Annotated in this window: 52 protein-coding genes (1 of these 52 only partly in view); 20 read left to right on the forward strand and 32 right to left on the reverse strand. The window is 66.5% G+C overall.

What is annotated here, in order from left to right:
• Positions 1-106 precede the first annotated feature (106 nt).
• From ACSQ3M_RS11990 to flaF, 3 genes are read left to right on the forward strand one after another with little or no spacing between them, the layout of a single operon-like run.
• On the forward strand, positions 107-1,429 hold the full coding sequence (locus tag ACSQ3M_RS11990; RefSeq protein WP_436150315.1) for a flagellin: 1,323 nt from the start codon (positions 107-109) through the stop codon (positions 1,427-1,429).
• A 47-nt stretch (positions 1,430-1,476) separates the two neighbouring features.
• Entirely contained in the window at positions 1,477-1,869 is a 393-nt protein-coding gene (gene flbT / locus ACSQ3M_RS11995; RefSeq protein ID WP_436150316.1) for a flagellar biosynthesis repressor FlbT, read from the forward strand.
• On the forward strand, positions 1,853-2,224 hold the full coding sequence (gene flaF / locus ACSQ3M_RS12000) for a flagellar biosynthesis regulator FlaF (protein WP_436150317.1): 372 nt from the start codon (positions 1,853-1,855) through the stop codon (positions 2,222-2,224). The genes flbT and flaF overlap by 17 nt, the downstream gene beginning before the upstream one ends.
• Before the next feature lie 89 nt (positions 2,225-2,313).
• On the opposite strand, the gene ACSQ3M_RS12005 is transcribed toward flaF, so the two are convergent.
• From ACSQ3M_RS12005 to ACSQ3M_RS12035, 7 genes are all read right to left on the reverse strand, one after another.
• A complete protein-coding gene (locus ACSQ3M_RS12005) occupies positions 2,314-3,828 on the reverse strand; it encodes a flagellar biosynthesis protein FlgL (protein ID WP_436150318.1) in 1,515 nt (504 codons plus the stop codon).
• Positions 3,829-3,839: 11 nt separating this feature from the next.
• Positions 3,840-5,705 carry a flagellar hook-associated protein FlgK gene (gene flgK, locus ACSQ3M_RS12010; RefSeq protein ID WP_436150319.1) on the reverse strand — a complete coding sequence of 622 codons (1,866 nt, stop codon included), beginning with the start codon at positions 5,703-5,705 and terminating at the stop codon, positions 3,840-3,842.
• A gap of 64 nt (positions 5,706-5,769) precedes the next feature.
• On the reverse strand, positions 5,770-7,185 hold the full coding sequence (locus tag ACSQ3M_RS12015; protein ID WP_436150320.1) for a flagellar hook protein FlgE: 1,416 nt from the start codon (positions 7,183-7,185) through the stop codon (positions 5,770-5,772).
• 188 nt (positions 7,186-7,373) lie between these two features.
• The gene (locus tag ACSQ3M_RS12020) at positions 7,374-8,375 is read right to left on the reverse strand and encodes a YcjF family protein (RefSeq protein WP_436150321.1); all 1,002 of its coding nucleotides are present in this window, start codon (positions 8,373-8,375) and stop codon (positions 7,374-7,376) included.
• 13 nt (positions 8,376-8,388) lie between these two features.
• Positions 8,389-9,837: a YcjX family protein gene (locus ACSQ3M_RS12025; RefSeq protein ID WP_436150322.1), complete on the reverse strand. Its 1,449-nt coding sequence runs from the start codon at positions 9,835-9,837 to the stop codon at positions 8,389-8,391.
• 13 nt (positions 9,838-9,850) lie between these two features.
• Positions 9,851-10,378 carry a SixA phosphatase family protein gene (locus ACSQ3M_RS12030; protein WP_436150323.1) on the reverse strand — a complete coding sequence of 176 codons (528 nt, stop codon included), beginning with the start codon at positions 10,376-10,378 and terminating at the stop codon, positions 9,851-9,853.
• Positions 10,379-10,387: 9 nt separating this feature from the next.
• A complete protein-coding gene (locus ACSQ3M_RS12035; protein ID WP_436150324.1) occupies positions 10,388-11,098 on the reverse strand; it encodes a TetR/AcrR family transcriptional regulator in 711 nt (236 codons plus the stop codon).
• A 101-nt stretch (positions 11,099-11,199) separates the two neighbouring features.
• Here ACSQ3M_RS12035 and ACSQ3M_RS12040 point away from each other — a divergent pair, with 101 nt between their 5' ends.
• On the forward strand, positions 11,200-12,462 hold the full coding sequence (locus tag ACSQ3M_RS12040) for an ABA4-like family protein (RefSeq protein ID WP_436150325.1): 1,263 nt from the start codon (positions 11,200-11,202) through the stop codon (positions 12,460-12,462).
• A gap of 6 nt (positions 12,463-12,468) precedes the next feature.
• Here ACSQ3M_RS12040 and ACSQ3M_RS12045 read toward each other — a convergent pair whose 3' ends face one another.
• Both ACSQ3M_RS12045 and ACSQ3M_RS12050 read right to left on the reverse strand, forming a co-directional pair.
• On the reverse strand, positions 12,469-12,714 hold the full coding sequence (locus tag ACSQ3M_RS12045; protein ID WP_436150326.1) for a helix-turn-helix domain-containing protein: 246 nt from the start codon (positions 12,712-12,714) through the stop codon (positions 12,469-12,471).
• 10 nt (positions 12,715-12,724) lie between these two features.
• The gene (locus ACSQ3M_RS12050) at positions 12,725-13,252 is read right to left on the reverse strand and encodes a DUF2975 domain-containing protein (RefSeq protein ID WP_436150327.1); all 528 of its coding nucleotides are present in this window, start codon (positions 13,250-13,252) and stop codon (positions 12,725-12,727) included.
• Positions 13,253-13,370: 118 nt separating this feature from the next.
• Between ACSQ3M_RS12050 and ACSQ3M_RS12055 the strand changes: the two genes are divergently transcribed.
• On the forward strand, positions 13,371-14,003 hold the full coding sequence (locus ACSQ3M_RS12055; protein WP_436150328.1) for a hypothetical protein: 633 nt from the start codon (positions 13,371-13,373) through the stop codon (positions 14,001-14,003).
• Here ACSQ3M_RS12055 and ACSQ3M_RS12060 read toward each other — a convergent pair.
• On the reverse strand, positions 13,978-14,823 hold the full coding sequence (locus ACSQ3M_RS12060) for an AAA family ATPase (protein WP_436150329.1): 846 nt from the start codon (positions 14,821-14,823) through the stop codon (positions 13,978-13,980). The genes ACSQ3M_RS12055 and ACSQ3M_RS12060 overlap by 26 nt on opposite strands.
• A gap of 181 nt (positions 14,824-15,004) precedes the next feature.
• Between ACSQ3M_RS12060 and ACSQ3M_RS12065 the strand changes: the two genes are divergently transcribed.
• Positions 15,005-16,792, forward strand: coding sequence for a cation:proton antiporter domain-containing protein (locus tag ACSQ3M_RS12065; protein WP_436150330.1), 1,788 nt, complete (start codon positions 15,005-15,007; stop codon positions 16,790-16,792).
• A gap of 15 nt (positions 16,793-16,807) precedes the next feature.
• Here ACSQ3M_RS12065 and ACSQ3M_RS12070 read toward each other — a convergent pair whose 3' ends face one another.
• Together ACSQ3M_RS12070 and ACSQ3M_RS12075 are read right to left on the reverse strand one after the other, a co-directional pair.
• On the reverse strand, positions 16,808-17,905 hold the full coding sequence (locus ACSQ3M_RS12070) for a glycosyltransferase family 4 protein (RefSeq protein WP_436150331.1): 1,098 nt from the start codon (positions 17,903-17,905) through the stop codon (positions 16,808-16,810).
• Positions 17,905-18,738, reverse strand: coding sequence for a UDP-2,3-diacylglucosamine diphosphatase (locus ACSQ3M_RS12075; protein WP_436150332.1), 834 nt, complete (start codon positions 18,736-18,738; stop codon positions 17,905-17,907). Before ACSQ3M_RS12075 ends, ACSQ3M_RS12070 begins: the two co-directional genes overlap by 1 nt.
• A 124-nt stretch (positions 18,739-18,862) precedes the next feature.
• Here ACSQ3M_RS12075 and ACSQ3M_RS12080 point away from each other — a divergent pair, with 124 nt between their 5' ends.
• The 4 genes from ACSQ3M_RS12080 to ACSQ3M_RS12095 all read left to right on the forward strand — a co-directional run bounded on the left by ACSQ3M_RS12080 (position 18,863) and on the right by ACSQ3M_RS12095 (position 21,964).
• A complete protein-coding gene (locus tag ACSQ3M_RS12080) occupies positions 18,863-19,642 on the forward strand; it encodes an SDR family oxidoreductase (protein ID WP_436150333.1) in 780 nt (259 codons plus the stop codon).
• 66 nt (positions 19,643-19,708) lie between these two features.
• Positions 19,709-20,161: an N-acetyltransferase family protein gene (locus tag ACSQ3M_RS12085; protein WP_436150334.1), complete on the forward strand. Its 453-nt coding sequence runs from the start codon at positions 19,709-19,711 to the stop codon at positions 20,159-20,161.
• Positions 20,162-20,293: 132 nt separating this feature from the next.
• On the forward strand, positions 20,294-21,223 hold the full coding sequence (locus ACSQ3M_RS12090) for a DMT family transporter (RefSeq protein WP_436150335.1): 930 nt from the start codon (positions 20,294-20,296) through the stop codon (positions 21,221-21,223).
• A 120-nt stretch (positions 21,224-21,343) separates the two neighbouring features.
• Positions 21,344-21,964: a helix-turn-helix domain-containing protein gene (locus tag ACSQ3M_RS12095; protein ID WP_436094123.1), complete on the forward strand. Its 621-nt coding sequence runs from the start codon at positions 21,344-21,346 to the stop codon at positions 21,962-21,964.
• A gap of 36 nt (positions 21,965-22,000) precedes the next feature.
• On the opposite strand, the gene ACSQ3M_RS12100 is transcribed toward ACSQ3M_RS12095, so the two are convergent.
• The 9 genes from ACSQ3M_RS12100 to lysM form a co-directional block, all read right to left on the reverse strand.
• Positions 22,001-22,936, reverse strand: coding sequence for a c-type cytochrome (locus ACSQ3M_RS12100; protein ID WP_436150336.1), 936 nt, complete (start codon positions 22,934-22,936; stop codon positions 22,001-22,003).
• A 143-nt stretch (positions 22,937-23,079) separates the two neighbouring features.
• Complete coding sequence (locus tag ACSQ3M_RS12105; RefSeq protein ID WP_436150337.1) at positions 23,080-23,511, reverse strand: c-type cytochrome; 432 nt, start codon at positions 23,509-23,511, stop codon at positions 23,080-23,082.
• 133 nt (positions 23,512-23,644) lie between these two features.
• Positions 23,645-25,954 (reverse strand): xanthine dehydrogenase family protein molybdopterin-binding subunit, encoded by a 2,310-nt coding sequence (locus tag ACSQ3M_RS12110; protein ID WP_436150338.1) that lies wholly within the window; start codon positions 25,952-25,954, stop codon positions 23,645-23,647.
• Positions 25,955-26,072: 118 nt separating this feature from the next.
• Positions 26,073-27,026, reverse strand: coding sequence for a YiiG family protein (locus tag ACSQ3M_RS12115; protein WP_436150339.1), 954 nt, complete (start codon positions 27,024-27,026; stop codon positions 26,073-26,075).
• Positions 27,027-27,123: 97 nt separating this feature from the next.
• The gene (locus tag ACSQ3M_RS12120; RefSeq protein WP_436150340.1) at positions 27,124-27,438 is read right to left on the reverse strand and encodes a rhodanese-like domain-containing protein; all 315 of its coding nucleotides are present in this window, start codon (positions 27,436-27,438) and stop codon (positions 27,124-27,126) included.
• Between the two features lie 19 nt (positions 27,439-27,457).
• Positions 27,458-28,777 (reverse strand): TRAP transporter large permease, encoded by a 1,320-nt coding sequence (locus ACSQ3M_RS12125; protein ID WP_436150341.1) that lies wholly within the window; start codon positions 28,775-28,777, stop codon positions 27,458-27,460.
• Complete coding sequence (locus ACSQ3M_RS12130) at positions 28,774-29,265, reverse strand: TRAP transporter small permease (protein WP_436150342.1); 492 nt, start codon at positions 29,263-29,265, stop codon at positions 28,774-28,776. The genes ACSQ3M_RS12125 and ACSQ3M_RS12130 overlap by 4 nt, the downstream gene beginning before the upstream one ends.
• Positions 29,266-29,282: 17 nt before the next feature.
• Positions 29,283-30,335, reverse strand: coding sequence for a TRAP transporter substrate-binding protein (locus ACSQ3M_RS12135; RefSeq protein ID WP_436150343.1), 1,053 nt, complete (start codon positions 30,333-30,335; stop codon positions 29,283-29,285).
• Between the two features lie 338 nt (positions 30,336-30,673).
• Positions 30,674-31,117, reverse strand: coding sequence for a peptidoglycan-binding protein LysM (lysM, locus tag ACSQ3M_RS12140; protein ID WP_436150344.1), 444 nt, complete (start codon positions 31,115-31,117; stop codon positions 30,674-30,676).
• Between the two features lie 280 nt (positions 31,118-31,397).
• Here lysM and ACSQ3M_RS12145 point away from each other — a divergent pair, with 280 nt between their 5' ends.
• Both ACSQ3M_RS12145 and ACSQ3M_RS12150 read left to right on the forward strand, forming a co-directional pair.
• Entirely contained in the window at positions 31,398-31,832 is a 435-nt protein-coding gene (locus tag ACSQ3M_RS12145) for a GlcG/HbpS family heme-binding protein (protein WP_436150345.1), read from the forward strand.
• A 126-nt stretch (positions 31,833-31,958) separates the two neighbouring features.
• Positions 31,959-33,029 (forward strand): NAD(P)/FAD-dependent oxidoreductase, encoded by a 1,071-nt coding sequence (locus tag ACSQ3M_RS12150; protein WP_436150346.1) that lies wholly within the window; start codon positions 31,959-31,961, stop codon positions 33,027-33,029.
• Positions 33,030-33,199: 170 nt separating this feature from the next.
• Here the strand turns inward: ACSQ3M_RS12150 and ACSQ3M_RS12155 are convergent, their stop codons facing one another.
• Together ACSQ3M_RS12155 and ACSQ3M_RS12160 are read right to left on the reverse strand one after the other, a co-directional pair.
• Positions 33,200-35,671 (reverse strand): hypothetical protein, encoded by a 2,472-nt coding sequence (locus ACSQ3M_RS12155; protein ID WP_436150347.1) that lies wholly within the window; start codon positions 35,669-35,671, stop codon positions 33,200-33,202.
• 181 nt (positions 35,672-35,852) lie between these two features.
• Positions 35,853-37,085, reverse strand: a complete 1,233-nt coding sequence (locus ACSQ3M_RS12160) for a urate hydroxylase PuuD (RefSeq protein ID WP_436150956.1) — start codon at positions 37,083-37,085, stop codon at positions 35,853-35,855.
• 362 nt (positions 37,086-37,447) lie between these two features.
• On the opposite strand from ACSQ3M_RS12160, the gene uraH reads away from it, so the two are divergent.
• Both uraH and puuE read left to right on the forward strand, forming a co-directional pair.
• Positions 37,448-37,801: a hydroxyisourate hydrolase gene (gene uraH, locus ACSQ3M_RS12165; protein ID WP_436150348.1), complete on the forward strand. Its 354-nt coding sequence runs from the start codon at positions 37,448-37,450 to the stop codon at positions 37,799-37,801.
• Positions 37,802-37,870: 69 nt separating this feature from the next.
• Positions 37,871-39,295, forward strand: coding sequence for an allantoinase PuuE (gene puuE, locus ACSQ3M_RS12170; RefSeq protein ID WP_436150349.1), 1,425 nt, complete (start codon positions 37,871-37,873; stop codon positions 39,293-39,295).
• Here puuE and ACSQ3M_RS12175 read toward each other — a convergent pair.
• Together ACSQ3M_RS12175 and ACSQ3M_RS12180 are read right to left on the reverse strand one after the other, a co-directional pair.
• Entirely contained in the window at positions 39,264-39,689 is a 426-nt protein-coding gene (locus ACSQ3M_RS12175; RefSeq protein ID WP_436150350.1) for a VOC family protein, read from the reverse strand. The genes puuE and ACSQ3M_RS12175 overlap by 32 nt on opposite strands.
• Positions 39,690-39,743: 54 nt before the next feature.
• Entirely contained in the window at positions 39,744-40,505 is a 762-nt protein-coding gene (locus tag ACSQ3M_RS12180) for an SDR family NAD(P)-dependent oxidoreductase (RefSeq protein WP_436150351.1), read from the reverse strand.
• A 127-nt stretch (positions 40,506-40,632) separates the two neighbouring features.
• Here ACSQ3M_RS12180 and ACSQ3M_RS12185 point away from each other — a divergent pair, with 127 nt between their 5' ends.
• Entirely contained in the window at positions 40,633-40,815 is a 183-nt protein-coding gene (locus ACSQ3M_RS12185) for a hypothetical protein (protein ID WP_436150352.1), read from the forward strand.
• 113 nt (positions 40,816-40,928) lie between these two features.
• Here the strand turns inward: ACSQ3M_RS12185 and ACSQ3M_RS12190 are convergent, their stop codons facing one another.
• Together ACSQ3M_RS12190 and ACSQ3M_RS12195 are read right to left on the reverse strand one after the other, a co-directional pair.
• Entirely contained in the window at positions 40,929-42,374 is a 1,446-nt protein-coding gene (locus tag ACSQ3M_RS12190) for an SNF2-related protein (protein ID WP_436150353.1), read from the reverse strand.
• Positions 42,371-43,321: a LysR family transcriptional regulator gene (locus ACSQ3M_RS12195; protein WP_436150354.1), complete on the reverse strand. Its 951-nt coding sequence runs from the start codon at positions 43,319-43,321 to the stop codon at positions 42,371-42,373. Before ACSQ3M_RS12195 ends, ACSQ3M_RS12190 begins: the two co-directional genes overlap by 4 nt.
• Before the next feature lie 159 nt (positions 43,322-43,480).
• On the opposite strand from ACSQ3M_RS12195, the gene ACSQ3M_RS12200 reads away from it, so the two are divergent.
• The 4 genes from ACSQ3M_RS12200 (at position 43,481) to ACSQ3M_RS12215 (ending at position 48,334) form a co-directional block, all read left to right on the forward strand.
• The gene (locus ACSQ3M_RS12200) at positions 43,481-45,007 is read left to right on the forward strand and encodes an ABC transporter substrate-binding protein (protein WP_436150355.1); all 1,527 of its coding nucleotides are present in this window, start codon (positions 43,481-43,483) and stop codon (positions 45,005-45,007) included.
• 96 nt (positions 45,008-45,103) lie between these two features.
• Entirely contained in the window at positions 45,104-46,021 is a 918-nt protein-coding gene (locus ACSQ3M_RS12205; protein WP_436150356.1) for an ABC transporter permease, read from the forward strand.
• A gap of 1 nt (position 46,022) precedes the next feature.
• Positions 46,023-46,919 (forward strand): ABC transporter permease, encoded by an 897-nt coding sequence (locus ACSQ3M_RS12210; RefSeq protein ID WP_436150357.1) that lies wholly within the window; start codon positions 46,023-46,025, stop codon positions 46,917-46,919.
• A 23-nt stretch (positions 46,920-46,942) separates the two neighbouring features.
• Entirely contained in the window at positions 46,943-48,334 is a 1,392-nt protein-coding gene (locus ACSQ3M_RS12215; protein ID WP_436150358.1) for a M20 family metallopeptidase, read from the forward strand.
• 120 nt (positions 48,335-48,454) lie between these two features.
• Here ACSQ3M_RS12215 and ACSQ3M_RS12220 read toward each other — a convergent pair whose 3' ends face one another.
• Both ACSQ3M_RS12220 and ACSQ3M_RS12225 read right to left on the reverse strand, forming a co-directional pair.
• Positions 48,455-48,742, reverse strand: coding sequence for a hypothetical protein (locus tag ACSQ3M_RS12220; RefSeq protein WP_436150359.1), 288 nt, complete (start codon positions 48,740-48,742; stop codon positions 48,455-48,457).
• 11 nt (positions 48,743-48,753) lie between these two features.
• Positions 48,754-49,017, reverse strand: coding sequence for a hypothetical protein (locus ACSQ3M_RS12225; RefSeq protein ID WP_436150360.1), 264 nt, complete (start codon positions 49,015-49,017; stop codon positions 48,754-48,756).
• A 120-nt stretch (positions 49,018-49,137) separates the two neighbouring features.
• Here ACSQ3M_RS12225 and ACSQ3M_RS12230 point away from each other — a divergent pair, with 120 nt between their 5' ends.
• Entirely contained in the window at positions 49,138-49,767 is a 630-nt protein-coding gene (locus ACSQ3M_RS12230) for a hypothetical protein (protein ID WP_436150361.1), read from the forward strand.
• 10 nt (positions 49,768-49,777) lie between these two features.
• On the opposite strand, the gene ACSQ3M_RS12235 is transcribed toward ACSQ3M_RS12230, so the two are convergent.
• The 3 genes from ACSQ3M_RS12235 to ACSQ3M_RS12245 form a co-directional block, all read right to left on the reverse strand.
• Positions 49,778-52,030: a DNA translocase FtsK gene (locus tag ACSQ3M_RS12235; protein WP_436150362.1), complete on the reverse strand. Its 2,253-nt coding sequence runs from the start codon at positions 52,028-52,030 to the stop codon at positions 49,778-49,780.
• Between the two features lie 326 nt (positions 52,031-52,356).
• Positions 52,357-53,691 (reverse strand): YncE family protein, encoded by a 1,335-nt coding sequence (locus ACSQ3M_RS12240; RefSeq protein WP_436150363.1) that lies wholly within the window; start codon positions 53,689-53,691, stop codon positions 52,357-52,359.
• Between the two features lie 44 nt (positions 53,692-53,735).
• A protein-coding gene (locus ACSQ3M_RS12245; RefSeq protein WP_436150364.1) for an FAD-binding and (Fe-S)-binding domain-containing protein crosses the window boundary here: on the reverse strand, positions 53,736-55,509 show its 3' portion. 1,160 nt of this gene lie beyond the right edge of the window; 1,774 of the gene's 2,934 nt are visible here — the last part of the coding sequence; its start codon lies off the right edge, out of view; its stop codon occupies positions 53,736-53,738.

Consider the following 55,509-nt stretch of genomic DNA (forward strand, 5'->3'; position numbering starts at 1 on the left):
CGTTTGCGCCCAGCGGCGTCATTAACCGTTTATTAGCCTTAACAAAGGATTGTCGGCTCAGAGCAAGCTGGTTGAGCGCCAAACCGCGCTGTCTGAGGGACCTGAAATGGCCAACACGATCCTGTCGAACGGCGTCCGCAACAACCTGTTGACCCTCCAGCAGACCACGGCCCAGCAGAGCGTGATCCAGAACCGCCTGGCGACCGGCAGGAAGGTCAACTCGGCGATCGACAATCCGGTGAACTACTTCACTTCGGTTTCGCTGAACGATCGTTCGAGCCAGCTCACCGGCCTGCTCGATGGCATCTCCAACGGCATCCAGACCATCCAGGCTGCTTCCAAGGGCATCGACGGCATCACCAAGCTGGTGCAGTCGCTGCAGTCGACGGTGAAGCAGGCCCAGGCCGACGCGGCTCAGAACCGCCCGACCAAGGCCGGCACGGGGCTCGCCACCCAGACGGAAGTCGCCGTCACCAGCAAGAGCCTGAAAGACATCGCCCTCGACAAGAAGCTCGTCGACGACAATGCGGGCGTCGCCAACGACGCCACGGCATCCTACTCCGGCAACGTCGGCATGGCGGCCGCGACAACCGACATCGGTATTTCGATCGTCGCCGGCTCGACGACCTACGAAGCCTCCTTCTCTGCAGCTAACGCGACGGTCCGCGATCTCGTCAACGAGATCAACAAGTCGGGCATCGCCACCGCCTTCGTCGATGAGAAGGGCCAGCTCAACGTCAAGGGCACCGGTTCGGAACCGCTGCAGTTCGGTATCGGCGCGAACACAGCGCCTGGAACCGCCATCACCTCCGCCCAGACCGGTCTCGCCAATACTGCTGTCGGCTTGGCCGCGACCGATCGCACCGGCGCCGGTATCACTGCCCCGAACGTTACCTCCGCCGTGCGCTCGAACCTGATCGACCAGTTCAACGACCTGCGCAACAAGATCGACGACCTCGCCAAGGATTCGAGCTATAACGGCATCAACCTGCTGAACGGCGACCGGCTGTCGATCGTCTTCAACGAGAAGACCGGCAAGAACCAGACCAAGCTCGACATCCAGGGCTCGAACATCACTGCCGACAATCTCGGCATTCCGCGCGCCATCAACACCCAGCTCGCCGGCTTCATCAACTTCCAGAACGACGCCGATCTCGACAAGGCGACCGCCGCCCTGACCAGTTCGCTGACCTCGCTGAAGTCGCTGGCTTCGACCTTCGGTTCGAATCTCTCGGTTGCGCAGACCCGGCAGGACTTCACCAAGGAACTCTCCAACGTCCTGATCACCGGCGCCGGCAACCTCGTCCTGGCCGATCCGAACGAGGAAGGCGCCAGCCTCCTCGCGCTCAACACCCGCCAGCAGCTCTCCCAGACGGCGCTGTCGCTGGCCAATCAGGCCGACCAGGGCGTGCTGCGCCTCTTCGGCTGAGTCGCCACGCGCAGCCCCTCCCCTCCAGCCAGAAGGCTCAGACCGACATGGCCCTCAAGGTCGAGCTCAAGCCGAACGAGCGCATCATCATCGGCTCGGTCGTCATCCGCAACGACGAACAGCGCACCCGCTTCTTCATCGAAGGCGAGGCGCCGATCCTGCGCGAGAAGGACATTCTCACCGGCGCGACAGCAGACACGCCGGCCAAGAAGATCTATCTCGCGATCCAGCTCATGTACCTGGCTGGCGACCCGACGACGCAACACGAGGTCTATTTCCAGCTGGTGCGCGACTTCCTGCAGGCGGCGCCGAGCGCTTTGCCGCATATGTCCGAAATCAATAACTGCATTTTAAGCGGTGAGCTCTACAAAGCACTCAAGGCGGCCAAGACGCTGATCTCCTACGAGGCGGAACTGCTCGAGCATGCAAAGCGGGTTTAATGCCTACGCCGCGGCCTCGAAGGCGGCGCTGAACGTCCAGTCACCGCGCGAACTCGAAGCCGGTCTATTGCTCAAGGCGGCCGCCCGTCTCCAGATGATCGTCGATGACTGGGCCGCCCGTTCCGGCGAGCTCGACGGAGCCCTGGCCTATAATCGCAAGCTCTGGACCTTGCTGGTCTCAGCTGTGATCGCCGAGGACAATCCGTTGCCGGTCGAGATCAAGCGCAACATCCTCGGGTTGGCCAACTTCATCTTCAACCGGACCTTCCAGGTCGCCGCAGCGCCGGAGCCGCAGGCGCTCGCCGCCCTCGTCAACATCAATCGCGAGATCGCCGCCGGCCTGCGCGGCCGCTGAACCCTCTACCCGCACCTTCGACAAGAGAAAACGGCCCGGATCGCTCCGGGCCGTTTTCTCGTTCAGGCCTGCGACCTTCGGCGGCGGCCTCAGAGATAGTTCGTCAGGCGCAGTTGCTGCAGCATCGAGGTGGTCTGGTAACTCGCCTGCAGAGTGGTCTGCAGCGCCAGGATCTGCATCGCGACCTCCTCTTTGGTGATGTCCTCTACGCCTGCAAGCGTCGTGTTGAGATAGTTCGATGTCGCGGTGTGCCGCTCCTTGGCCTGTGACATCGCAGTCTGCGCCGAGCCGAGTTCGACGATGAGCTCCGAGGGCGCCTGCGTTCCGGTCGGGAAACCGATATTGTTGCGCACCCGCTCGGTCATCGCCTCGTAGCGCAGCTTCGAGTTCGGGTCGCTTGCCGGGAAGGTCTCAGCCGCCATGATCGCGAACTGCGCGAGGCCAGTGCGGAACGCCTCCTCGTTGGCGCGGGCGCCAGCTGCCACCTGCTGGCCCTGGTCGACCTGGACGCTCGCCGTCGCCCTTGCCGAGCCGGCGGCATCGTCGCCCTGATACCAGATCACCGTGTTCGCGGCGGTGCCCGGCGCCGGCGCGGCCGTCGCGGTGTTGAAGGGCGGTCCGGGCACCCTGAGCGGCGGATTGCTCGGGCTGCCGGCGAAGAAATCCTTGGCCGCGACCTGGGCAGAGGCGGCCGACAGTGACGTATTCGCCTCGCGCGACAACGCTGCGTTGATCGAGGCGCGCAGATTGGTCGCGGTGGTGGTGGCGTCAGTCCCGATGACGAAACCATCCGCGGCGGCGCCCGTGGTGCCGGCCGCCCGGGCCGTCAGGGTGACCTCCTTCGTCGTGCCGTCCGGGAGGGACAGCGCGATCTTCAGCGTGTCACCCGGCTGCGGCAGCGCGGCGACGTTGACGGCAATGTCGGCCGGCGGGCCGGCCGTATAGGCGGTGGTCAGCGCCGCCGTGCTGCTCGAGGCGTTGGTCAGCTTGAAACCGTAGGGCAGCCCGGCCGCCTCCTCGGCGATCGTCGCGTTCGTGCCGGCACCGCCGGTGACGAGCCGGCCGAGGCCACCGGCGCCGAGATCGGCCTGCTTGCGCTCGGAGATCAGCTGCTTCAGGCCGGCGCGAGTGGCGTCACCATCCATGATCAGCGAGAAGCCTTCGACCGGTTCGACATCGCTGGTCCGGCCGGAGAACAGGTAACGGCCGTTCACCTGCGAGCCTAGGAGATCGAGCGTCTGCTTGAACTTCTCCTCGGCGAGAACCTGCGGCGAGGTGCGGCCGGTCGAGGTCTCGACATAGCTGTCCGGCCGCGCATCGGCCCGTGTCTCGCCGGCGAGCTTGGCGAAGTTCTCGACCGCCTTCGTCATCAGCTTGAGGTTGACGTCGGCGCGCTGGATGCCGGTCAGATAACCGTCGAGCGTCGAGAGCTTGTTGTTGAGATCGAGGCTGACGCCGCGATCCATGCCGAGGCCGGCAAAGGTCTCCGACTTCTTCTGCGTCGTCAATTGGCGCTGCAGATCGTCGAGCTGGCCGCGCATCGAAACGAACTGGTTCGGGTTGGCGAGGCGATAGGCGCCGGTACCGGTTGGAGTGATGGTCATGGACTATCTCCTCACAGTCTCATCAGCACGTCGAGCAACTCCTTGACGGTGGAGATGACGCGTGCGTTGGCGGCGTAAGCGCTCTGCAATTCGATCAGCGTCGACATTTCCTGGTCGACATTGACCTTGGTGTCTTCGAGAAAGCGGCTCTGCACCGAAGAGAAGGCGACCTGCTGGCCCTCGTCGAGGCGCTTGGCCTGCTCGCTCGCCTGGCCCTGCCCGGCCACGACGCGCTGGACGAGGCTGGAGACCGTGCCGCTCGAGGTCGCGGTCGAACCGTCGAAGCCGGTCGCGTTGGTGAAGCTGCGCTGGCTCGAGGTCAGGCGATCATAGAGAAATTTTGGCCGGGTCGTGTCGCCCTGCGGCGTCGCCGGGCTGGTATTGAAGACGACCAAGCGGGAGCGATCGGCGATCAGGTCCGGATTGACTGTGATGCGCGAGGCGAAGCCCGTCGACTGAGCCCCACCCTCATAGGAGCCGGTATAGACGCCGTTGTTGCGGCCATCGACGAAGAAGGGCAATTCGCCCGTGCCGCCGGTGAGCGAGGTTTGAGTCGGGCGCGCGGTCAGGCCGACGACATCGCGGGTCGCGCCGGCGCCGTCATCGACGATGCGCAGCACCGAGCCGGTGTTCGAGACGGTGAAGCCGGGGCCGATAGCCGCCTGCATCTGCGCAGCGACCGAGGCCGGCCCGCCGGAGAAGTCGATGCCGATGACGCGGTTGTTGGCATCGCCCTGGGCCGAGGCCGGCAGCGGCAGAGAGGCAGCCGACTCGACACGGACGAAGGTGAAGCGCTGCGTCTGCCCGCCGGGCGTGACCTTGTAGTCGAGCGTCACCGAATTGCCGGACTGCAGCCCGGCGAGGTCGACGTCGAAGCCGGTGGCGGCGCCGGCGGTCACCGCCGTGCCAGCGATCTCGCGATCGGAGAGCGCACTCGACAGCTGAGCGGCGATCTCGTCGAGCTGCTTTTGCGCCTGCACCAGCGTCTTGTCGCGCAGCTCGACCAGCGCCCCGATCTCACCGGAGCGGAAGGTGTTGTTGGCGATGGCGTCGAAGCCGTTGCCGTTCAGGTCCCGGGCGATGATCGTGCCGACACCGCGCGTGGCGGGATCGGTGCTCCACTGCGATTGCGGCCCGATATTGGCGCGCGCGTCGAACTCGAACTTGACCGTCGGGCGCCCGTCGAAAAGCTGTGTGCCGGAGGCGGTGGTGATGTTGATCGCACCGTTCGGGCGCTCGTCAGTGCGGATTTCGACATATTGCGACAGCTCGGAGACGATCCGGTCGCGCTGGTCGCGCAGATCCGCCGTGCCGGAGGTCTGCTGGGCGTTGACGATGCGCGCATTGACGTTGGTCAGCTGGTCGAGCAGCTCGTTGACGCGGGTGACCGCCGAGCCGATGCCGGCCTCGGCCTGGCTGCGCTCCTGCTGGACCCCCTCCGAGAGGCCGCGCAGGCGGCTGGCGAGCTGGCTCGCCGCATCGAGCACCGCTGTGCGGTTCGTGTAGGAAGACGGGTCGTTCTGCAGCGCCTGCAACGAGCTGGTGAAGCTGCTGTACATCGAGTCCAGCGCCGTCTTGCTGCCGGGTGCGCCATAGAGCTGGTCGAGATTGGCGAAGACCTGGGCGCGCGTCGAGGTATAGGCCGCGCCCGAGCTCTCCTGCAGGAGCTGATGCTGGACGATACGGTCGAGCAGGCGCTGGACGTTCGGATTGCTGACCCCGACGGTGCCGCCGGAGACTGAATCGACGCTCGAGACATTGCGCCGGACATAGCCGGGCGTGCCGGCATTGGCGACGTTCTGCGAAACGACGCCGATGCCGATCTGCGCGCTGTTCAGCCCGGAAATGGCGGTGCCGAGCGAAGTGCTGAGACCCATCGTCAACTCCTGTCGTCTTGGCCCAGCCCTTCTGGGCTGTCAGGACCAGGCTGCGTTCAGCCGTTCAGCGGATGATGTTGAAGACGTCGCGCAGCATCTCCTGCGCCGTGGAGATCACCTTGGTGTTGGCCGAATAGGCCTGCTGGGTGACGATCATCTTCGAGAACTCGTCGGCGATGTCGGTGTTGGACTGCTCGACATTGCCGCCGATCAGCGCCGCGGTGCCGAGGCCGACGATTGGAGCGCCCGACTCGATCGTCTCCTCGAAGGCGCCGCCATCGAGCCGTTTCAGCGCATTGCCTGCGTTGAAGCGGGCGACCGCAATCTGCGCCAGCGCCACGACCTGGCCGTTGCTGAAGGTACCGATCACCTGGCCCTCGTTCGAGATCGAGACCCGGTCGAGCGTGCCGGCGGTGTAGCCGTTCTGGCGGATGCTGCGGGCGTCGATCTGGCCGCTGGTGTCGCCATTCTGCGTCAGGCTGATGCCGTTGGTGACGATGCTGATGGGGGCGGTGGCGGGCGAGATGGCGGTACCGCCGATCGTCATGGGCGGTATGGTAATGTTGCCGCTGGCCGGCAATGTCATCTTGCCGGTCGAATCGAAGGTGATGGCGGTATTGACGTTGCGATAGGCAACGGTCGCGCCAGTCGCACTGGTGTTCTCGGCGATGAACAGGTTCCAGGTGTCGGGGGTTCCCGGCGCCGGAGTGGTCGTAGCATTGGAGATCTTGGCCCAGCGCAGCTCGACGCTCGTCGCCTTGCCGAGGGTATCGTAGACCGTGACCGAGCCGCCGGGGATCGAGCGGTTGAGGAAGAGAGTCAGGTCGCTGCCGACCACGGTGCCGGTACCGCCCGCCGCCGTCGTGCTGGGATTCGTGCCGAAGCCCGTGCCGGCATTGAGCAGCTCGGAGCCGGGGGTCGCCGTATTGGCCTGGTTCGTTTTCGGGTAGGCGGGAATGTTGGCGCTGTATTCGATCTGGGTCGTCGCCTTGGCCGGGAACTGGTCCTTGGTGATGCGCAGCACGTCGGGCTGGCTGCCAATCACCTGGCCGGTGACGGGATCGATCTTCTGGCCCTTCAGATAGTAGCCGGCGCCGTTGACGAGATAGCCGTCGGCGTCGAAGTCGAAATCGCCGCGGCGGGTGTAGAGATTGCTGTTGGCGAACTGGGTCGAAGCCCCGACGCCGCTCTGGCGCTGGTCGACCACGAAGAAGCCGTCGCCGTTGATCGCCGCATTGGTGTCGATGCGGGTGGCGTTGAGGTCGCCCTGGATCGTATTGGTGGCGCGGCTATAGGAAGCGACCGTACCGGCAATCTGCCGATTCAGCGCCGAATCCGGCACCAGGTCCGAGAAGCTGGTATCGACCCTCTTGAAGCCGGCGGTGCGCGAGTTCGCGATGTTGCCGGAGATATTTTCGAGGGCATAGGACTGGGCCTGCATGCCCGTCACCGCCGTCGTCAGCGCACTGAAAACACCCATCGCAACCTCACCTGCGATCCGACCTGGACTGCGCCCCCCATGGGCGGCATGTCGAACCGAGGCTTCAGTTTGCACGGCCTGTGCCAGCGCCGTGCGTGAGCTATTTCAAGAGCTTGAATGGTTTTCGAAAGGTTTCCTGACGATTCCGACCGGGCAGATTCGTCCATCGCCGGCAAATTCTGCCGGGCTCAAGCGTCCTCACCGCCCCAGCCGGAAAGATCGCCGGCGACATCCGACAACCCCGGCGGCTTCTCCTCGACGAAGGGCAGCGGGCGGCAGACCGCGATGGCCGCGAGCCCGATGCGTGCGGTCAGCAAGCCGTTGAGGACGCCCTCGCCGAGCTTGGCCGAAAGCCGCGCCGCCAGTCCCTGGCCGAGGACCTGCTGGATGACGGCATCGCCCGCCGCAATGCCGCCGGTGACGACGAGATGGCCGAGCACCTGCCGCGCCAGTCGGAGCAGGCCGAGAGCGCCCGGGCGGCCGGCATAGACCGTGGCGATCGCCCGCAGCAGCCGGGCGCAGGCGACGAGCACGAAGACGACATCGACCAGCGCCCGCGGGCTCACCGCGGTGACGAGCGAGACCCGCCGCGCCGCCTGCGCTACCTGCGCCTGCGCGAGCGCATCGAGCGGCGCAAGCAGACTGCGCTCGGCAACCGTCAGCAGGTCGCGGGCGGCAAGCAATTGCGGCGTATGGGCCGAGAGCTCCGCCCTGCCCTTCGCCGTTTCCGGCCGGCCGCCATAGAGCTTGTCGAGATCAACCGCGACGGCGCGCGCCTTGGCGAGATCGCTCTCGGCCAGAGCTATGACAGCGCGCTCGCGCAGCGCCTCGACCCGCCGCTCACGCAGGATATCGCGCAGCACGCGCAGCAGCATGACCAGCAGCGCCAGTGCCGCCACGCCGGCGCAGACCAGCGCCGCGATGCCGACGGCCGGATTGAGGGCGAGCAGCCATCTGATCGTCTGCTCCGCCCAGACCGTGACGGACAATGCCAGCAGGCCCGACAGCGCCGCGACGAACAGGCTGCCCCAGCTGAAGCGGCGGCGCGGTGCCACCGGAGCCGATATGGCGTCGGGCTCGATCGGCTCGACCTCCGGCACGATCGCAACATCGCTACGGCCGCCGAAGACGGCGTCCTCGGAAGATCCCTCCTGCGGGCCCAGACGGATGGCGCGCGGCACCTTGCTCATGCTCGCCCCTCCTTCACGCCAGTTTGTCGCCGATCAGGAATTCGAGTGCGCGGTCGAGGCGGATTTGCGGCGGTGGCGTAAGGCGCCCGCCGGCATCCGGCTTGACCAGCGGCGGTCGGAATCGCGGCGCCCGCACATGCCAGCGCAGCGCATCCGGATCGAAGATCGCCTCGGGCCGCTCCGGCAGGTCGCCGGGAAAGATCGCAGCCTCCGTCTGGCCATCGAAGACCTCGCCGTCGACCACCTCGCCCGCCTCGGGCACGCCGGCAATGGCGGGCAGTTCCTCGCGGCCCTCGCGGATACGGACCTCGCGCGTGGCGCGGATCGCGGCAAAGGCCATCGCCTCGACCTTGGCGCCCGCCCCTTGCGCCCGCGCCGAGGCGCGCGAAACCAGATGCGACATCACCCCGGCGAGGCGGTCATGGCTGGTATGGTGGAGATGGTCGGCCTTGGTCGCGGCGAACAGCACCTTCTCGATCCGCGGCGCGAACAGGCTCGACAGCAGGCTGTTGCGGCCGACAGCGAAAGCGGAGAGCGCCTGGCCGAGCGCGGTTTCGAGGTCGGCGAGTGCAGCCGGGCCGGCATCGAGCGCCGCCAGCGCATCGACCAGGACGATCTGCCGGTCGAGCCTGGCGAAATGCTCGCGGAAGAACGGCCCGACCACGACGCGCTTATAGGCCTCGAAGCGCTCCGCCATCAGCCCGGCGAGCGTGCCATCCTGCGGCTGCGCACCCGGGGCCAGATCGAGCGGCGCGAAGGTCAGGGCCGGCGAGCCTTCGAGATCGCCCGGCATCAGGAAGCGGCCGGGCGGCGTCACCGCCACCGCCTCGGGATCGGCGCGCAAGGCGGCCAGATAGGCCTTGAAGGCGTCGCTCGCAGCCTCCGCCGCCAATTCGTCCGCCGGCCCGGCCGGATCGCGCTGCTTCAGATCCTCGAGCCAGGGCGCGGCGGTGGCGTGCCGGTGGGTCTTGCGTGCGTCCGCTACCGCCTGCGCCGACCAGTCGGCATAGTCCTGGCCGATCAGCGCGAGGTCGAGCAGCCATTCGCCGGGGTAGTCGACGATATCGAGGGTCAACGTCGCCGGGCCCTTGAACCAGCCTTGCGCCCGCTCGTAATCGATCTCGAGCCTGAGCTCCGAAATCCGCCGCGTCGAGTCCGGCCAGCGCCGATCTGCGCCTGAAAGCGCGGCGCGATGCGCCTCATAGGGAAAGCGCGGAATCTCAGGATCGGGCTGCGGCACCAGCCTGACCCGCGCGATCCGTCCCTCCGCCGAGGCCTTCAGCACAGGCAGTTTCGCACCCTCGACCAGGTTCTGGATCAGCGCTGTGGTGAAGACCGTCTTGCCCGAGCGCGACAGGCCGGTGACGCCGATGCGCAGCCGCGGTCGCGCCAGCCCGAGCAGGCTGTCGCCAAAGGCGAGCGCGGCATTGCGCGCCTCGTCGAGATAGGAACCGGACGCCATCAGGCGATCCGCATCATTCGTCGGGGCCTTCGCCGAGCGAGGCGGGCGTGACGAAACGGTCGAGCCGGCCGTTGCGCAGGGAAAGATCGCGCCAGTCTTCGATGGAAAAATCGATCACGGCGAGCCCGCAGGTCGGATATTTCTGCGCCATCCGCGCCGCCGCATAGCGGTCGCCATGGCCGGCGAGCTTGGCGGCGAGCTCCTCGAAGCCGGGATTGTGGCCGATCATCAGCAGCGTGCGGACTTCGGGCTCGGTCTCCTGAACGACGTTGAGCAGGCGCTCCGGCCTGGCCTCGTAGATGCGCGGCTCGAAATGCGTCGGCGGCTTCTCCGGCAGCATCGGCTTGACCAGCTCCCAGGTCTCGGCCGTGCGCTTCGCCGGCGAGATCAGGACGAGGTCAGGCAGCAACAGCTCCTCGGCGAGATAGCGGCCCATGACCGGAGCGGCCTCGCGCCCGCGCATGGCGAGGGGGCGGTCGCGGTCGGCGGTGTTGGCAGGCCAGGCCGATTTGGCGTGGCGCAGAAGCATCAGGCGGCGCATGGCCGCCATCTAACCACGGCTGGCGGGATTTGCGAGAGGTTCGGCAGGCACCGTCCTCATTGCAGCGAGCAGCATGTCCATGAGCCGGCCCGAATAAAGCCCCAGCAGGCGCTCGCGCCCGCCCGGTTGCATTTCCAACGGCGCGAGCTGGCCATCGATCAGCATGGTCGAGAATCCATGGGTGATCGACCAGACGAACAGGATCTCGGCGAGATCGGCATCGTCGCCATAGCTCGACGGCAGGCGCGTCAGCACCTCCTCGCCATCGACGCGCCGCCCCAGCGCCAGCTTGGTTTCCCGGACCAGGATGCCGAAGGCCCGGACGGCGGCGCGGCGCAGATCGTCGTCTCCGCTCTTCAGGCCCAATCGTCCGAAGACGACGCGGAAGCGACCGGGCCGGGTCAGCGCGACCTCGAGATAGCCCTCGCAGATCGCCGCCAGTCGATCGCCGCCGGACGCTTCGGCTTTCGCGACAGCCGCCTCCATCGTCTGCGACAGGTCGTCGAAGCCGAGCGTCGCAATCGCCGTCAGCAGGCCGACGAGATTGCCGAAATGATGCGCCGGCGCGGCCGGCGAGACACCCGCCCGGCGGGCGCATTCGCGCAAGGTAAAGCCGCCGACGCCCTTCTCGGCCAGCACCGCCTCAGCTGCATCGATCATCGCCTGGCGCAGATCGCCATGATGATACCCGCCCCGCTTGATCACGCCGCCTGCTGTCATCGCAACGCCCTGCCTACGCTCGTCAAAATCAAACTTGACGCCGTCAAGATATCGCAATAGGACGACATCGCAACTGAACAGTGTCAAGATAGGAGTGCATGATGCCTCTCAGCTTGGACGATGCCTTCACCCGCGCCGGCCAGTTGGCCATGCTCGGCTGGCTCGCGCTGATCCTGCTGCCGCGCTGGCGCGGCATTTCGGCGGCCCTCGCCGGCTGGATCATCCCGGCTTTGCTCTCCCTCGGCTATGCCGTGCTGATCGCCGTCCACTGGCATGATGCCAAGGGCGGCTTCTCCTCGCTCGATTCGGTTGCGGCCCTGTTCGCCTCGAAGCCGCTGCTGCTCGCCGGCTGGGTCCATTATCTCGCCTTCGACCTCTTCCTCGGCAACTGGATCCTGCGCCGCTCGCAGGCAGAGGCGATCCCGCATTGGCTGATGCTGCCGGTGCTGCCGATGACCTTCCTGTTCGGCCCGGTCGGCTTCATCGCCTATCTCTTGCTGGAGGCCTGCTTTCGCCTGGCGCGCGAAGACCGCATCGCCAGGCTCCAGGCCCGCATGCCGGCCTGGTTGCCCGATCTCGAGCTCGAGCCACGCCTCACCGCGGCGGCCTTCGCCATGCTGGCCTTGGCGGTGCCGACCTTGTTCGCCTGGCTGATCGACATCAGGCAGTTCCAGGGCGTCGACACCTGGATCAAGCCGCTGAAATTCGAGATCTCGGTCGCTTTCTACCTGCTCACGCTGGCGCTGTTCCTGCCGCTCGCCGGCGACCGTTTCCGCGCCTCCTGGGCCGGGCGCTACATCGTCTGGCCGGTGATCGTGCCGATCGTCCTCGAAGTGCTCTACATCGCCTGGCGCGCCTCGCGTGTGGAAGCCTCGCACTACAACAGCGACAGCGCGCTCGGCGTCTGGCTCTACACGCTGATGGGCATCGGCGCGGTGATGTTCACGATCGCGCCCGGCTTCCTCGCCTATGGCCTCGCCCGCCGCGACACAGCGCCAATACCGGATGTCGTGCGCTGGTCGCTGGTCGTCGGCCTCGCCCTCACCTGTGTCTTCGGGCTCCTGAGCGGCGCCCTCCTCGGCTCGAGCCCCACCGGCCACTATGTCGGCGCCGTGCCGGTCGATCATCGGACGCTTCCGGTTTTCGGCTGGTCGCTCGCGATCGGAGACCTGCGCATCGCACATTTCCTTGGCCTGCACGCTTTGCAGATCATTCCGGCGATCGGGGTGCTGCTCTGGCTGGCGACGCGGCAGAGCAGAACCGGACTCGTAACCCTCGGCGCGGTCTCCGCCGCCTATGCTGCACTCACCGCGACAGCGCTCGTCGCGGCGCTGCAGGCGCGCCCGCTGCTCGGGCTTGGCTGAGGCCCGTCACGTATCGCCCGCCTCGGGATCAAGCGTAAGGTCCCCCGCGCCCGGCTCGTAGCGCAGCAGGTCCCCGGGCTGGCAGTCGAGCACGGCGCAAATTCGGGTGAGCGTGTCGAAGCGCATGCCGCGGACCTTGCCGGATTTCAGCTGCGAGACCTGCTGCTCGGTCAGCCCGATGCGTTGGGCCAGTTCCTTCGAGCGCATCTTGCGACGCGCCAGCATGACATCGAGTTCGACGATGATCGGCATCGCCCAACTCCTACACGAAACTCTGATTCTCGTCCGCGAGCCGGACCGCCTCCCTGAGCACCAGCCCGAAGGCGACCAGCGCGGCCCCGGCCGCCAGCGCGCCGAAAGTGCCGGGATCGAGCGTGATCGCCAGCTGCTTCTGGCCTGACGGGTTGTCGAAGGTCAGCGCCACGCTCTGCAGCCCACGTGTGAGCGGCGTCGCCACGCCCATCGCTGTCAGCAGCCAGCCGACTCGCGTCAGTCGCTGCGCGTTCTCCTCCTCCAGCACCAGGCCGCGGCCGAAGCGCCCGAACAGGCTGGCGAGCCGCAGCATCGCCGCGACGAAGAGCCCGGCGGGGACCAGGCCGATCGTAAGCGCGATCCAGTAGCCGCGCTCCGACAGCGGGCCGATCGGCGCGCTGACGCCGATCGTGCCGCGGGCATAGTCGGCAAGCTTACCCGGATCGAGCCAGAGCCAGACCACGCCGACAGCCATCAACACCGCGGCCGCAAAGCAGAAGATGCGTGCGACGGCACTGACGCGACGCAGCCTCGCCATGGCCGGCCGGCTTTGGTTCGAGCTTGCTGAGGACGCCATTTCATTTCACTCCGCGGTTGACAAAATTAAACTAAGAGATGAATTTCTGAATGTCAAAGCCATTTCAATGAGAGCTCCAATGCGCATCGCCCTGCCCACCAGTCTCCTGCTCGGCTGCCTGCTCGCCGGCTGCGGCCATGTCCCGCTGACCTCGCTGCCCAAACTGGCAAAGATCGACATCCGGACGACCGACCTCGCGCAGCTACGCGCCGGCATCAGCCTGCCGGCCGACATCCGCCCGCTTCCGGGCGGCGTCACCATGACCATCGTCGCCTTGCCCAAGGATGGCGGCCGGCATGAGCGCAAAGTCGTGCTGGAGGAGGTCCGCGACGCGGCCGAGCTGGCGAAGCTGCCGACGCTGGCCGCTCCCGGACGCCGCTTCACCTTGTTCAGGCTGGGGGCAGCCGATGCCGCCCGCCTCAGCGCCTTCCGCGAGGAGATGTTCGCCGGGCCGCAGAACAGCGGCAATCGCGGCAGCCTGGCGCTCGGCACCGACAAGGCTTGCCGGCTCGGCGAGCTCTCGGGCAAGCCGATCACCATGACCGGCTATCTCAGGACGTCGGAAACGCAGGACTATGTCCTGCTGATGCGCGACTTCGACCTCAAGGAAGCCGTTCGCGAAATCGACCCCAAGGTCGATCTCGCCACGGCGATCCCGCCCTGCGACGCGATCCCGGCGACGAAGGTCAGCGGCTCTCCCGCCGCACCATGAAGGCGAGCTTCTCGAACAGCGAGACATCCTGCTCGTTCTTGAGCAGCGCGCCGTGCAGCGGCGGGATCAGCTTGCGTGGATCGCGCTCGCGCAGCACCTCGGGGCCGATATCGTCGGCGACGAGGAGCTTCAGCCAGTCGAGCAGCTCGGAGGTCGAGGGCTTCTTCTTGATGCCCGGCACCTCGCGCACCTCGAAGAACAGCCGCAGCGCCTCCTCCATCAGCCGCTTCTTGATGCCGGGGAAATGGACCTCGATGATCTGCTGCATCGTCTCGGCGTCGGGGAAACGGATGTAGTGGAAGAAGCAGCGACGCAGGAAGGCGTCCGGCAATTCCTTCTCGTTGTTCGAGGTGATGATCATCACCGGCCGCTGCGCCGCCCTGATCGTCTCGCCGGTCTCGTAGACATGGAACTCCATGCGATCGAGCTCGAGCAGGAGATCGTTCGGGAACTCGATATCGGCCTTGTCGATCTCGTCGATCAGCAACACAGGGCGGGCCGGCGAAACGAAGGCCTCCCAGAGCTTGCCGCGCTTGATGTAGTTGCCGATATCGGAGACGCGGGCATCGCCGAGCTGGCTGTCGCGCAGGCGGCTGACCGCATCATATTCGTAGAGCCCCTGCTGCGCCTTGGTGGTCGACTTGACGTGCCAGGTCAGCAGCGGCGCGCCGAGCGCGGCGGCGATCTCCTCAGCCAGCACCGTTTTGCCGGTGCCTGGCTCGCCCTTGACCAGCAGCGGCCGCTCCAGCCGGATCGCGGCGTTGACCGCGACCGTCAGATCCTCGGTGGCGACGTAAGAAGCGGTGCCGGTAAAGCGCATGCGGTACCCTTGGCGTGGCGAGTTCGCGGCCAAGCTGCTGCCGCGATCGGCAATGTGCTTAGAGGTCAGCCGAAGGCAGGGCAAGTTTTCGTCAGCCCGGCACGTGATTTGGTTTGTGTCGCAAGGCTTTACCAAGCAAAGCTTTGAGATCAGCAGCTTCGCTTGATTCTTCGAGGGTGACGTGGCCGGGACGATCGATCCTTCCGCCTATCGTGACGCCGTGGTCGTGCTCGCCACGGCCGGCGTGATCGTGCCCTTCGCCAAGCGTTTCCGGGTCAATTCGGTCGTTGCCTTCATGGCCTGCGGCGCCTTGCTCGGCCCTTATGGTCTCGGCGGCCTCGCTGCCAAGATTCCCTTCCTCGGCGCGATCACCGTCTCGAATGCGGAGGCGCTCGCCGGTCCCGCCGAGCTCGGCGTCGCCTTCCTGCTCTTCGTCATCGGGCTCGAGCTCTCCTATGAGCGCCTGATGACCATGCGCAGGCTGGTCTTCGGGCTCGGCCTCGGCCAGGTCGCGTTCTCGGCCACAGTGATCAGCGCCATCGCCTATGGCTTCGGCCAGCCGGCGGCCGCGGCGCTGCTGATCGGCACGGCGCTCGCCCTGTCCTCGACTGCGATGGTGGTCGAGCTGCTATCGGCGCACCGCCGCATCACCTCCTCGGCTGGGCGCGCCAGCTTCGCGATTCTGCTCTGCCAGGATCTTGCGGTGATTCCACTGCTCTTCCTGGTCAGCGTGCTCGGCGCGCAGGAGAACGGATCGCTGCTCGCTGGCCTGACCCAGGCGCTGCTGCAAGCGGCCGCGGCGATCGCCGCCATCGTCGTCATCGGCCGCGTCGCCATGCGCCCGCTCTTTCGCCTGGTCGCCTCGACTGATTCATCCGAGAGCTTCATGGCGGCGACCCTGCTGGTCGCGCTCGGTACCGGACTGATCGCGGCCGGAGCCGGGCTCTCCATGGGGCTGGGCGCCTTCATCGCCGGGCTGCTGCTGGCCGAGACCGAGTATCGCCGCGCCATCGAGGTCACGATCGAGCCGTTCAAATCGCTGCTGATCGGCGTCTTCTTCCTGACTGTCGGCATGAGCGTGAACCCGGCCGCACTGGCGGCTCAGCCGGTCGCGATCCTGAGCATCGCCGCCGGGCTCTTCCTCGCCAAGGTGGCGATTACCTTCCTGCTTGCCCGCTACTTCAAGCTATCGCGGTCGACCGCGCTCGAAACCGCGATCATGGTCGGCCCGGGCGGTGAGTTCGCCTTCGTGCTGCTGACCGCTTCCGTCGCCGCCAAGCTGGTCGACCACAACGCTGCGGCATTGGTGCTCGCCGCTGTCTCGCTGACCATGATCTTCCTGCCGCTCGCCGCCCGCATGGCACGGACGCTGTCGGCCCGCTTGGTTCCGGTGGCGAATCTTCCAGCGGAGGCGAGCATCCTGCCGCCGGATGACCGCGCGCCACGCGCCATCGTCGTCGGCCTCGGCCGCGTCGGCAGGCTGGTCGGCGAGATGCTCGAACAGCACAAGGTTCCCTATATCACCATCGATGCTGACGCCGCGCTGGTGGCGACGCAGCGCCGCGCCGGGCGACCAGCCTTCTATGGCAACGCCACCAAGCCGGATTTCCTGCGGCTCTGCGGCCTCGAAGAGGCGACCGCGCTGATCGTCACCATCGACAACCAGCGCGCTGTCGACGAGACGGTGACGGCAGCGCGCGCGCTGCGGCCCGATCTCGTCATCGTCGCCCGCGCCCGCGACGCCAAGCATGCCAGGCATCTCTACGAGATCGGCGTGAACGACGCCGTGCCGGAGACCATCGAGGCCAGCCTGCAATTGTCGGAAGCCGCGCTCGTCGGCCTCGGCGTGCCGATGGGCCTTGTGATCGCCTCGGTGCATCAGAGGCGCGATGACTTCCGCAGCGAGCTCAAGCCGGCGAGCGCGCCGCAGCCCGCCCTCCCGCGCCATGCCCGCTCACGCAGGCTGTGATACTGCGCGCCCGATCTACGCGAATTCTTTCCGCTCTGTCGGCTCGAGCCGCACCGACAGCGTAGTCGGCGCCGGCACCGGCTCGGTGCGCACCGTCGTGCCGACCGCCGCAGCCAGCATCGCCCGGCGCATATGACCGTAGAACTGCTCGGCGCTGCTGCGCCAGCTATGATGGGCCGCGAGTTCGAGCCCAGCCTCGCGCGGCAGACGCAGCGCTGCGAGTGCGGCACTGCGTAGATCCTCGTGCAACACCGCGGCCTGGCTGCCAGCGAAGACGTCGCTCGGTCCCTGCACCGGGAAGGCGGCGACGGGAAGCCCGCTCGCCGCCGCCTCCAGCAGCACGATGCCGAAGGTGTCGGTCAGGCTCGGGAAGACGAAGACGTCGGAAGAGGCGTAGATCGCAGCCAACTCCTCGCCCTCGCGCGCACCCAGGAAATGCGCATCCGGGAAGGCGCGCTTGAGGTCGGCGCGAGCCGGCCCGTCGCCGACCACGACCTTGCTGCCCGGCAGGCGCAGCGACAGGAAGGCTTCGAGGTTCTTCTCGACCGCAACCCGACCAACGCTGAGGAAGATCGGCCGCGGCAGGTCGAGCACGCTCTCGGGGCGCGGATGGAACAGGGAGAGATCGACGCCCCGCCCCCAGCGCAGGATGTGCTCGAACCCGTTGGCGCGCAGCTCAGCTTCAACGGTAGCGGTCGAGACCATCACCCCGGCTGCCGGCCCATGGAAGCGGCGCAGGAAGCGGTAGCTCCAGCTTTCCGGAATGGGCCAGCGCGCCGCGACATATTGCGGAAAGCGCGTGTGATAGCTCGTGGTGAAGGTCCGCTTCTGGGCGAGGCAGACAGCCCGCGTCAGCCAGCCGATCGGCCCTTCGGTCGCGATATGGATATGGTCTGGGCCGAACTCGGCGATGCGCTTGGCGACGTGGCGGCGCGTCGCCAGCGCGATGCGGATATCGGGGTAGGACGGCAGGCCGACCTGCCAGAAGCCTTCCGGCGTCAGCATATGCGGAGTGACGCCGAACTCCGGCGCCGCCTCGACCATGCGTTCCAGCGATCGCACGACGCCGTTGATCTGCGGCCGCCAGGCGTCCGTCGCGATCAGGACGCGCATCACGCGGCCTCGACGAGGCTCGGTATTGGCGCCGGGCGTGTCGCAGCTGGTGCCGGCAGCGCCGGCTTCTCGCCTGTGAGCCGGTGCTGCGGCCAGCGGATGATCTCGAAGCGGCCGTCGTCGTGCTCGACCACGGCCGTGCAGCTTTCGACCCAGTCGCCGGTGTTGATGTAGGTCAGCCCGTCGATGTCGCGCTGGGCGGCGTGGTGGATATGGCCGCAGATCACGCCATCGGCCTTGTGCCGGCGCGCCTCGTCGGCGAGGCACTGCTCGAACTCGCCGATATAATTCACCGCGTTCTTGACCTTGTGCTTGGCCCAGGCCGAGAGCGACCAGTGCGGCAGGCGCAAGACGCGGCGCACCCGGTTGATGCCGTGGTTGAGCACCAGCGCGACCGTGTAGGCCCAGTCGCCAAGGAGGGCGAGCCATTTGGCGTTGCGCACCACGAGGTCGAACAGGTCGCCATGGATCACCAGCATGCGCTTGCCGTCGGCGGTCTCGTGGACGATGTCGTCGACCAGCGTGATGCCGCCGAACTGCAGGCCGGTATAGTCGCGCAGGAAGTCGTCGTGGTTGCCGGTGACGTAGATCAGCGTAGAGCCCTTGCGCACTTTGCGCAGCAGCTTCTGGACGACGTCGTTGTGCGCCTGGGGGAAATACCAGCCGCTCTTCAGCCGCCAGCCGTCGATGATGTCGCCGACCAGGTAGATTTTCGGCGCGTCATAGGCGCGCAGGAACTCCAGCACGAGGTCCGCTTGCGCTCCGCGCGTGCCGAGATGAAGGTCGGAGATGAAGATGCTGCGAACCTGCTTGGCGTCGCTGTCGTCGCTCATGCTCGCTGGCCTATCTATTGCGATGCCTGCGGCGTGTGTCTGATTTGCACTACGCTTTGATGACGCGGCGGCGAAACCGTGCTTTGCCTCCCTCACAGAAACGGAACCTTCCGGGAGACAAAAGATGGATCTGGGTATTGCCGGCCGCACGGCCATCGTGTGCGCCTCGAGCAAGGGGCTGGGTCGGGGCTGTGCGCAGGCGCTCGCCGAAGCTGGCTGCACGGTCGTCGTCAACGGCCGCGACGCCAAGACGCTGGAGGAGACCGCGAGCGCGATTCGCGCCAGCACCGGCGCCACCGTGATCGCGGTCGTCGCCGACGTCTCGACCAAGGCAGGCCAGGACGCGCTGCTCGCGGCCGCGCCCAATCCTGACATCCTCGTCAACAACAATGGCGGCCCGCCACCCAAGCCCTTCCGCGAGGTGACGCGCGAAGCGCTGCTCGAAGGCCTCGCGCAGAACATGGCGACGCCGCTCGAACTGGTGCAACGTGTCGTCGACGGCATGATCGAGCGGCGCTTCGGCCGCATCATCAACATCACCTCGGCGAGCGTGCTGACTCCGCTGACCGGGCTCGACGTCTCCTCCGGCGCCCGTGCGGGCCTTACCGCCTTCCTGTCCGGCGTGGCGCGCGAGATCGCCCATGCCAACGTCACCATCAACAATATCCTGCCGGGCGTGTTCGACACGGACCGGATCAAGACCGCGACAAACAAGGTCGCCGAGATGCAGGGCATCAGCATCGAGGAAGCGACGAAGCGGCGGCTCGCTGCTGTCCCGGCCGGCCGCCTCGGCACGCCCGACGAATTCGGCAAGCTCTGCGCCTTCATTTCCAGCGCCCATGCCGGCTACATCACCGGCCAGAACTTCCTGATCGACGGCGGCTCGTTCCGGACGAACTTCTGACACCTGGCCGGCCGGGGCGTGTCAGAGTGCGCCCCGGCTCTCTCCTCCAGAACCAAACTGAGACCGATGACCATCGCCTATCGACGCGCCGTCCCCGAAGACACGCCCGCCTGCGTCGTCCTGCGCGGCAAGACACGGGAGAACGCCTTCTCGGTCGAGCGGCTGGCCGCCGCGGGTGTCACGCTCGAGAGTTGGCGTTCTGCCATCGCCGACGGCAGCCTGCCGGGCCATGTCGCGACCGTTGGCGATGAGATTGTCGGCTATTGCTTCGGCGAGCGCGAGACCGGCGAGATCGTCGTGCTGGCGTTGCTCCCAGATCACGAAGGACAGGGAGTCGGGAAGGCCTTGCTGAAGCTGGTCGTCGACGAACTCAGGGCGCTCGGCTTCGCCAGGCTGTTTCTCGGCTGCTCGTCCGACCCGGCCGTGCGCTCCTATGGCTTCTACCGGCATCTGGGCTGGACCTCGACCGGCACATTCGACGACCGGGACGACGAGATCCTCGAATATCGCCTGACCTGAACCGCATTCGATCGCGTCCCGCATCGCGCCGGTCCGATTTGCAACATCGGTGCTTGGAACGGCTCCACGCTCGTGGTCTAAGGAATGGAAGTCTTGCACAAGACTTCCATTCCTCCTGCCCGACCTTTTGCCTTGTCACCGCTCCTCGGCATCAGCCTCAAGCTGCTTTCGGCCCTGACGTTCACGCTGATGTCAGCCGGCATCAAGACGCTGGCCTCGCGCTATCCGACCGGCGAGCTCGTCTTCTTCCGCTCCTTCTTCGCGCTGATCCCGCTGATCATCTGGCTGGCCTGGCGCCATGAATTCCCGGAAGCGCTCAAGACGAGCAATCTGCGCGGCCATCTCAAGCGCGGCGTCATCGGCTCGACCGGCATGTTTCTCGGCTTCGCCGCCCTGCATCTGCTGCCGCTCTCGGACGCGGTCGCGATCGGCTACGCCGCGCCCCTGATCGTGGTGGTGCTCGCGGCGCTGATCCTGAAGGAGCGCGTCCGCATCTACCGCTGGACCGCCGTCGCGGTCGGCTTCCTCGGCGTCTTGCTGATGCTCTCGCCGCATATGGGCGCGCAGGCCTTCGGCCATGGTCTCTCGGGCGGGCCTGCCATCGGCGCCCTGCTCGCGCTCGGCGGCGCCTTCTGCGCCGCCTTCGCTTCGATCGAGGTCCGGCTTCTGACCCAGACCGAAAAGACCGGCGCCATCGTCTTCTACTTCATGTGCATGACATCGCTGCTCGGCCTGCTGACGCTCGCGCTCGGCTGGACCGTGCCGGACTGGAAGGACTTCCTGCTGCTCGTCGTGATCGGCGTGCTCGGCGGCCTCGGCCAGATGCTGCTGGTCCAGGCCTATCGCTATGGCGACGCCTCGCTGATCGCGCCCTTCGAATATTCGACGATGATCTGGGCGACGGCGCTCGGCTGGTTCGTCTTCGGCGAATGGCCGGTCCTGGCCGTGCTCATCGGCTCGCTGATCGTGATCGCTTCAGGCATCTACGTCATCCTGCGCGAGCAGCAGCTCGGCCTGCTCAAGAAGGAAACCCGCGAGGCCGGCCCGACCCGCTCGGTCTGAACCTGCTCGACTTGCCGCTTGGAGCGATCCGAGGCATTGTCCGCTAAGACAAACAATCGTTCTCTTTCCCAAACGGGCAAATTCCTAAACGGGCAAGGGGCGACGGCAGGCAAGAGTGCAATGGGTATCGAAACCAGGGAACGTGGCGGCCGCGAGATAGAGTCGGGCGCACAGGTGATCTCCGGCCAGCTCGGCAAGACGATCCAGCGGTTGCGCAAGGCCTATAATCTCTCGCTCTCGGAGCTGGCCGAACAGTCCGGCGTCGCCAAGTCGATCATCAGCCAGATCGAGCGCAACGAGACCAATCCGACGCTGGCGACGATCTGGCGGCTGTCGCAGGCGCTCGACGTCTCGATCGAGCGCGTGCTCTCGACCAACGAGGAAGAGGCCTTCATCGAGAAGATCGCCCGATCGGATACGCCGATCCTGGTCTCGGAAGACGGCAAGCTGCGCCTCGCCATCATCGGCTGGATCAAGACCGTCGAATGGCTGCAATGGTACGAGGTCAGCGCCGAGCCCGGCGGCGAGCTCGATTCGGAAGGCCATCAGCGCGGCTCGATCGAATCGCTCTCGGTCAGCGCCGGCGAATTCGAAGTCGAGGTCGGCGGCATCACCCAGCGTGCCAAGGCCGGCGAGACCCTGCGCTATCGCTGCGACCGCCAGCACGTCGTCCGCTGCGTCAGCGGCCAGCCGGGCACGGCCTTGATGGTCTGCATCCTCAAAGCGGCAGTGATGGACTGAGGGCCGCTTCGTAAAGCAGCCCCAGCCTTCATCTCCTTACCCACCAGCGGTCTTCTGCGGCCGCGGTCGTCCCTGCACGGCTGGCAGCGACTTCAGATATTCCGCCATCGCCAACCGGTCGGCATCGGACAATTGCGCCATGTTGCGCACCACTGCCACCATCGAGCCGCCGACGCTATCGAAGCTCGGCGTGAACCCGCTCTTGAGCAATTCGGCGATCTCGGACTTCGACCACTTTCCAAGACCGTCTTCGGCCTGGGTGATATTCGGCACCCAGCCCTTGCCCTCCGGGTCCGGCCCGCCGGCGAAGCGCGTCGCCTGGACGATGCCGCCGAACTGGTTGCGGCTGGAATGGCATTCGGCGCAATGGCCCGGCCCGTTCACGAGGTAGGCACCGCGATTCCACTCCTCGCTCTTGGCTGGATCGGCCTTGAACGGCGTCCCGTCGAAGAACAGCAGCTTCCAGCCACCGACGGCGCGGCGGATATTGTAGGGGAAGCCGAGCTCATGGCCGGGCGCCCTGCCCTCAACCGACGGCAGCGTGCGGATATAGGCGAGGAGATCGGCGACCGCCTTTGGGGGCATCAGCCGGTACGAGGTGTAGGGAAACGCCGGATAATAGTGCTGCCCGGAAGGTGAGACGCCAGCCGTCATCGCCTGGATGAAGTCGGCCGTGCCCCAATTGCCGATACCGTCGCGCGTATGCGGCGAGATGTTCGGCACATGGAACTTGCCGAAGGGCGAGTCCAGCGCCAGCCCACCGCCGAGCCTGGTCTTGTCGTCCTGCCCCGGCGTGGCATGGCAGGAGGCGCAGCCGCCGGCTGCGAACAGAAGCTTGCCGTTCTCAATGTCGGGCGCCGGCAGCGTGCCGACCTCGGGGCCCGGCGAGACCACCCGCGGATCGGTGAGAACGAAGAAGCCGGCAATGCCGAGCGCGATGAAGACCAGAAGCGTGATCAGCAGGCGGCGCATCGATTCCTCGTCAAGTTGTCCCTGGCAAACAACGCCCGTGTCGCGACCCGGTTCGCTCCGGATGCCGCCGACACGAAAGGAGCGGGCCTCTGCAAAGAAGCTCGCTCCTTAGATCAGGTCAAATCGGGGGCGTCAGGCCGCCATCACTTCTTGATGCGATAGGTCTCGTGGCAGCCGCCGCAATTCTTGGTGGCGTCGCCGAAGGCAGTGCGGAAGCCGGCAAGATCGGTCACGGCCGCACCCTTGCCAGCATCGGCCTCGAACTTGGCGAAAGCGGCCTTGAAGCCAACCTGGTCCTCCCATATCTTCGGCGCCGCCGTGGTCTCGCCGCCGGTCTTGGCGGTGTCCGGATAGAGGCCCGGCATCTTCTTGGCGGCATCGCCATAGGCCTTGAACACCGCCTGCGCCTTGGCGGCATCGAACGGTGCCTCGCCCTTGGCCATCGCCGCACCATCGCGCGTCGCACCGCCAACGCCTTTCATCGTGTCGCGCCGTTCGGCGATCGGATTGGCCTGGGCCAGAACGGCGGAGACACCGACGGCAAGGCCGAGGGCGACGAAAGCAGAGCGAAGCATGCGCAGGAATCCTCCGGAAGACATGCGCCCGAACAGGCGCTGTTTTTAACTCTTCCAGATCAACGCACGGGCACGACAGCGCCAAGTCGCATTGTCGTGAAACTCCTTGCAGAGAGGCAAGCACCTCCTTGCATCAGAGCAGATATCCCGCGGCTTTCAACGTCCCAAACACCTTGGCTGGCGTCGCCGGCATGTCGATCGCCTTGATCCCCGCGGCGCGGTCCAGCGCATCGACCATGGCGTTCATCACCGCCGGGCAGGCGCCGATCGCGCCGGCTTCGCCCGCGCCCTTCACGCCGAGGGCGTTGGTGACGCAAGGCACGTTGCGCGTCTCGAAATGGAAGTTCGGAATGTCGATCGCGCGCGGCAGCGCATAATCCATGAAGGTCGCGGTCAGCATCTGGCCGGATGTGTCGAAGCGGATTTCCTCCATCAGCGCCTGGCCGATCCCCTGCGCCGCGCCGCCATGAACCTGGCCCTGCAGCATGATCGGGTTCAGCGTCACGCCGAAATCGTCGACCACGACATAGTTCTGGATCTCGGTGCCGCCGGTTGCCGGATCGACTTCGAGCTCGACCACATGCGTGCCGTTCGGATAGGTCGCCTCCGGCGGCGTCCAGCTCTGGTGGACGCTGAGTTGCTCGGCCTTGGCGCCGGGCAGGTTGGCGATCGCCTTGAGATCGAGCTTCTTGTCGGTGCCGACGATGCGGACGGCGCCGTCGACGATCTCGAGATCGCCGGGGCTGGCTTCGAGCGCATCCGAAGCCAGGCTCTTCAGGTTGTCTGCAAGGATGCCGGTCGCCGCGTTGAGGGCCGCGCCGCCGACGGGGATCGAGCGCGAGCCGCCCGTGCCGGAGCCTGTCGCGACCTTGTCGGTATCGCCCTGGATGACCTTGATGCGGTCCATCGGGATGTCGAGATGCTGCGAGACCAGCTGCGAATAGGCGGTCTCGTGGCCCTGCCCGTTTGATTGCGTGCCGATCAGCACGGTGACCGTGCCGTCCTTCTCCAGGATCACGGTCGAGCTCTCCGGCCCGCCACCGCCGCAAGCCTCGATATAGCAGGCGAGCCCAATGCCGCGGATCTTGCCGGCCTTCTGCGAGGCTTTCAGGCGGCTCTTGAAGCCCTTCCAGTCCGCCACCTCCATGGCGCGGCGCATATGGCCCTCGAACTCGCCGGAATCGTAGACCGGGCCGGTCTGCGTCTTGTGTGGCATCTCGCTCGGCTTGACGAAGTTGAGCGCACGCACCGCATCTGGCGTCTTGCCGGTTTCGCGTGCGATCGCATCGACCAGCCGCTCGATCAGATAGGCGGCCTCGGGCCGCCCGGCGCCGCGATAGGCATCGACTGGCGTGGTGTTGGTGAAGACGCCGCGGAAGCGCACATGCACCGCCGGGATGCTGTAGCAGCCTGGCGTCATCGTCGTGCCGACCCAGGGGATGAAGGGCCCGTACTGCGAGAGATAGGCGCCCATATCGGCGGCGAGATCGACCTTGAGACCGATGAACTTGCCGCGCTTGTCGAGCGCCATCGTCGCGGTGCTGAGATTGGCGCGGCCATGGGTGTCGGCGAGGAAGTGCTCAGTACGATCGGCGACCCAGCGCACCGGCCGCTTCAGCATCTCGGCTGCGACCATGGTCAGCGGGTATTCGCGGTACATGAAGATCTTGGTGCCGAAGCCGCCGCCGACATCGGGGGTGATCACCCGGATCCGGGACGGGTCGACCTTGAGGATATAGCCCGCGAGGATGTCGCGCGTGCCATGGCTGCCTTGGCTACCCAGCGTCAGGGTCCAGCGCTTGTCCGCCTTGTCGTATTCGGCGATGCAGGCGCGCGTCTCCATGTAGTTGGAGGCGAGGCGATTGTTGACGATGGTGACCGAGACGGTGCGGTCGGCCTTGGCGAAGGCCTCTTCAGTCTTCTTGGCGTTGCCCTGCTCCGCCTCGAAGGCGACGTTGCCGGCGCGGTCAGACCAGACCTGCGGCGCCTTTCCGTCGAGCGCCTCGGCGATGCCGGTGATCGAAGGCAGCGTCTCGAATTCGATCTCGATCGCCTCGGCGGCGTCACGCGCCTGGTCGAGCGTCTCGGCGACGATGAAGGCGATCGCCTCGCCGACATGGCGCACCGTGTCGACCGGCAGCACCGGCACATGCGTCGGCTTCACGCTCTCGCCGGAGATTTCCTTGATCAGGCCCTTGCAGGGGATATCGCCGAGATGGGCGACATCCTCGCCGGTCAGGATCAGCTTGACGCCCTTGCTTTTCCGAGCCGTTTCCTTGTCGACGATCCTGAACCTGGCGTGCGCGTGCGACGAGCGCAGCACATAGGCGTGCAGCGCGCCCTCGACCGCGGTGTCGTCGGTGTAGCGGCCGGTGCCGGTGGTCAGGCGCTGATCCTCGACCCGCCGCACCGGCTGGCCCATCCCGAACTTCATCGGACGCATCGGCAAACTTCCTTCGGATCACTCGAATGAGAAAGACTGGCGCAGGATCGCCGCGCCGTCACCCCGGTCCGCACGAAGGGGCCGGGATGCGCGAGGCGCAAGCAGATGGGTCTTGAATTCAGCGGATCATGCGCGCGGCGCTGTCGGACATCGTCACCATCATATTATAGCTGGAGACGATCCGGTTGGCATCGCCCGCCGCGCCCTTGCGGACATCGCCCTTCGACTTGCCGAGCTTCTCGCGGAAGTCACGCAGCGAGCCGAGCCAGGTGCTTGCCGAGGAATCGATCATCGGCACACCGGACGGGTTATTATCCTTGAAGCGGTCCATCTCCTTGATCGCGCCGGAATAACCGGCCAGCGCCGTGTCGAAGGCGGCAAGATCGACGATCGGCCGCTCATTGCTCGGCATCAGGTCCATCACGGCGCGGGCATGGATCATGATGTTGCGCAGCTGCCAGCGGGCAAGGCGGCCCTCGCTCGCCTCGATCGCCGCGAGTTCGCGGGCGTCGATGCCCTTCTTGTAGGCGTTGAGCTGCACGTCGAACTGGGCCCGCTCGCGCAGGAAAGCCTCCGCCGCCGGCACCATCTTGGCGTGCAACTCCCGGCCCTCAGCGACATTGTCGCCGCGATAGTCCTTGCGCTCGTAATAGCGCTCGGCCCGCGTGATCAGCGGCGCGAGTTCCTGATAGGCGGCGATGAAGCGCTTCACCGCGCCATCGAGCTCCGGCTGGGCCGGCGCCTGGCCGGTCGCCGCCTCGGCCTTGGCGATCTCGTCCTTGACGTCATAGAGGCTGTAGAGCCCGTAATCGATGTAGCGCTCCTTGCCGGTCGGGCCCTTCTTCAGATCGACCCAGCTCTTGTAACGATCCCAGGACTCGATCGCCCTGAGTGTCCGGTTGGCGAGCGAGGTATAGGCGTTCGACTTGGCGATCGCAGCCTGCAGCTCCGGATCCTGCGCCGGCCGCTTCGCTGCGTTCTGCGGAGCCGCCTGCGCAAAAGCGAGCGGGGCTGCAGAAGCAGTGCAAAGCAGGGCTGCGAGGGAAAGGCTCAGCAGACGGATGGCCTTCATCAGGGCACCTTTGGTCGACCGCGGCCGGGTTTGAGGCCGCGCCACGTTATCGGCTCTGGCGTGGCGGACCGCAACCGCAAGACGCGCTGGAAGCGCCTCAGTACTCCACCGGCTCGCCGCGCATCGCCCAATCCTTGAAGCCGCCGATATAGTGGCTGTCGATGTCGAGCCCGGCCGCCTGCGCGAACTCCAGCGCCCGCAGCGAGCGCACGCCGGCGGCGCAGGAGAGCACGATGCGCTTGCCGGGCTCATCCGGCAGGTCGGCGGGATCGAACTGCGAGAGCGGCAGCGAGACCGAGCCGGGAATACGCCCCGCCGCGAACTCGTGCGGCTCGCGCACGTCCACGATCAGGATCGAGCCGTCGGCGAGCCCCGCCTTGACGGCGTCGATGTCGAGGTCGTGTACGATCATGCGAGCTCTTCTCGTGCAGCTAATTCAGGAGCTTCACCAGATAGAGGCTGAGCGCCGGAAATGCCACGCAGATGCTAAGCCGAATCACGTCGGCGGCGACGAAGGGCAGCACGCCGCGATAGATCCGCGTCACCGGCACGTCGCGCGCCAGCGAGGCGACGACGAAGACGTTGAGGCCGATCGGCGGGCAGGTCATGCCGATGCCGACCACGACCAGGACGAGGATGCCGAACCAGATCGCGATGTCGTCGCTCGGCATGCCGAAATCGAGCGCGGTCACGATCGGGAAGAACACCGGCAGGGTCAAAAGGATCATGGCGAGTTCGTCCATGACACCGCCGAGCACGATATAGAACAGCAGCAGGCCGACCAGCACGGTGTAGGGCGCCCAGCCTGAGGCCGCGATCATCTCGGCCGCCGCCGTCGGCACCTGCGTCAGCGCGAGGAACGCGTTGAACACCTCGGCGCCAAGCAGGATCGCGAAGATCATCGCCGAGGTCTCGGCCGTCTGCAGGATCGCCTGCTTGATCTCGGCGAGGCCGAGCGTGCGCCGGAACAGGCCGATCGCCAGCATGATGAAGGCGCCGACAGAGGCACCCTCAGTCGGCGTGAAGATGCCGCCATAAATGCCGCCGACCACGATCACCGCGACCGCCATCGCCGGGATGACGCCGACGAGCAGCGGCCAGCGCTCGCGCCAGGGCGTGCGCTCATGCGCCGGTCCGAGCGTGCCGTCGAGCCGCGTCATGATCGCGATGGTGATGCAATAGAACGCCGCCGCCATCAGCCCGGGGATCAGCGCCGCCTGGAACAGCTTGGCGATGTTCTGCTCGGTCGAGATCGCATAGACGACGAGGATGACTGAGGGCGGGATCAGGATACCGAGCGTGCCGCCGACCGCGGTAACGCCGCAGGCGAAGCCGGGATCGTAACGGTAGCTGCGCAATTGCGGCAGCGCGGCGCGGGCGAAGGTTGCGGTGGTCGCGACCGAGGAACCGCAGATCGCGCCAAAGCCGGTGCAGGCGCCGATCATCGCCATGCCGAGGCCGCCGCGGCGATGGCCGACGAAGGCGGAGGCCGCCTTGAACAGGTCGCCCGCCAACCCCGAGCGCTCGGCGAAGGCGCCCATCAGCACGAAGAGCGGGATCACCGAGAGCGTGTAGTTGGCGAAGATCTGGTAGGGCGTGGTGCGGATATAGTTGAGGAACGGCTCGAGCCCGTTGAGCTGGATGTAGCCGGCGCTGCCGACGACCAGCATGGCGAGGCCGATCGGCAGACGCAGCGCCATCAGTGCCAGCATGACGGCAAAGCCGGCGATCGCGAGGGATGCGCCGCTCATTGGGGCTGCCTCAACAGACGGCTGGCGCTGACGAAGGCCGCGAGCGCGACGAAGCCGGCAAGCACCGCGCAGAGTACGATTGGCAGATAGCTCGGCAGCTGCAGCACCATGGTGTTCTCGCCACTGGCGAGCGCCGAGCGCGCCCCGACTCCGAGCCGCCAGGCGATCAGCGCCATGGCGAACCCGTAGACCACGTCCCAGAGCGCATCGAGCCCGTCGCGCCAGCGCTGCGGCAGCTTCAGTGTGAAGGTATCGACGAAGATGTTGCCGCGCTTCAATTGGCAGAGCGGCAGGAAGCAGAAGGCGGCGACGGCCGTCGCCATCTGCACCAGCTCGAAATCGCCCGGCACGCCGGCGGCGCCGACGAGATCACTGCGCAAGGTCACGCTGACCACGACCATGGTCGCGAGCGCGATCAGCAGGACGCCACCGATGAGCGCGACCGCCTCCGCCACCGCGTCGATGCGCGATGGCGGCCTTTCCCCCATGTCCCCGGTCATCGCGGTCAGGCAGCGTTCTGGTGCTTGGTCAGCGCGGCGCGGGCGGCGGCGAGCAGCTTCTCGCCATCAAGGCCCTTGTCCTTGGCGGTCTTGATCCAGCCCTCGATCACCGGCTCGGTCGTCTTGCGCCAGCGCGCCGCTTCCGCCTCGTCGATGGTGGTAATGCTGTTGCCGCGCTTCTTGACCATCTCGGAGACGACGATCGCCTGCTCGTCCCAGACCTTGCCGGCCATCGCCGAGGCGGCGGCGCCGGAGTTCTTGTCGAGGATCGCCTTGAGGTCGGGCGCGAGCCCCTCGTATTTCGCCTTGTTCATCGCGAGCACGAAGGTCGCGACATAGAAGGTCGGCGAGCCCGGGATCTCGGTATGATACTTGACCAGTTCCTGCACCTTGATCGACGGCACCACCTCCCAGGGCACGACGCAGCCGTCGATGACGCGCTGCGCCAGCGATTCCGGCACCTGCGGAATCGGCATGCCGATGGCGTTGACGCCGAGCGCGCGCAGCGCCTCGCCGGCGAGCCGCGTCGGGAAGCGCAGCTTCAGACCCTTCAGGTCCTCCATCGTCTTCACCGCCTTGTTGGCATGGATCAGGCCGTGATCATGTGCCCAGAAGCAGATCGGATGGATGTCCTTGAACTCGTCCTTGAGATGCTCGCTGGCATAATCGGTCAACGCCAGCGAGTTCACCAGCGCCCGCTTGTTCGCCACGAAGGGCAGTTCGAACGCCTCGATGCCGGTGAAGCGGCCAGGCGTGTTGCCGGGCAGCGTCCAGACGATGTCGACGACGCCGTCGCGCGCCTGGTCGTAGAGTTGCGGCGGGGTGCCGCCGAGCTGCATCGACGGGAAGATGTCGATCTTGATCCGGCCGTTCGATTCGGCTCCGACCTTATCGGCCCAGGGCTTCAGGAACTTGGAGTGCCCGTTCGCCACCGGCGGCAGGAAATGGTGCATGCGCAGCGTCACTTCCTGCGCATTGGCGCGGGTAGCGCGCAGCACGGCCGGTGCGGCCACGGCCGAGCCGGCGAGCGTCAGGAACTTGCGGCGATCAAAGCTCATTTGGGTCCCCTCCCCGGGAATTCTGCGTTGTTTCGTTCACCCTGCCGCGGGCCTTGCCAGCAAAAGGCCGGCTGGCCCGTCTCGCGAAGACGCAAGATGGATCAAACCGGCTCCAATGCAAACTGGCCGGAAGTCTCACGCCTTCCAGGCCTTATAGTTTCATTCGTAACTAATTCGCAAGCCCGCCGGTTCTTCCCCGGCGGGCCGCTCGCGCTAGAGCCCGTTCCGATGAGCTTGCACCGCAAGCTCGTCGGCAAAAAACGGTCTCCAGACTAAAAGCGAGAGACGGATTCACTGATCAGGTTGATTCAACCTGATCAGATCCGGCTCGAGCGTGATCAGGCCAGCGGCGGAATACGCAGCACCCAGCCCGGCAGGATCAGATCGGGATCCTTCACCGGCGGCGTGTTGGCCTTGACGATCTCGGTGTACTTGGCGCCCTTGCCCTTGCCGTAGTTCTCCTCGGCGATCTTCCAGAGCGTGTCGCCCTTCTTCACCGTATAGAACACGGCGGCGGCCGCTTCCTTGTTGACGATCAGCTCCGATTCGACCGAACCGACGCCGGCGGTGTTGCCGATCGCCAGGATGATCTTCTCGGCCTCCTCGGTGCTCAGCGCCTTGCCGGAGACCTTCACCTTGTCGCCCGTAACGTCGATCTTGACGTCGGACGGCAGGCCGTGGCCGGCCAGTTCCTTCTGCAACTGATCTGCCGTCGCCGCATTGGCGGAGCTCGACCCGAAGATCTTGGCGCCGGCTTCCTTGATGAAACTGAACAGACCCATAGCATGCTCTCCTGGCGCGCCTTCCGTTCGACCAGGATTGGTCGAACGCTAGGACTTCACGCAACCCGACAGCCTTGAAGCATGTTCTGGTCGCAAAAGTGGCGTCACCTTGCGGAACACGTTCCCGGACGGGCAATCCATCAAGCCCATTCGGAACGACAACTGCAAGACGAAACCTGCAAGACGAAACCGCGTCGTCGCCCTTCCCTCGCGCTGTCGGCACTGGCAGAACGGAGCCGAACCAAAGAACGCCCGTTATCGACACCGCGAAAGGCCAGCCATGACCGCTCTTTCCCTAGAACAGGCCAGCCTGATCATCGACGGCGCCCTGAAATACGCGCGCGAGAACGCCCTGAAGCCGCTCGCCATCGCGGTGCTCGACGCCCGCGGCGCGCAGAAATTCTTCCTCGCGCAGGACGGCACCAGCCTGAAGCGCGGCGAGATTGCGCTCGGCAAGGCCAATGGTTCGATCGCGCTCGGCGTCGGCCCGCGCACCCTCAACAAGATGGCGCTCGAGCGCCCGCACTTCATCAACGGCGTCGCGCTCTCGGTTGGCGGGCCGGTGGTGCCGGTTCCCGGCGGAGCGCTGGTCCGCAATGCCGATGGCGACCTCATCGGCGTCGTCGGCATTTCCGGCGACACCTCCGACAATGACGAGGCGGCAGCGCTTGCCGGTATCGCCGCAGCCGGCCTCGTTGCCGAAACCGGCGGCTGAATTCTGCTATCGTCACATGCGGCCCTGCCTGCCCGGCCTTGCGCCATGTCGCATTGCAAGGCCGGTGGATTTCCGGCAACGGGTGCGTGACCGGCGGCCCTTGAAGCCGTCTCAGGAACTGCGACCATGAACATCGCCGCCGCCATCGATGGCGAAACCGTCCAGACCGACGTGCTGATCATCGGCGCCGGCCCTTGCGGCCTGTTCGCCGTGTTCGAGCTCGGCCTGCTCGACATCAAGGCCCATCTCGTCGACATCCTGCCCAAGGTCGGCGGCCAATGCGCCGAGCTCTATCCGGAGAAGCCGATCTACGACATTCCCGGCTTCCCGCTCGTCACCGGCCAGGGGTTGGTCGACAACCTGATGGAGCAGATCAAGCCCTTCGGCGCGACCTTCCACCTCAACCAGATGATCGAGCAGCTCGAGGTGCTCGGCACCGCGGAGGCACCGCGCTTCCGGCTGCGCACCGATGCCGACACGGTTTTCGAAACGAAAGCGATCCTGATCGCGGCCGGCGGCGGCTCCTTCCAGCCGAAGAAGCCGCCGATCCCGGGCATCGCGACCTATGAGGGCCGCCATGACGGCGGCGGCGTGCACTATGCCGTGCGCAAGATGGAGGCCTTCCGCGACCGCGAGATCCTGATCGTCGGCGGCGGCGATTCGGCGCTCGACTGGACGCTGAACCTGCAGCCAATCGCCAGGCGCGTGACGCTGATGCACAGGCGCGACGATTTCCGTGCCGCGCCGCACTCGGTCGAGCAGATGCGCGCCCTCGTCGCCTCCGGTGCAATGGACATGAAGCTCGGCCAGGTGCTGGGGCTGAAGGGCGAAGGCAACGACCTTCAGGGTGCGGTCTGCCGCGACAATGCCGGCGTCGAGTTCGAGATCGCCTGCAATACGATGCTGCCCTTCTTCGGGCTGACGATGAAGCTCGGGCCGATCGCCGACTGGGGCCTGAACCTCCACGAGAACCTGATCCCGGCCGACACCGAGAAGTTCGAGACCAATGTGCCCGGCATCTTCGCCGTCGGCGACATCAACACCTATCCGGGCAAGCTGAAGCTGATCCTGTCGGGCTTCCACGAGGCAGCGCTCGCCGCCCAGAAGGTCCACCGCTACGTCTACCCGGAGAAGCGGCTGACCTTTCAGTACACGACCTCGTCGACCGCCCTGCAGAAGAAGCTCGGCGTGGCCTGAGAAGGCGCGTCCTCTCCCCTTGCGGGAGAGGGTTAGGGTGAGGGGTCGTGCGACGCTGATCGTTGGCCCGACGCGACATTTCTCGAAACTTTCCAGACCTGAGCGACCCCTCATCCGGCCCTTCGGGCCACCTTCTCCCGCAAGGGGAGAAGGGAGGTCGCGACCTGTCCCTACCGCACCACCGACATGACCGACGATGTCTGCATGTCATGCGCGGCCAAATCGCGCGCCGGGCGCGCAACCGGCTCGGGTGGGACCGGCTGGAGCCGCGTCGCCAGCGAGCCCGATGGACCGCTATGCGTCGGTGCTTCCGCGACCACGCCCTCTTCCTCTGGCGGCGTCACGCGATCGCGCAATTCGGCGATCGCGCCGTCGAGCGGGTGGAAGCTGAAGCGGATTTTGTGCGTGCCGGCAGGGACCTGCACGGCCCGGAACAGGACATTGGCCCTGAGGATCTCGACCTGCTGCCCGTCGAGCTCGGCCCTCCACCAGGGATGCCAGATGTCGTTCAGCACGACGAAGCCGGGCTGCGCAGTCGTGACCTCGATCTCGACCACCGTGTTGCGGTAGCGCTTGAGTTTGACTTCGGCATTGCCTGCGACCGGTCCTTCCGGCACGCCGGGCTCCGGCTCCTGCTCGAGCAGGACGACCTTCTGAGGGTCGGCCTCCGGCCATTGCCCGGCCGACTTCATCCCTTCGAAATCGGCGAGCTGCCAGCCGCCGACGAACATGACGCGCGGCAGCGCCCGCGGATTCTCGTAGATGTAGCCGTCCTTGGTGTAGGCGATGAGCTTGAGGTCGCCGTCGCGCAGCGAGCGGTCGACCTCGCCGATCGGCACCCGTGTCGCGATGTAGCGCAGGCCGAGGAAGTCGGCGAGACGGCAGCGATAGGATGGGAAGAGCGGCGTGAACACGCGCTCACCCGGCGCGGCGATCGAGTCGCGCGTGCCGACCGCATCGGAGAAATCGGCGAGCCGCAGCGGGTTGTAGCCCAGGGTATGGTCGAAACCGTGGATCATGCCGGCGTTGGGCCATTCGAAGCCCATGCCGAGCAGCTCGACCCGGTCGCGCCGCGGCGAATCCGGTGGCTGCACCGTGAGCTTCTTCAGTACGGCGACGGTCTCGTTCTTGGTCTCCGGCCGCAGCACATCGTAGACCTCGGGCGCCAGCGCCGTGGCCTCGTTCGGACCGTTATTGGCGGCAAGATCGGCGGCGACGACGCCGGTGACGATCAGACTGGCGACAAGCGGAGCCGCAGCGCCGCGCCAGCGCGTCAGCACGACCAGAAGCAGAAGCGCGGTCGTGAACCAGGCGGCAGCCGTCGCGCTCGGGAGCCAGGCCTGACCGAGATGCCCGGCCTGGCGCGCCACCAGCAAGGCGAGGACGATGAGCAGGGCGATCGCGCCGGCGCCGATGCCGAGGTCGCGCCAGATCGCGCCCGGCTTCTCCTCGCGGAGGATGCGGTGCAGCAGATAGCCCGAGAGCACTGCCCCGAGCCCGCCGATCAGGAAGGTCGCATCGGCCGGCCGGCGGAACACCTTGACGCCCGGCAGATACTCATAGGCCAGGTGGAACAGCGGCGTGTAGCGGCCGAGCGCGAACAGCACCATCAACACGAACAGTATGGTGTAGGGCCGGATCGCCCTGTCCCAGAGCCAGCCGCGCGTCAGCCCCGGCACGATCAGCAGCAGGAAGGGCAGCGCCCCGACATAGACCTGCCCCATGTTCTTCGAGAGAAAGAGCTCCTTGGCGTTCCATTCCGGGCTGTAGGGGCCCCAGAACTCGACCGACGGATCGCGCACGCCGAAGAGGTCGCCAACGAAGGCGGTCAGCAGCGAGGCCGGGTGGAGCGAGCCCCTGCCCGCTTCGACGAGATCGATCGCCGGCCGGGTCGTCGCTTCGGCGAAGAGCCAGGTCCAGAGCAAGGGCACGGCGATGGTGACGATGCCGGCGAAGCTCGCCGCCGCGATCGGCGCGAGGCTGGCGCGAAACCCCGCCCAGCCTTCCGAGAGCCAGTACGCCATGACCATGCCGATCAGGATATAGGCGCCGAGCAGCGCCACCTGGTCGGGTTCGAGCACCATCATGCCGGCGGCGAAGCCGGCGAGCAGCCCATGGCGCAGCGAGGCGCGCTGCAGCATCCGCGCCGTCAGCCAGAAGGCGAGGCCGAAGAAGGCGAAGCTCGCAATCTGCCCGACATGCTGGATGCGCCATGCGGCCGAGGCGCCGAAGGCGAAGACCAGCGCCGCCAGCAGCGCGCCGGCCGGATGCCAGCCGCGATCGCGGAAGAACATCAGCATGGCGAGCCCGCCGACGAGCAGATGCGCCAGCACATAGGTGTCGACCGCGCGGAAGCTCGGTGACGAGTTGAAGAACGCAAGCAGAATCGCCGGCGAGAAGATCAGCGATTGCGGGTCGGCGACCTGCGGCGAACCGGCGAAGACGTTGTGAGTCCAGAACGGCGACTGCCCGGAATGCAGCGCCTGCGCCAGGAACTGGATCTGCGCCTGGAAATGCGCCTTGGCGTCGAACGGAATCGTCACCGCCCCCGACAGCCAGGGCCAGCACAGCGCCAACCAGGCGCAACAGAACAGCGCGGCCGCCAGCCAGTAGCTGGAGCCCGATCTCCAAACCGCTTTCAACTGGACCCCCAAGGCCCCTGGCGCACCCGGCGCGCATGATCACGCGCCGATCACGCCGATGTGATCACGGTCGACGATGATGGTTCCGCGATGAACCGAAACTGAATGAAACTGAACGGAGCGGATCAGCCGCCCGACTGTGGCACGGCAGCGTCACCATGCCGCGTCGGCGCGCGCAGTCTCAGCGCTTCTGCGCCACCCAGGTGGCGAGCACGCGCCGCTCGTCTGCGGTCATGCCGGAGAGGTTGTTCGGCGGCATGGCGTGGGTCAGCACCGCTTGCACGCCGATGGCACGGCGCTGGCGGGCGATCAGCTCGGGCTCGTGCAGATAGACGCCCTTGGGCGCGATGCCGATGCCGGGCCAGGACGGCTCCGGCGCATGGCACATGGCACAGCGCCCGGTGACGATGTTGGCGACCTCGGGCGTCGCCGGCAGGAGACCGGCGAGCATGATCGGCTTCACCGGTTCGAGCGGCTTCAGGCCGAGCCGCTCGCGCCCACCCGGCGAGGATGCCATCGCCACCCAGAAGGCGAGCCAGAGAGCCAGCGCCGCCACCGCCCAGGTCCACCACGGCGATTTCGCATGGTCGGCATGGCGGACATTGTAGAAATGCCGGATCAGCGCGCCGGCAACGATGATCAGCGCGACCAGCGCCGGGATCACCACCGAGTTGGCGTAGGTCACCGGATAGTGGTTCGCCAGCATCAGGAACAGCACCGGCAGGGTGATGTAGTTGTTGTGCAGCGAGCGCTGCTTGGCCTGCTTGCCGTATTTCGGATCGGGCACCTCGCCGGAAACCATCGCGGCGATGGTTTTGCGCTGGCCCGGCATGATCACGAAGAAGACGTTGGCCGACATGATCGTCGCCATCAGCGCGCCGGTATGGATCAGCGCGCCACGCCCCGAGAAGACGCTGGCGAAGGCCCAGCTCGCGGCAACTACATAGCCAAAGCCGAGCAGGCCGAGCACGACATCGTTCTTGCCCAGCGGCGACCTGCAGAGCAGGTCGTAGAATAGCCAGCCGCCGGCCAGCGCAGCGATGCCGATCGCACCAGCCGCGAAGGGCGAGAGCGCCATCACCGCCGGGTCGATCAGATAGAGCTCGGACTGGGCGTAATAGACCCAGACCAGCAGGAAGAAGCCGGAGATCCAGGTCCAGTAGGCCTGCCATTTGTGCCAGGTCAGCTCCTTCGGCAGCACCTCCGGCGCGACCAGGTATTTGCGCATCGCATAGAAGCCGCCGCCATGGACCTGCCAGGCGAGGAACTGCGTCGGCTGACCGGATTCGGTCCTGGGCGCGTCGGGCGCGGCCCGCAGCGAGGCATCGAGATGGATGAAGAAGAAGGACGAGCCGATCCAGGCGATCGCCGCGATCACATGCAGCCAGCGTAAGAGCTGGCTGCCCCATTCCATCAGATAGGCCTCAAGCACGGACGTGCTCCCGATGATGCAGCGCCGGGGCAACCGCCTGTCGTTCAGGCCGCTTCGGAACCGCAACCCGTCCTCTCCCCCCTTGTGGGGGAGAGTTAGAGAGGGGGGTATGCCACCCTCGACGGATGTCGCGCTTGGTGTTGAGCGGACTGCGGGTGCGATACCCCCCTCCCAACCCTCCCCCGCAAGGGGGGAGGGTTTGTCGCGCGGTTCTCGCGCGCTTCGCCATTTGACAGGGCCGAATCCGGGATGGAACTTGCATCGCCTTCAAGACTAGGTTCGCGCCTTCGGAAGGCAAGCGGCATTCCGGCCGCGCGGCGCGGCTTCAACGAGAGGTTCAAGGCATGGGGCGTCTGTCGACGCATGTGCTCGATACGGTCCGCGGCAAGCCGGCCGCCGGCGTCGCGATCGCGCTCGATGCGCTGCTGCCGGATGGCAGCCGCGAGCGGGTTGCCGACGCCGTCACCAATGCCGATGGCCGCACCGATGCACCGCTGCTCACCGGTACGCTGCCGGTCGGCAGCTATGAATTGACCTTCGCGATCGGCGACTATTTCCGCCATCTCGGCACGAAATTGCCCGAGCCCGCCTTCCTCGATCTCGTGCCGATCCGCTTCGCCATCGCCGAGCCGCAAGGGCATTATCACGTCCCCCTGCTCGCTTCGCCCTGGAGCTACTCGACCTATCGCGGCAGCTGAAAAACGACTCTGTCGCCAACGGCTTGCGAGCCGCGCTTGAATCACCGCCGCATGGACTTGAATCGATCGATGAACACCTCCTCCTACCCGCGCGATCTCGTTGGCTATGGCCGCAACCCGCCGCATCCGCACTGGCCCGGTGAGGCCCGCATCGCCGTGCAGTTCGTGGTGAACTACGAGGAAGGCGGCGAGAACAACATCCTGCATGGCGACGCCGCCTCGGAGGCATTCCTCTCCGAGATCGTCGGCGCGGCGCCCTGGCCGGGCCAGCGCCATATGAACATGGAGTCGATCTACGAATACGGCTCACGCGCCGGCTATTGGCGGCTCTGGCGGATGTTCACTGAGCGCAAGCTGCCGGTCACCGTCTTCGCCGTCGCGTCGGCGTTGCAGCGCTATCCGCAGATCGTCGCCTCGATGCAGGAGGCCGGCTGGGAGATCGCCACTCACGGCCTGAAATGGATCGACTATCGCGACCTGCCGGCCGAGACCGAGCGCGCGCACATCGCCGAGGCGATCCGCATCCAGAGCGAGATCGCCGGCGAGCGCCCGCTCGGCTGCTACCAGGGCCGCACCTCGCAAAACACCATTCCCCTGACCATGGAGGAAGGCGGCTTCCTCTACACCGCCGACGTCTATGCCGACGAGCTGCCCTACTGGCTCGAAGGGCCGCATGGCCCGCAACTCGCAGTGCCCTACACGCTCGACGCCAACGACATGCGCTTCGCGACGCCGCAAGGGTTTAACAGCGGCGACCAGTTCTTCGCCTATCTCAAGGACTCGTTCGACACGCTCTATGCCGAGGGCGAGACCGCGCCGAAGATGATGTCGGTCGGCCTGCACTGCCGCCTCGTTGGCCGGCCCGGCCGCGCTGCCGCGCTTGCCCGCTTCCTCGACTATGTCCAGAGCCATGAGCGCGTCTGGGTCGCAACCCGGCTCGACATCGCCCGCCACTGGGTCAGGACGCAGCCGCCGGCCGGCGGCTACAAGCCGTCGCGCTTGCCGCAGGCCCTGTTCACCGAGGTCTATGGCCGGGTCTGGGAGCACTCGCCCTGGATCGCGCAGGAGACCCATGCAGCCGGTCTCTCACCAGCGCAGGACAATGCGGAAGGCCTACACCAGGCGATGGTCGCGGTGATGCGCAAAGCCCCGCGCGAGCGCCAGAAGGCCCTGCTCGACGCCCATCCCGACCTTGCCGGCAAGATCGCCGCCGCCGGCGAGCTGACACCGGAATCGGCCAATGAGCAGGGCTCGGCCGGGCTCGATCGGCTGACATCGGACGAGCGCGCCCGCTTCACCGCGCTGAACGAGGCCTACAAGGCCAGATTCGGCATTCCCTTTATCCTCGCGGTCAAGGGACTGACGAAGGCGGACATCCTCGCCTCCTTCGAGGAACGGTTGAAGAGCACGCCGGAGCAGGAGTTCGCGACGGCGCTGGCTGAGGTCGAGAAGATCGCACTGATCAGGTTGAAAGACCTGCTGCCTGCCGACTAGGGCTTGTTCGTCCGTTTCCGCCCGTCCAGATCGACCATGCAGCCAGCCACCAGGTCGTGCCGGTCGGGTCCTTCACCCCGCCGCGGCGGTCGCCGTCGCCCTTCTCCGACGGCGCCTGCACCAGCGTGCCGCCGACCGCCTTCGCCTTCTCGATCAGGCCGTCGGGATCCTCGACATAGACATGGACATGGCATTCCGGCCCGCCGGGCGTCTCGCCCAGCATTACGATCGAATCGTCGATCCTGAACTCGGCATGCATGATGCCACCGTCCTCGCGCCGGGCGATGAAGCTCGGATCGCTGCCGAACACCGCCTTGGCGAAGGCGAGCGCCTTTTCCGCATCGGCGACCATGAGATAGGGCGAGACGGCGTTGTGCCCTTCCGGCTTATGCATGGCGTCCTCCTGTTCGCGAAGCCAACTTGGCAATCCGACAGCTGTTCCGGCCGGCTACAGCCCGCTGACCAGATGCCCGCCATCGACCGCGACGACCGCGCCGGTCATGTAGCGCCCGGCATCGGATGAAAGCAGCAGCAGCGGCCCATCGAGATCGTCGAGTTCGCCGGGCCGGCGCATCGGGATGCGCTTCTTCAGCGCCTCGCCCGCCTCGCTGGCGAAGAACTCGCGATTGATGTCGGTGACGACATAGCCCGGTGCCAGCGCATTGACCCTGATCCCGTGCCTTGCCCACTCCAGCGCCAGCGCCTTGGTCATCTGGATCAGTCCGGCCTTGGAGATCGCATAGGGCGCGACACGGCCTGTGACGCGCTCGCCCAGGATTGAAGCGATGTTGACGATCGCCCCGCCGCCTTCCTGACCGGACATGATCTTCGCCGCGGACTGGGCGGCGAAGAAGCAGCCCTTCAGGTTGACGTCGAGCTGGGCATCCCATTGCGCCTCGCTGACCGAGAGCGCAGCTTCCGTCTCGCCGACCCCGGCATTGTTGACGAGCACATCGAGCCCGCCGAGCAACCGGGCGGCTTCGGCGACACCCGCCTCGATCGCCGTAACCGAACTCACATCGAGCGCGAGCGGCACGACCCGGCCTGGCAGCGCCTCGCAGTCACGCGCCAGTTCCTGAAGCCGCTCGGTCCGGCGCGCCGCGGCCGCGACCAGTGCGCCCTTGCCCGCGAGCAGCCGGGCGAAATGCGCGCCGAGCCCCGAGGAGGCACCCGTCACCAGAATCCGCTTGCCGTTGAGATCGTCGAACATCCGGTGCCTGCCTCCCTGCCCGGTGGAGGGGACAATGCCGCGCGACGGCGGTCAACCTCGCGGCACAGGAACCTCGACGCCACCCGAACGTTTCCTGTCAAGGACCAATTCGGACGGGGGATTTCCCATGTTTCGCATTCTGCTGGTGATCGCGGTCATCGCGATCGGCTACGACACCATCGTCCATCAGGGCGCCTATACGCGCGACCTCTGGTACAAGGCGGTCGGCACCACCGAGCGCGTCGTCGACCAGGCCAAGCGCGTCGGCGAGCGAGCTCCGGACGAACCGCCGCGCTCTCAGATGAATTGATCGACGCCGTCATGCTCGCCCCTGTGGCGAGCATCCACGTCTTGAACACGGCACTGGATCACCGAAGACATGGATGGTCGGGACAAGCCCGACCATGACGGAAAGAGCGGCGCCTACGCCGCCTCTCTTGCCAGCGCCGCCCGCTCGATCTCTCCGGCGATGGCGTCGATCAGCGCCGTCTCGTCCCCAGCGAGCCCTTCCATTGCCGCCATGCGGGCGAGCACGGTCGTGGCGACCTTCTCCTCCACTGTGTCCTCGGCATAGGTGTAGAAGATCGTCGCGTGCTGGCCGTCGCGATGACAGCGGCCCTCGATCTGCTGCAGCTGGATCGCGCTGTGGCGCAGGTCATGGACGACGAGCGCCCGCTCGCGCTCGCCGCCGGGCATCTCGGCCTTATGCAGCGAGATCGACTCGGTCACGGTGAAGACGACCGCGTCGAGCTTGCCGGTCTGGAAGGCGATCCGCGTCGCCTCGTTGGCTTCGCCTGAGTACTCGCCGGTGATCGAGCCGACGCGCCAGCCCTTGCCTGAGAGCTTCTCGGCCAGCATCGCCCCGGTTTCGAGGAAAGCGACGGAGATCGCCACCTGCTCGTCATTCTCGAGCAGGTCCTGGCAGAACTCGGCCGTGCCGGCGGTGCGCAGCAGGCTCGCCTTCTGGCGGAAGCGCAGATCGGCGGCCCAGCCGGCGGGCTTGCGGGTCGAGCCGCCGGCAAGACCGAGCTCGCGCCGGAACTCACGCCAGGTCGCGTCGTAGAGTTTACGTTCGCTGGCATCGAGCGCAACGGGGGCGAGCTCGCGCTGCACCTCCGGCCAGCCGGCGATCTCCTCCGGTCGACGGCGCAGGCCGATGGCGTTGGCGCCGCGGTAGAGCAGGCCCGCCATCACCTTGCGGTCGCTCTCGTTCGGCTCCCAGCTCCAGTTCTTCCAGCGCCCCTTGGCCCTGCCCATCTTCAGGCGCTTCATCAGCACGCGGAAGCCGTCGAGATCGGCACCGGGCGCGCCCGTCGCATCACTCAGCAACCTCGCGAGATAGGAGAGTTCGTGCGGCGCCTGCCCCGCGGTCGCGCTCATATAGATCGTGAACTGCGACGCCGCGGCCATCTGCCGGCAGACCAGCCCCTGCTGCGAGTTCGGATTGCGGATGCGGTGGGCCTCGTCGATCACGACCAGCGGCCAAACCCGCTTCGGCGAGCCGTGCTTGGCAAGCTCGTTGTTCTTCGCCCTCGTCGAGCGCTTGCTGCTGGCCGGCGGCGGAGCGAGCAGTGACTTGGTCCGCTCGAAATTCATCAAGGTGAGCTTCTTCAGCGGCAGTCCAGCATGGGCGATGGTGCGCCGCCATTGCGGGATCGCGCCTTTCGGGCAGATCACCAGCACCTCCTGCTCCGGCATCGCCGAAATCGCGAGCCAGGCCGAGAGCGTCTTGCCGAGCCCCGTGAGATCGCCGAGCAGGAAGCCCGGCTTGCCCGCCGCCCGCGCCGCCAGGATCGCATCGCGCGCCACGAGCTGGTGCGGATGCGGCACCATGATCTCGGGCGCATCGCCCTTCGCCGAAGCTGTCATGCCTGCCGGACCTCCGGGACCGCGGTCCGCTCGGTCGCCATCGCCGCGAGCACATCGGCGCGTTGCAATTCCTCGATCAGCACGCCGAGGAAATTGGTCACCACCTTGGGCAGCGCCCGGCCCGACATGGTCTGGATCTGCAGGCTGCGCGGCGGCAGGTCGCCATCTCTGAGCGGCAACGCCACGACCGAGCCGTCGCGGATCGAGGCGCCGAAGGTGATCGAGCTTGCGAACATCACCGCCCCGCCCAGTTTGCAGAAATGGCGCAGGCTCGCGACATTGGTCGAGGTCAGGACGGCATCGACGGTCAGCCCGCGCGCCGAGAAATAGATGTCGACGATCTTGCGCACCGTCGCCTCGGTGTCGAGCACCGCGACCGGGTGGACGAAGATGTCCTCGATCCTGATCGATTCCTTTGCCGCCAGCGGGTGGTGCGGCGCGACGAAGGCGTAGGTCCTTGCCGCGCATTGCCAGTTGATGGTGACGCCGCGCTCCTGCTGCAGCACGAAGGTCAGGCCGAGATCGATCGTGCCGGTGCGGACATGCTCGGTGACGACCTGGGGCGACATCACCTTGACGTCGAAGGCGACATCCGGGTGCTGCTGGCGGAAGGCGAAGATCACCTCGGGAATGAAGCTGACCGCGAAGCCCTCGGTGACGCCGAGCCTGATCAATCCCTTGCTCGCACCGCGCAGCTCGCGGATCTCGCTGACGACCTGCTCGCTCTCCAGTTCGAGCCGCTGGGCATAGGCGGCGAGCGTCTGCCCGGCCTGGGTCAGGATCATGCCGTGCGAGCGCCGCTCGAACAGGGCTGCGTCCAATTCCTTCTCGAGATTGGCGATCTGGCGGCTGACGGCAGAGGCAGCGACGCGCAGGCGCTGCGCCGCGGCGCTGACCGAGCCGGTCCGCACCACCGCCAGGAAATATCGCAAGGCCGGGGTCTGCATGGGCGTGCAGTAACCGGCCATTGCCGTCCCGGCAACGATCCTTTCGATTCATTCTTATGGCGGCAAGCACGAAGCTGTGCAGAGTTTGTGTCGCCGGCATGACGGTGGCCCTTGGCTACCCGCCGAACGAGGCAAGCGACAACGCTGCGAGGGGAAAACATGCGCTTCTTCGACAAGGCCTCAACGGCCCTGGCCGCAACCATTCTGGCTGCGACCGCTCTGGCGACGCCCGCCTTCGCCCAGAAGGCCGCCAACACCGTTCGTTTCGCCTATGACCAGGCGCCGGAAAGCGTCGATCCGTTCTTCAACAATGTCCGGATCGGCGTGATCATCGGCGCCAATGTCTGGGACACGCTGATCTACCGTGACCCGAACACCAACGAGTACAAGGGCCAGCTCGCCAAGAGCTGGAAGCAGGTCGACGACAAGACCATCGACTTCGAACTGCGCGAAGGCGTGAAGTTCCACAATGGCGAGGAGTTCGACGCCGACGACGTCGTCTACACGCTGAACTTCATCTCCAAAACCGAGAACAAGGTCGTCACCCAGGGCAATGTCAACTGGATCGCCAAGGCCGAGAAACTCGACAAGTACAAGGTCCGGCTGACCACCAAGGACATCTTCCCGGCCGCGATCGAGTATCTCGCCGGCCCGGTCGTGATCCACCCGAACGAGTATTACGAGAAGGTCGGCCCCAAGGGCCAGAACGAGAAGCCGGTCGGCTCCGGCCCCTACAAGGTCACGAACTACGTGCCGGGCAAGTCGATCTCGCTCGAGCTCAACAAGGACTATTTCAAGGACTCGCCGAAGCCGCAGCCGAAGATCGGTAAGTTCGAGATCCGCTTCATTCCGGATCGCCAGACCCAGATGGCCGAGATGCTATCGGGTGGCGCCGATCTGATCATGCACGTGCCGAAGGACCAGGCCGACCAGCTCCAGGCCGTGCCGACGCTGCAGGTCGTCTCCGGCGAGACGATGCGCATCGTCTTCATGCAGATGAACATCCTCGAGAACGGCCCGGCCCCAGCTCTCAAGGACGAGCGCGTGCGCAAGGCGATCATCCACGCCATCGACCGCGAGGCGATGGTCAAGAACATCGTCGGCACGGGCTCGCGCGTCATCAACACGATCTGCTTCCCCTCGCAGTTCGGCTGCACCGACGAGGGCGCGGCGCGCTATCCCTACGATCCCGCCAAGGCCAAGGCGCTGCTCGCCGAAGCCGGCCATCCCAGCCTGACCATGGACATCGTCGCCTATCGCGAGCGCAACCAGACCGAGGCGCTGATCGGCTATCTCCAGGCCGTCGGCATCAAGACCAATCTGCGCTTCCTGCAGTATGCCGCGATGCGCGAGCAGATCGCCAGCAACAAGGCGATGTTGACGCACCAGACCTGGGGCTCGTTCTCGGTCAACGACGTCTCGGCCGCGACGCCGAACTACTTCGCCTTCCGCAGCGAGGACATCACGCGCGATGCGGCTGTGCGCGACCTCCTCGAGAAGGGCAACAACTCGGTCGATCCGGCCGTGCGCAAGGAGGCCTACAAGGCCGGCCTGAAGATCATCGCCGACAAGGCCTATGCCGTGCCGCTCTATTCGCTGCCGGTCTACTACGTCGCCAACAAGGACCTGAACTTCAAGGCCTATCCGGACGAGCTCGTCCGCTTCTGGGAGATGGGCTGGAAGTAAGCCTTCCTGCGTCTCTCAACGGTCATCCCGGACCAGCCGCGTCAGCGGTGCCGATCCGGGATGACCTCTTAGAATCCAGAACTGAAGGAAGCCCCGGTGCTCGGCTTCATCGTCAAACGGCTCGGCCTCGCGCTACTCGTCGCGCTCGCGGTCTCGGCCATCGCCTTCTTCCTGCTGCGCCTCTCCGGCGACATCGCGGTCGCGATCGCCGGCGAGGGTGCGCAGCAGGCCGATCTCGACGTCATCCGCAAGACCTACGGGCTCGACCGGCCACTCGTCGTCCAGTACCTCGACTGGCTGCTGAAGACGCTCTCGGGCGATTTCGGCACCTCGATCTATTTCAAGACCGACGTCGCCACGCTGGTCTTCGCCAAGCTGCCGGTGACGCTGATCCTCGGTGTCTCCTCGCTTGCCTTCGCGCTTGCGATCTCGATCCCGCTCGGCGTGCTCGCCGCGATCTACTCCAATAGCTGGATCGACCGGCTGGCGCTCGCCATCGCCGTCTTCGGCCAGGCGATGCCGAACTTCTTCTTCGCGCTGATCCTGGTGATGCTGTTCTCGATCACGCTGCGCTGGCTGCCGGTCTCCGGCTCAGGCACCTGGCTGCATTACGTCATGCCGACGATCGCGCTCGGCTACTACACCGCACCGGCCTTCATGCGGCTGATCCGCGCCGGCATGATCGAGGTGCTCTCGGCCGACTATATCCGCACCGCCCGCGCCAAGGGCCTCTCGCCCTATGCGGTCGTCATCACCCATGCGCTGCGCAACGCCGCGGTGCCGGTCGTGGCGCTGACGGCGGTGCAGCTCGGCTTCCTGCTCGGCGGCTCGGTGGTGATCGAGACGATCTTCGCGCTCGATGGGCTCGGCTACCTCGCCTATCAGAGCATCACCTACAAGGATTTCCCGGTCATGCAGGTCATCGTCCTGCTGCTCTCGGTCGTCTACGTCCTGCTGACGCTGCTGGCCGACATCGCCAATGCGTGGCTCGATCCGCGCATCCGGGTGGCCTGAGATGAGCGACGCAACCTCCCTCCCCCTCGCCACCAGCGACGTCACCGGCGGGCGCCGTTTGCTGCGCCGGGCCCTGGCGCAAAAGTCCTTCCTGTTCGGCTTCGGGCTGCTGCTGGTGTTTGTGGTGCTGGCTTTGCTCGCCCCGGTGCTGGCGCCGCACGATCCCTATCTGCAGAACCTGACGACGCGGAACGTCCCACCCTTCTGGTACGAGAAGGGCAACTGGCTCCATCCCCTCGGCACCGACCCGCTCGGACGCGACTATCTCTCGCGCCTGCTTTATGGCGCCCGCATCTCGCTGCTGATCGGCATCAGCGTCGTCGCCATCGCCGGGCTGATCGGCACGACCATGGGCCTGCTCGCCGGCTATTTCGGCGGCCGCATCGACATGGCCGTCACCTTCATGGTCACCACCCGCCTCGCCATGCCGGTGATCCTGGTGGCGCTCGCGGTCGTCGCCATCATCGGCTCCTCGCTCTGGATCGTCATCCTGGTGCTCGGCCTGTTGAAATGGGACCGCTTCGCCGTGGTGATGCGCAGCGCGACGCAGCAGGTCCGCTCGCTCGACTACATCACGGCGGCGCAGGCCTCCGGCGCGACCACGACCCGCATCATCCTGCGCGAGATCCTGCCCAACATCGCCCCGCATCTGATCGTGGTCGCGACGCTGGAGGCGGCGAGCGCCATCTTGCTCGAAGCCGCGCTCTCCTTCCTCGGTCTCGGCGTGCAGCCGCCCCTGCCGTCCTGGGGCCTGATGGTCTCCGAAGCCAAGGCCTACATGTTCTTCTCGTTCTGGCTGATCGCCCTGCCCGGCACGGCGCTCGCCTTGCTGATCTTCGCGATCAACCTCGCGGGCGACGGCCTGCGCGACGTGATCTCGCCCGAAAAGCGCAACTGATCCTTTTTGACGGAGTGACTGCCATGACCCGCGCCAAGGCCATCGCCCATGCGCTCGACTATTTCGACTCCGGCAGCTTCAAGAGCGACCTGTCGCGGCTCGTCGCCATGCCGACCGAAAGCCAGAATCCCGAGCGCGCCCCGGTCCTCGCCGAGTACCTCGACACGGAGATGCGCCCGCTGCTGGAGAGCCTCGGCTTCACCTGCACGGTGCTGACCCATCCCAAGGCCAAGGGCCCCTTCCTCTTCGCCCAGCGTATCGAGGACGAAGGCCTGCCGACCATCTTCGGTTACGGCCATGGCGACGTCATCCGAGGCCTCGACGCGCAATGGGCCGAAGGCCTTTCGCCGTGGGCCCTCACCGAGCGCGGCGACCGCTGGTACGGACGCGGCGTCGTCGACAACAAGGGCCAGCACCTGATCAATCTCAGCGCGCTGAAATCCGTGCTCGAGACGCGCGGCGGCAAGCTCGGCTTCAACGCCAAATACCTGATCGAGATGGGCGAGGAATGCGGCTCGCCCGGCCTGCGCGAGCTCTGCACCGAGCAGAAAGAGCTGTTCAAGTCGGATGTGCTCATCGCCTCCGACGGACCGCGCCTCAACGCCGAGCGCCCGACCATCTTCCTGGGCGCTCGCGGCGGGGTCACCTTCGACCTCACCATCAACGCCCGCGAGGGCGGCCACCACTCCGGCAACTGGGGCGGCATCCTCTCCGATCCGGCGATCCAACTCGCCCACGCCATCGCCTCGATTACCTCGCCGACCGGCCAGATCCGTATCCATGAATGGGTGCCTAAGGAATTGCCCGCGGCCGTGCGCAAGGCGCTCGCCGATTGCGAGATCGACGGCGGCCCCGATGGTCCGACCATCGATCGCGAATGGGGCGAGCCCGGCCTGTCGCCGGCCGAGCAGGTCTTTGGCTGGTGCTCCTTCGACGTGCTGGCGATGAAGTCGGGCGTGCCCGAGACGCCGGTCAATGCCGTGCCGCCGAGCGCGTGGGCCCGCTGCGCCCTGCGCTTCGTCGTCGGCATCGACCCGGACGACGTCATGCCGGCACTGCGCCGCCATTTCGACCGCCATGGCTTCGGCATGGTCGAAGTCACCAAGGCGCGCGATGCGGTCTTCAACGCCACCCGGCTCGATCCCGATGATCCGTGGGTCGAATGGGCGCTGGCCTCGCTCGCCAAGAGCACCAACAAGAAGCCGGCGCTGCTGCCCAATCTTGGCGGCGGCCTGCCCAACGACATATTCGCCGACATCGTCGGCATGCGCACGATCTGGGTGCCGCATTCCTATCCCGGCTGCTCGCAGCACGCCCCGAACGAGCATGTCCCCGTCGCGATCCCGCGCGAGGCCCTCGGCCTGATGGCCGGGCTCTACTGGGATCTCGGCGAGAGCGACCGGCCGGCGCTCTGAGTTAAATCTCTGCCGTCATGCTCGCCCTTGTGGCGAGCATCCACGTCTTCAGCACCGCGCTCGCTCAGTGAGGTGAAGACGTGGATGGTCGGGACAAGCCCGACCATGACGGAGAACGGCTCACCTGATCCGGGCAGCGTCCTCGCCATATTCGCGATCAAGGACGGCTGCGTCCGGACGCTGCCGTTCCAGGCTCTCGCGATAGTGCAGGCAGCCGCGCAGGAACTTCGGCCAGGGCGGCACCGCGATCTCCGGGTCGATCTGCTCGGGCAGCAGCCCCCAGAGCTGCGGGTGGTGCCAGCAGAGATCGTGCCCGGATGAATCGCGATGCTCGCGGATGCCGGCGCGCAGGCGCTTCACTTCCGCGATCAGCTGCTCCGATGTCATGCCGGCGAGATCGTCATCCATGATGCGCTTTCCTATCGACCGGGTTCCTGCGGCTCGCGCGGATCGCGCGCTGGCGGCAGGTCGATCGGCGTCGCCGGCGGCCCTTCGGGTGGTGCGTTCGGCGGCAGCTCCGGCGGCGGATCGTTCGGGATGCCGTTCGGCTCGTTGTCCGGCGGATTCTCGATCGGCGGTGCCGGCGAGACTTCGCCCGGGTTCGTCGGCGGCAGTTCCGGCGGCGGTGTCGGGCTGGTCGGCACGCCGCCTGGCGGTCCGCCGGCTTGTTGAGTGGCTGTCATCGCGTCATCCTCTTGGTGTCCGAGGAAACGCCTGCGCCTCGCAAAGGTTCGGTCCTGCCTCAAACCCGCGCAATGGCTGAGGCGGGCAACTACACCAGCTTCAGCAGATCGGGTTCTTCGATGCAGATCGCCGCTTCAATGCTCCGGCTCGCGGCTCTTGCCCTGATCGCCGCGGCGAGCCCTGCTCAGGCTCAAACGGCCGACCTGCTCGCCTGCAGCGGTCCCTTCGCCCGCAATGCCGACGAAGCCGCGCTGATCCGAGCCTTCGGCGCCGGGAACGTCCAGCGCGCCCGCATCGAGATCGGCGAGGGCGAGAAGGCAGCCGGCGCCATCCTCTTCCCCAGGGATCGCAAGCGTCGGCTCGAGCTGATCTGGCGCGATGGCGCCAAACGTCGCGGTCCTGGCACGATCTTTGTCCGCGAGGGCTCGGCCTGGGCGGTCGCGGGGCCCGCCGGAGAGCGCATCGCCCTCGGCACTGCCCTCGCCACGGTCGAGGCGGTCAATGGCAAGCCCTTCCGCATTCTCGGCTTCGACTGGGACTATTCCGGCACCGCGGCGGACTGGAAAGACGGCAAGCTCGCCGGCGCCTTTGGCGGCTGCAAGCTGACGATCCGTTTCGGCTATCCCAAGGGCGCCGACTCCAAGGCGCTCGATCGGCTCTCCGGCGACCAGGAATTCTCCTCCGCCAACCCCGACATGCGCCTGGTCAAGCCGACGGCCTACGAGATCCTGCTGTCCTGGCCGGACTGAGGCCTTCTCCTCAGTCCTCGTCTTCTCTTGCTCTTCCGGCTTCGACGAGGATGTCGCGTTTGCCGGCGTGGTTGGCCGGTCCGACGATGCCTTCGTTCTCCATCCGCTCCATGATCGAGGCGGCGCGGTTGTAGCCGATCTGCAGCCGGCGCTGGATGTAGGAGGTCGAAGCCTTCTTGTCGCGCAGGACGACCGCGACCGCCTGCTCGTAGGGGTCGTCGCTCTCGGCGCCCATCGCGCTCTTGTCGAAGACCGCGCCGTCCTCGTCCTCGGCTCCGGCGGCCTCGTCCTCGGCGGTGACCGCGTCGAGATAATCCGGCCGCCCCTGCGTCTTCAGATGCGCCACGACCTTCTCGACCTCGGAATCGCTGACGAACGGGCCGTGCACGCGGGTGATCCGGCCGCCGCCGGCCATGTAGAGCATGTCGCCCTGGCCGAGCAGCTGCTCGGCGCCCATCTCGCCCAAAATGGTGCGGCTGTCGATCTTGCTGGTGACCTGGAAGGAGATGCGCGTCGGGAAGTTCGCCTTGATCGTGCCGGTGATCACGTCGACGGAAGGGCGCTGCGTCGCCAGCACGACATGGATGCCGGCGGCGCGGGCCATCTGGGCCAGGCGCTGGATCGTGCCCTCGATCTCCTTGCCGGCGACCATCATCAGGTCGGCCATCTCGTCGACGATCACGACGATATAGGGCAGAGGCGACAGGTCCATCGCCTCCTCCTCGTAGATCGCCTCGCCCGAATGCTTGTCGAAGCCGGTCTGGACCGTGCGGGTGATGACCTCGCCCGCCGCGAGCGCCTCGCCGACCCGGACATTGAAGCCGTCGATGTTGCGCACACCGAGCTTCGACATCTTCTTGTAGCGCTCCTCCATCTCGCGCACCGCCCATTTCAGGGCGACGACCGCCTTCTTCGGGTCGGTGACGACGGGGGTGAGCAGATGCGGGATGCCGTCATAGACCGAGAGCTCGAGCATCTTGGGATCGACCATGATCAGCCGGCACTCCTCCGGCTTCAGCCGGTAGAGGATCGACAGGATCATGGTGTTGATCGCGACCGATTTGCCCGAGCCGGTGGTGCCGGCGACGAGCAGATGCGGCATGCGCGCCAGATCGGCGATCACCGGCTCGCCGCCGATGGTCTTGCCGAGGCAGAGCGCGAGCTTGTGCTTGGTGCCCTCGAAATCCTGGCTGGCGAGCAGTTCGCGCAGGAAGACGGTCTCGCGCTTGGCGTTGGGCAGCTCGATGCCGATCGCGTTCTTGCCGGGGATCACCGCAACACGCGCCGAAATCGCGCTCATCGAGCGGGCGATGTCGTCCGCTAGCGAAATCACGCGCGAGGACTTCGTGCCGGGGGCCGGCTCGAGCTCGTACAACGTCACAACCGGGCCGGGGCAGGCCTGCACGACCTCGCCGCGGACGTTGAAGTCCTCCAGAATCCCCTCGAGCAGGCCGGAATTCTGCTGGATGAGCTCGATCGGGATCGTTGCCGCGATCTGCGGCGGCTCAGCCAGGAACTCGATCGGCGGCAGCTCGAAACCCTGCGCGGCGACCCGCCTGGGCTGCGGCACGGCCGCGCGCGGCCTCAGTGCTGGCGGCACAACTGACACCTTCGACTGCACGGTCGCAGGCACATCCTCGGCTTCAGTCACCTTCGGCACGGGCGCAGCGGCAGGAGCGAGCTGCCCCATGATTCTGCGACGCGGGGCCGGAGCCGGGGCTTTGGGCGCACGAACCGGAGTTACGGATACGGGAGCCGGCATGGCAACCGGGCAAGCGGGCTGCGCCAAGCTCAGATCGAAGCGATAAGGCTGCGTCCAGCCGAAGCTCATGGCCGCCGACGCCGCGGCAGGAGCCGGAGCAGGCACAGCGCGCGCCGGCTCGGCGACCGCTACCGGCGCGATCGGCTCCAGAGGAGTCATGGGTGCGAGTGCCAGAGGCGCGCTCTCGAAAGCCATCTCGTCCTCCTGCTCCGCATCCGGGATGAACTCCCAGAAGGCGGCATCGGAGAGGAAGGCGAACGGAGTCGTGACCGCTTCAGGCGGGCTCTCTCCCTCTACAGGCACATCGATCGCCGAAACGGTCAGCGCCTCATCGCCCTCCCCGGCCATGTCGGCCTGGAGCTGCGGCAGCAATTCGGAGATGGGCGCTTCGGCCGATGCCCCACCCCAGACCTGCTGCATCATGTGCCGCGGGGTCCGCCAGAAACGGACGCGATCGGCCTCGGTCGGAGCCTCCGGCACCGGCGCGGGCGACGAATTCACGGGCTCTGCAGCAGCACGCTCGACCTCCTGCCGACGGACCTTGTCGGGCGTGCGCCCGAAGCGGACGAGCCCGGGCGCAGCCGGTGCTAGGGAGGTGCGGCGATCGACCGGAGTCGGCTCCGGAATATCAGCGAAATCAGCAAGTTGATCCGAGGTTCGGGCAGCGGGAGAGGCGCTGTTCGTCTGGAGATTGCGATGGATTCGACGCATGGATTGACGCAGGCCCGACACTCACTCGACTGGGCATCGAGAGGTACCGGCGCAGGGTTAACAGCCCCTGAACTCGCCCTGCGCAAACCTGTGGATCGTGGCCCGCGTCTGCGCTCTCAATCGGCCTGGAAGGCGCCGATCATGTAGCTTTCATTGCCGATTTCGGTGACGCGGCCCTTCACCTGATAGCTCGAAAGATCGACGATCCAGACGACGCTCGAATTCGGCTTGCCCTTGGGCGCGCCGGTGATCGCCGCATATTTTCCGTCCGGCGTGATCGCGATGCCACGCGGCCGCGACGGCTCGCCGCCGGGTGTCTTCAGCTCGACGCGCTTGATCGTCGCAGGCTGCCCGGCGAGCGCCTTGGCGACGTCGATGATGTCGATGTTGTTCGAGCGGAACTGGGTCGACAGGATGCGCCTGCCGTCCGGCAGGAAGGCGGCGACGAACGGCCGCGTTGGCGTCGCCTTGTCATCGGTGCCGACCAGGACTCGCGCCACTTCTGCCTTGCCGGGATCGCTGAGCGCCTTTTCGACATCGATAATGCTGACGGTGTTGCCGGGCATGTCTGTCTGGGCGTTCTCGCGCGAGGCATGGGCGACGAGCTTGCCGTCCGGGCTGGTCGAGATGCCGAAGCCGCCAGCCTGGACCGGGATGCGCGCGACCTCCGCCCCGCTCTCACCGGCGATCGCCTTCTGCAGGCTCATCACCGTGATGTCGTCGGTGCCGCCATTGGCGCCGAAGATCGTGCCGCCGCCGAGCGGGCTGATGGTGACGCCGTTGGTATCGGGGAAGCAGCCGAACTTGGGATCGGGCGCGCGATGCGGCACCGGATTGGGCGGACAGGGGAAGCCGGGCTTGCCGAAGGCCTGCTCGACCTTGCGGATCACCTTGTTGCTGGCGAGGTCGACGATGCTGAGATGGCGCCCGCCATCCTCGTCGCCCTCCTGCTCGGCATGAGCGAGAACCGCGTGCTTGCCGTCGGCGGCGATGGCGAACCCGGTCGGGCCGAAGCCGCCGGTCTCGATATAGCCTTCGACCGCGCCAAGCGTGCCGTTGCTCGCCGGATCGAGCGCTTTTTTGAGATCGATGATCGTCACCGTGCCGGCATGGCCATGCTGAAAGGCAGCTGCTGCTTCCGGCGGCGTCCGGCCGGAATGGTTGACGACATAGGCGCGGCGATAGTCCGGCGCGATCGAGATCGAGATCGGCTGGCCGCTCGAAACCACGGTCTTGCCGTCGACCTGGATATCCGGCGTGACGCGCAGACGGTTGACGATGGCCTTCGGCGTTCCGTCATTGGCCGGGTCGATCGCCTTCTCAAGGTCGATGACCAGGGCGACATTGTCCCAGCGCCCGCTCGCGAGGAAATAGTCTTTCGCCATGACCTGATCTGCGCCTCCGATCGCGCAAAGCGCCAGCGTCGTTCCGAGAAGCGTCGTCCGTAGCATGATCGTCCTCCCTCGGTTGTCCCCTTCTCCGGGTTCGTCGTTCTCTATGTCGGTGTGCCGTGCTCCTTCAGCGCCGCGTCCAGAACCCTGACGACATGCACGGCGTCGCGGCCGGCGCCGTCATGGATCTGGTGGCGGCAGCTGGTGCCGTCGGCGACGATGAGATCGCCAGCGGCCGCTTTGCGCACCGCCGGCAGCAGCGAGAGTTCGCCCATGGCGAGCGAGACGTCGATCGTCGCCGCGCCATAGCCGAAGGCCCCGGACATGCCGCAGCAGCTCGATTCGATCGGCCTGACCTCGAGCCCCGGCACGGCACGCAGCGTCGTCTCGACCGCGCCCATCGCGTCGAAGGCCTTCTGGTGGCAGTGTCCGTGCAGATGCGCGACGCGCCCACCCTGATCGCGCAGCGGCAGGCTGGTTCTGCCCGCGGTCATGTCGGCGGCGAGCAGTTCCTCGACCAGCAGTGCCGCCTTGGCCAGCGGCTCGACCTCGGCCTTCGGCAGCAGCGCCGCGAACTCGTCGCGGAAGCTCATCAGGCAGGAGGGTTCGAGCCCGACGATTCGTGCGCCCCTGGCGACGAAGGGCGCGAGCGCATCGAGCGTCCGCCGCGCCTCGGCGCGGGCCTCGTCGACCAGTCCGGCCGAGAGGAAGGTGCGTCCGCAGCAGAGCGGCCGGCCTCCCCCCGCAGCCGCAACCCGATGCAAGCGATAGCCGCCGGCCAGCAGCACGCGCTCGGCCGCCTCCAGATTCTCGCGCTCGAAATAGCGGTTGAAGGTGTCGCCGAAGAGCACGATGTCGCGGCCATCGCCCCGCACGGCGGACGGGTCCGACGGCGCCGCCGCCTCGCGCCACGGCTTTCGCCAGACAGGCAGCGAGCGCCGCGCCGAGAAGCCGAGCCAGCTTTCGCTGAGCTTCGCCAGCAGCGGGATGCGATCGCGCAGGTTCATCAATGGCGCAAGCTTCGCTGCGAACGGCGCATAGCGCGGCAGATAGGCGATCAGCCGCTCCTTCAGCGGCAGGCCGTGCTTCGCATGGTAGTGATGCAGGAACTCGACCTTCATCCTGGCCATGTCGACGCCGGTCGGGCAGTCGCGCTTGCAGCCCTTGCAGGAGACGCAGAGATCGAGCGTCTCCTTCATCTCGGGCGAGGTGAAGGCGCCCTCGCCGAGCTGGCCGGAGATGGCGAGCCGGAGCGTATTGGCCCGCCCGCGGGTGAGGTGCTGCTCATCACGTGTCGCGCGCCAGGACGGGCACATCGTGCCGCCTGCCATCTTCCGGCAGGTGCCGTTGTTGTTGCACATCTCGACCGCGCCACCGAGCCCGCCCCAGTCGGACCAGTCGAGCGCGGTCTCCATGGGAACCGGCGTGGCGTAGCCGGGTGCGAAGCGCATCAGGCTGCGATCGTCCATATGGTAGGGCCGGACGATCTTGCCGGGATTGAGGTGATTTTGCGGGTCGAAGCCGTCCTTGACCGCCTCGAAGGCACGGGTGAGCGGCCCCCCGAACATCGGCTCGACAAAGTCCGAGCGCGAGATGCCGTCGCCATGCTCGCCCGAGAACGAGCCCTTGAAGCGGCGCACGAGGTCGCAGGCCTCCTCGGCAATGCCGCGCATCGCCTTGACGCCCGCTTCCGTCTTCATGTTGAGGATCGGGCGGACATGCAGGCAGCCGACGGAAGCGTGCGCGTACCAGGTACCGCGCGTGCCATGCCGCTCGAACAGGGCAGTGACGGCGTCGGTATAGTCGGCGAGGTGTTCGAGCGGGACGGCGCAATCCTCGATGAAGGAGACCGGCTTCCCGTCGCCCTTCATCGACATC

Origin of the sequence: Allobosea sp. LjRoot90 (assembly GCF_964254315.1) — a bacterium.
Lineage (GTDB): Bacteria > Pseudomonadota > Alphaproteobacteria > Rhizobiales > Beijerinckiaceae > Allobosea.

Bases quoted from the DNA above. Each gene is read 5' to 3' on its own strand.
- ACSQ3M_RS11990 (WP_436150315.1), top strand. From the start codon at position 107: ATGGCCAACACGATCCTGTCGAACGGCGTCCGCAACAACCTGTTGACC.
- flbT (WP_436150316.1), top strand. From the start codon at position 1,477: ATGGCCCTCAAGGTCGAGCTCAAGCCGAACGAGCGCATCATCATCGGC.
- flaF (WP_436150317.1), top strand. From the start codon at position 1,853: ATGCAAAGCGGGTTTAATGCCTACGCCGCGGCCTCGAAGGCGGCGCTG.
- ACSQ3M_RS12005 (WP_436150318.1), bottom strand. From the start codon at position 3,828: ATGACCATCACTCCAACCGGTACCGGCGCCTATCGCCTCGCCAACCCG.
- flgK (WP_436150319.1), bottom strand. From the start codon at position 5,705: ATGGGTCTCAGCACTTCGCTCGGCACCGCCATTTCCGGGCTGAACAGC.
- ACSQ3M_RS12015 (WP_436150320.1), bottom strand. From the start codon at position 7,185: ATGGGTGTTTTCAGTGCGCTGACGACGGCGGTGACGGGCATGCAGGCC.
- ACSQ3M_RS12020 (WP_436150321.1), bottom strand. From the start codon at position 8,375: ATGAGCAAGGTGCCGCGCGCCATCCGTCTGGGCCCGCAGGAGGGATCT.
- ACSQ3M_RS12025 (WP_436150322.1), bottom strand. From the start codon at position 9,837: ATGGCGTCCGGTTCCTATCTCGACGAGGCGCGCAATGCCGCGCTCGCC.
- ACSQ3M_RS12030 (WP_436150323.1), bottom strand. From the start codon at position 10,378: ATGCGCCGCCTGATGCTTCTGCGCCACGCCAAATCGGCCTGGCCTGCC.
- ACSQ3M_RS12035 (WP_436150324.1), bottom strand. From the start codon at position 11,098: ATGACAGCAGGCGGCGTGATCAAGCGGGGCGGGTATCATCATGGCGAT.
- ACSQ3M_RS12040 (WP_436150325.1), top strand. From the start codon at position 11,200: ATGCCTCTCAGCTTGGACGATGCCTTCACCCGCGCCGGCCAGTTGGCC.
- ACSQ3M_RS12045 (WP_436150326.1), bottom strand. From the start codon at position 12,714: ATGCCGATCATCGTCGAACTCGATGTCATGCTGGCGCGTCGCAAGATG.
- ACSQ3M_RS12050 (WP_436150327.1), bottom strand. From the start codon at position 13,252: ATGGCGAGGCTGCGTCGCGTCAGTGCCGTCGCACGCATCTTCTGCTTT.
- ACSQ3M_RS12055 (WP_436150328.1), top strand. From the start codon at position 13,371: ATGCGCATCGCCCTGCCCACCAGTCTCCTGCTCGGCTGCCTGCTCGCC.
- ACSQ3M_RS12060 (WP_436150329.1), bottom strand. From the start codon at position 14,823: ATGCGCTTTACCGGCACCGCTTCTTACGTCGCCACCGAGGATCTGACG.
- ACSQ3M_RS12070 (WP_436150331.1), bottom strand. From the start codon at position 17,905: ATGCGCGTCCTGATCGCGACGGACGCCTGGCGGCCGCAGATCAACGGC.
- ACSQ3M_RS12075 (WP_436150332.1), bottom strand. From the start codon at position 18,738: ATGAGCGACGACAGCGACGCCAAGCAGGTTCGCAGCATCTTCATCTCC.
- ACSQ3M_RS12080 (WP_436150333.1), top strand. From the start codon at position 18,863: ATGGATCTGGGTATTGCCGGCCGCACGGCCATCGTGTGCGCCTCGAGC.
- ACSQ3M_RS12085 (WP_436150334.1), top strand. From the start codon at position 19,709: ATGACCATCGCCTATCGACGCGCCGTCCCCGAAGACACGCCCGCCTGC.
- ACSQ3M_RS12095 (WP_436094123.1), top strand. From the start codon at position 21,344: ATGGGTATCGAAACCAGGGAACGTGGCGGCCGCGAGATAGAGTCGGGC.
- ACSQ3M_RS12100 (WP_436150336.1), bottom strand. From the start codon at position 22,936: ATGCGCCGCCTGCTGATCACGCTTCTGGTCTTCATCGCGCTCGGCATT.
- ACSQ3M_RS12105 (WP_436150337.1), bottom strand. From the start codon at position 23,511: ATGCTTCGCTCTGCTTTCGTCGCCCTCGGCCTTGCCGTCGGTGTCTCC.
- ACSQ3M_RS12110 (WP_436150338.1), bottom strand. From the start codon at position 25,954: ATGCGTCCGATGAAGTTCGGGATGGGCCAGCCGGTGCGGCGGGTCGAG.
- ACSQ3M_RS12115 (WP_436150339.1), bottom strand. From the start codon at position 27,026: ATGAAGGCCATCCGTCTGCTGAGCCTTTCCCTCGCAGCCCTGCTTTGC.
- ACSQ3M_RS12120 (WP_436150340.1), bottom strand. From the start codon at position 27,438: ATGATCGTACACGACCTCGACATCGACGCCGTCAAGGCGGGGCTCGCC.
- ACSQ3M_RS12125 (WP_436150341.1), bottom strand. From the start codon at position 28,777: ATGAGCGGCGCATCCCTCGCGATCGCCGGCTTTGCCGTCATGCTGGCA.
- ACSQ3M_RS12130 (WP_436150342.1), bottom strand. From the start codon at position 29,265: ATGGGGGAAAGGCCGCCATCGCGCATCGACGCGGTGGCGGAGGCGGTC.
- ACSQ3M_RS12135 (WP_436150343.1), bottom strand. From the start codon at position 30,335: ATGAGCTTTGATCGCCGCAAGTTCCTGACGCTCGCCGGCTCGGCCGTG.
- lysM (WP_436150344.1), bottom strand. From the start codon at position 31,117: ATGGGTCTGTTCAGTTTCATCAAGGAAGCCGGCGCCAAGATCTTCGGG.
- ACSQ3M_RS12145 (WP_436150345.1), top strand. From the start codon at position 31,398: ATGACCGCTCTTTCCCTAGAACAGGCCAGCCTGATCATCGACGGCGCC.
- ACSQ3M_RS12150 (WP_436150346.1), top strand. From the start codon at position 31,959: ATGAACATCGCCGCCGCCATCGATGGCGAAACCGTCCAGACCGACGTG.
- ACSQ3M_RS12160 (WP_436150956.1), bottom strand. From the start codon at position 37,085: ATGGAATGGGGCAGCCAGCTCTTACGCTGGCTGCATGTGATCGCGGCG.
- uraH (WP_436150348.1), top strand. From the start codon at position 37,448: ATGGGGCGTCTGTCGACGCATGTGCTCGATACGGTCCGCGGCAAGCCG.
- puuE (WP_436150349.1), top strand. From the start codon at position 37,871: ATGAACACCTCCTCCTACCCGCGCGATCTCGTTGGCTATGGCCGCAAC.
- ACSQ3M_RS12175 (WP_436150350.1), bottom strand. From the start codon at position 39,689: ATGCATAAGCCGGAAGGGCACAACGCCGTCTCGCCCTATCTCATGGTC.
- ACSQ3M_RS12180 (WP_436150351.1), bottom strand. From the start codon at position 40,505: ATGTTCGACGATCTCAACGGCAAGCGGATTCTGGTGACGGGTGCCTCC.
- ACSQ3M_RS12185 (WP_436150352.1), top strand. From the start codon at position 40,633: ATGTTTCGCATTCTGCTGGTGATCGCGGTCATCGCGATCGGCTACGAC.
- ACSQ3M_RS12190 (WP_436150353.1), bottom strand. From the start codon at position 42,374: ATGACAGCTTCGGCGAAGGGCGATGCGCCCGAGATCATGGTGCCGCAT.
- ACSQ3M_RS12195 (WP_436150354.1), bottom strand. From the start codon at position 43,321: ATGCAGACCCCGGCCTTGCGATATTTCCTGGCGGTGGTGCGGACCGGC.
- ACSQ3M_RS12200 (WP_436150355.1), top strand. From the start codon at position 43,481: ATGCGCTTCTTCGACAAGGCCTCAACGGCCCTGGCCGCAACCATTCTG.
- ACSQ3M_RS12210 (WP_436150357.1), top strand. From the start codon at position 46,023: ATGAGCGACGCAACCTCCCTCCCCCTCGCCACCAGCGACGTCACCGGC.
- ACSQ3M_RS12215 (WP_436150358.1), top strand. From the start codon at position 46,943: ATGACCCGCGCCAAGGCCATCGCCCATGCGCTCGACTATTTCGACTCC.
- ACSQ3M_RS12220 (WP_436150359.1), bottom strand. From the start codon at position 48,742: ATGGATGACGATCTCGCCGGCATGACATCGGAGCAGCTGATCGCGGAA.
- ACSQ3M_RS12225 (WP_436150360.1), bottom strand. From the start codon at position 49,017: ATGACAGCCACTCAACAAGCCGGCGGACCGCCAGGCGGCGTGCCGACC.
- ACSQ3M_RS12230 (WP_436150361.1), top strand. From the start codon at position 49,138: ATGCAGATCGCCGCTTCAATGCTCCGGCTCGCGGCTCTTGCCCTGATC.
- ACSQ3M_RS12240 (WP_436150363.1), bottom strand. From the start codon at position 53,691: ATGCTACGGACGACGCTTCTCGGAACGACGCTGGCGCTTTGCGCGATC.